Annotated in this window: 51 protein-coding genes (2 of these 51 running past the window's edge); 39 read left to right on the top strand and 12 right to left on the bottom strand. The window is 70.0% G+C overall.

Annotated elements, in window-relative coordinates; all coding sequences use genetic code 11:
• The 20 genes from argS to ACSU1G_RS23570 form a co-directional block, all read left to right on the top strand.
• Window positions 1-1323: the 3' portion of an arginine--tRNA ligase gene (gene argS, locus ACSU1G_RS23665; protein ID WP_439282474.1), read on the top strand. Its footprint begins 330 nt before the window's first position; only the last 1323 of its 1653 coding nucleotides appear in the window; its start codon lies off the left edge, out of view; the stop codon is at window positions 1321-1323.
• A gap of 2 nt (window positions 1324-1325) precedes the next feature.
• A complete protein-coding gene (gene lysA / locus ACSU1G_RS23660; RefSeq protein WP_439282473.1) occupies window positions 1326-2774 on the top strand; it encodes a diaminopimelate decarboxylase in 1449 nt (482 codons plus the stop codon).
• Window positions 2775-2870: 96 nt separating this feature from the next.
• The gene (locus tag ACSU1G_RS23655) at window positions 2871-4271 is read left to right on the top strand and encodes a homoserine dehydrogenase (RefSeq protein WP_439282472.1); all 1401 of its coding nucleotides are present in this window, start codon (window positions 2871-2873) and stop codon (window positions 4269-4271) included.
• Window positions 4272-4276: 5 nt separating this feature from the next.
• Window positions 4277-5389, top strand: a complete 1113-nt coding sequence (thrC, locus tag ACSU1G_RS23650) for a threonine synthase (protein ID WP_439282471.1) — start codon at window positions 4277-4279, stop codon at window positions 5387-5389.
• On the top strand, window positions 5389-6354 hold the full coding sequence (gene thrB, locus ACSU1G_RS23645) for a homoserine kinase (protein WP_439282470.1): 966 nt from the start codon (window positions 5389-5391) through the stop codon (window positions 6352-6354). Before thrC ends, thrB begins: the two co-directional genes overlap by 1 nt.
• A 237-nt stretch (window positions 6355-6591) precedes the next feature.
• Window positions 6592-8769 (top strand): transcription termination factor Rho, encoded by a 2178-nt coding sequence (gene rho, locus ACSU1G_RS23640; RefSeq protein ID WP_439282469.1) that lies wholly within the window; start codon window positions 6592-6594, stop codon window positions 8767-8769.
• A gap of 106 nt (window positions 8770-8875) precedes the next feature.
• A complete protein-coding gene (gene prfA, locus ACSU1G_RS23635; RefSeq protein WP_439282468.1) occupies window positions 8876-9955 on the top strand; it encodes a peptide chain release factor 1 in 1080 nt (359 codons plus the stop codon).
• The gene (locus ACSU1G_RS23630) at window positions 9948-11000 is read left to right on the top strand and encodes a N5-glutamine methyltransferase family protein (protein ID WP_439282467.1); all 1053 of its coding nucleotides are present in this window, start codon (window positions 9948-9950) and stop codon (window positions 10998-11000) included. The genes prfA and ACSU1G_RS23630 overlap by 8 nt, the downstream gene beginning before the upstream one ends.
• Entirely contained in the window at window positions 10997-11653 is a 657-nt protein-coding gene (locus ACSU1G_RS23625; RefSeq protein WP_439282466.1) for an L-threonylcarbamoyladenylate synthase, read from the top strand. The genes ACSU1G_RS23630 and ACSU1G_RS23625 overlap by 4 nt, the downstream gene beginning before the upstream one ends.
• 10 nt (window positions 11654-11663) lie before the next feature.
• The gene (locus ACSU1G_RS23620; protein ID WP_439282465.1) at window positions 11664-12827 is read left to right on the top strand and encodes an MraY family glycosyltransferase; all 1164 of its coding nucleotides are present in this window, start codon (window positions 11664-11666) and stop codon (window positions 12825-12827) included.
• Complete coding sequence (locus ACSU1G_RS23615; protein WP_439282464.1) at window positions 12824-13246, top strand: hypothetical protein; 423 nt, start codon at window positions 12824-12826, stop codon at window positions 13244-13246. The genes ACSU1G_RS23620 and ACSU1G_RS23615 overlap by 4 nt, the downstream gene beginning before the upstream one ends.
• A gap of 247 nt (window positions 13247-13493) precedes the next feature.
• Entirely contained in the window at window positions 13494-14306 is an 813-nt protein-coding gene (atpB, locus tag ACSU1G_RS23610) for a F0F1 ATP synthase subunit A (protein WP_439282463.1), read from the top strand.
• A gap of 148 nt (window positions 14307-14454) precedes the next feature.
• Entirely contained in the window at window positions 14455-14670 is a 216-nt protein-coding gene (locus ACSU1G_RS23605) for an ATP synthase F0 subunit C (protein ID WP_137773951.1), read from the top strand.
• A gap of 84 nt (window positions 14671-14754) precedes the next feature.
• Window positions 14755-15315: a F0F1 ATP synthase subunit B gene (locus ACSU1G_RS23600; protein ID WP_439282462.1), complete on the top strand. Its 561-nt coding sequence runs from the start codon at window positions 14755-14757 to the stop codon at window positions 15313-15315.
• Window positions 15315-16124, top strand: coding sequence for a F0F1 ATP synthase subunit delta (locus ACSU1G_RS23595; protein WP_439282461.1), 810 nt, complete (start codon window positions 15315-15317; stop codon window positions 16122-16124). Before ACSU1G_RS23600 ends, ACSU1G_RS23595 begins: the two co-directional genes overlap by 1 nt.
• 80 nt (window positions 16125-16204) lie before the next feature.
• The gene (gene atpA / locus ACSU1G_RS23590; RefSeq protein ID WP_439282460.1) at window positions 16205-17842 is read left to right on the top strand and encodes a F0F1 ATP synthase subunit alpha; all 1638 of its coding nucleotides are present in this window, start codon (window positions 16205-16207) and stop codon (window positions 17840-17842) included.
• A gap of 92 nt (window positions 17843-17934) precedes the next feature.
• Window positions 17935-18828 (top strand): F0F1 ATP synthase subunit gamma, encoded by an 894-nt coding sequence (locus ACSU1G_RS23585; RefSeq protein ID WP_439282459.1) that lies wholly within the window; start codon window positions 17935-17937, stop codon window positions 18826-18828.
• A 65-nt stretch (window positions 18829-18893) separates the two neighbouring features.
• Complete coding sequence (atpD, locus tag ACSU1G_RS23580) at window positions 18894-20351, top strand: F0F1 ATP synthase subunit beta (RefSeq protein ID WP_439282458.1); 1458 nt, start codon at window positions 18894-18896, stop codon at window positions 20349-20351.
• 3 nt (window positions 20352-20354) lie between these two features.
• Window positions 20355-20648, top strand: coding sequence for a F0F1 ATP synthase subunit epsilon (locus ACSU1G_RS23575; RefSeq protein WP_439282457.1), 294 nt, complete (start codon window positions 20355-20357; stop codon window positions 20646-20648).
• 1 nt (window position 20649) lies between these two features.
• Window positions 20650-21096: a DUF2550 family protein gene (locus ACSU1G_RS23570; protein WP_439282456.1), complete on the top strand. Its 447-nt coding sequence runs from the start codon at window positions 20650-20652 to the stop codon at window positions 21094-21096.
• A gap of 102 nt (window positions 21097-21198) precedes the next feature.
• Here the strand turns inward: ACSU1G_RS23570 and ACSU1G_RS23565 are convergent, their stop codons facing one another.
• Complete coding sequence (locus tag ACSU1G_RS23565) at window positions 21199-22317, bottom strand: N-acetylglucosamine-6-phosphate deacetylase (RefSeq protein ID WP_439282455.1); 1119 nt, start codon at window positions 22315-22317, stop codon at window positions 21199-21201.
• Entirely contained in the window at window positions 22292-22987 is a 696-nt protein-coding gene (gene nucS, locus ACSU1G_RS23560; protein ID WP_439282454.1) for an endonuclease NucS, read from the bottom strand. Before nucS ends, ACSU1G_RS23565 begins: the two co-directional genes overlap by 26 nt.
• Before the next feature lie 37 nt (window positions 22988-23024).
• Here nucS and ACSU1G_RS23555 point away from each other — a divergent pair, with 37 nt between their 5' ends.
• Entirely contained in the window at window positions 23025-23399 is a 375-nt protein-coding gene (locus tag ACSU1G_RS23555) for a hypothetical protein (RefSeq protein ID WP_439282453.1), read from the top strand.
• Between the two features lie 33 nt (window positions 23400-23432).
• Here the strand turns inward: ACSU1G_RS23555 and ACSU1G_RS23550 are convergent, their stop codons facing one another.
• Window positions 23433-24767, bottom strand: coding sequence for an AI-2E family transporter (locus tag ACSU1G_RS23550; RefSeq protein ID WP_439282452.1), 1335 nt, complete (start codon window positions 24765-24767; stop codon window positions 23433-23435).
• An 83-nt stretch (window positions 24768-24850) separates the two neighbouring features.
• Between ACSU1G_RS23550 and ACSU1G_RS23545 the strand changes: the two genes are divergently transcribed.
• From ACSU1G_RS23545 to ACSU1G_RS23520, 6 genes are all read left to right on the top strand, one after another.
• Window positions 24851-26731: a hypothetical protein gene (locus tag ACSU1G_RS23545; RefSeq protein WP_439282451.1), complete on the top strand. Its 1881-nt coding sequence runs from the start codon at window positions 24851-24853 to the stop codon at window positions 26729-26731.
• Window positions 26732-26778: 47 nt separating this feature from the next.
• On the top strand, window positions 26779-27756 hold the full coding sequence (locus ACSU1G_RS23540; RefSeq protein ID WP_439282450.1) for a co-chaperone YbbN: 978 nt from the start codon (window positions 26779-26781) through the stop codon (window positions 27754-27756).
• Between the two features lie 84 nt (window positions 27757-27840).
• Window positions 27841-28671 carry an ABC transporter ATP-binding protein gene (locus ACSU1G_RS23535; RefSeq protein ID WP_439282449.1) on the top strand — a complete coding sequence of 277 codons (831 nt, stop codon included), beginning with the start codon at window positions 27841-27843 and terminating at the stop codon, window positions 28669-28671.
• Window positions 28656-30233: a transporter gene (locus tag ACSU1G_RS23530; protein WP_439282448.1), complete on the top strand. Its 1578-nt coding sequence runs from the start codon at window positions 28656-28658 to the stop codon at window positions 30231-30233. The genes ACSU1G_RS23535 and ACSU1G_RS23530 overlap by 16 nt, the downstream gene beginning before the upstream one ends.
• Window positions 30234-30281: 48 nt before the next feature.
• Window positions 30282-30668 carry a DUF3039 domain-containing protein gene (locus ACSU1G_RS23525; RefSeq protein WP_439282447.1) on the top strand — a complete coding sequence of 129 codons (387 nt, stop codon included), beginning with the start codon at window positions 30282-30284 and terminating at the stop codon, window positions 30666-30668.
• Between the two features lie 221 nt (window positions 30669-30889).
• Complete coding sequence (locus tag ACSU1G_RS23520; RefSeq protein ID WP_439282446.1) at window positions 30890-32695, top strand: DEAD/DEAH box helicase; 1806 nt, start codon at window positions 30890-30892, stop codon at window positions 32693-32695.
• 64 nt (window positions 32696-32759) lie between these two features.
• On the opposite strand, the gene ACSU1G_RS23515 is transcribed toward ACSU1G_RS23520, so the two are convergent.
• Entirely contained in the window at window positions 32760-33431 is a 672-nt protein-coding gene (locus tag ACSU1G_RS23515; RefSeq protein ID WP_439282445.1) for an isochorismatase family protein, read from the bottom strand.
• Window positions 33432-33507: 76 nt separating this feature from the next.
• Window positions 33508-34848 (bottom strand): nicotinate phosphoribosyltransferase, encoded by a 1341-nt coding sequence (locus ACSU1G_RS23510; RefSeq protein ID WP_439282444.1) that lies wholly within the window; start codon window positions 34846-34848, stop codon window positions 33508-33510.
• Between the two features lie 136 nt (window positions 34849-34984).
• Between ACSU1G_RS23510 and clpS the strand changes: the two genes are divergently transcribed.
• The 7 genes from clpS (at window position 34985) to ACSU1G_RS23475 (ending at window position 40581) form a co-directional block, all read left to right on the top strand.
• Complete coding sequence (gene clpS / locus ACSU1G_RS23505) at window positions 34985-35362, top strand: ATP-dependent Clp protease adapter ClpS (protein ID WP_439282443.1); 378 nt, start codon at window positions 34985-34987, stop codon at window positions 35360-35362.
• On the top strand, window positions 35362-36069 hold the full coding sequence (locus tag ACSU1G_RS23500; protein ID WP_439282442.1) for a DUF2017 family protein: 708 nt from the start codon (window positions 35362-35364) through the stop codon (window positions 36067-36069). The genes clpS and ACSU1G_RS23500 overlap by 1 nt, the downstream gene beginning before the upstream one ends.
• Window positions 36066-37115 (top strand): glutamate racemase, encoded by a 1050-nt coding sequence (gene murI / locus ACSU1G_RS23495; RefSeq protein WP_439282441.1) that lies wholly within the window; start codon window positions 36066-36068, stop codon window positions 37113-37115. Before ACSU1G_RS23500 ends, murI begins: the two co-directional genes overlap by 4 nt.
• A 6-nt stretch (window positions 37116-37121) precedes the next feature.
• Window positions 37122-37937, top strand: a complete 816-nt coding sequence (locus ACSU1G_RS23490) for an MBL fold metallo-hydrolase (protein WP_439282440.1) — start codon at window positions 37122-37124, stop codon at window positions 37935-37937.
• A gap of 84 nt (window positions 37938-38021) precedes the next feature.
• Window positions 38022-38807: a ribonuclease PH gene (gene rph / locus ACSU1G_RS23485; RefSeq protein WP_439282439.1), complete on the top strand. Its 786-nt coding sequence runs from the start codon at window positions 38022-38024 to the stop codon at window positions 38805-38807.
• Window positions 38804-39502 (top strand): non-canonical purine NTP pyrophosphatase, encoded by a 699-nt coding sequence (locus ACSU1G_RS23480; RefSeq protein ID WP_439282438.1) that lies wholly within the window; start codon window positions 38804-38806, stop codon window positions 39500-39502. Before rph ends, ACSU1G_RS23480 begins: the two co-directional genes overlap by 4 nt.
• Entirely contained in the window at window positions 39502-40581 is a 1080-nt protein-coding gene (locus ACSU1G_RS23475) for an exonuclease domain-containing protein (RefSeq protein ID WP_439282437.1), read from the top strand. Before ACSU1G_RS23480 ends, ACSU1G_RS23475 begins: the two co-directional genes overlap by 1 nt.
• Before the next feature lie 129 nt (window positions 40582-40710).
• On the opposite strand, the gene ACSU1G_RS23470 is transcribed toward ACSU1G_RS23475, so the two are convergent.
• Together ACSU1G_RS23470 and ACSU1G_RS23465 are read right to left on the bottom strand one after the other, a co-directional pair.
• Window positions 40711-42294 (bottom strand): HNH endonuclease signature motif containing protein, encoded by a 1584-nt coding sequence (locus tag ACSU1G_RS23470; protein ID WP_439282436.1) that lies wholly within the window; start codon window positions 42292-42294, stop codon window positions 40711-40713.
• A 335-nt stretch (window positions 42295-42629) separates the two neighbouring features.
• Window positions 42630-43565, bottom strand: a complete 936-nt coding sequence (locus ACSU1G_RS23465) for a LysR family transcriptional regulator (RefSeq protein ID WP_439282435.1) — start codon at window positions 43563-43565, stop codon at window positions 42630-42632.
• A 197-nt stretch (window positions 43566-43762) separates the two neighbouring features.
• Here ACSU1G_RS23465 and ACSU1G_RS23460 point away from each other — a divergent pair, with 197 nt between their 5' ends.
• Window positions 43763-45079, top strand: a complete 1317-nt coding sequence (locus ACSU1G_RS23460; RefSeq protein WP_439282434.1) for a Glu/Leu/Phe/Val dehydrogenase dimerization domain-containing protein — start codon at window positions 43763-43765, stop codon at window positions 45077-45079.
• Here the strand turns inward: ACSU1G_RS23460 and ACSU1G_RS23455 are convergent.
• Both ACSU1G_RS23455 and ACSU1G_RS23450 read right to left on the bottom strand, forming a co-directional pair.
• The gene (locus tag ACSU1G_RS23455) at window positions 45076-45933 is read right to left on the bottom strand and encodes a maleate cis-trans isomerase family protein (RefSeq protein WP_439282433.1); all 858 of its coding nucleotides are present in this window, start codon (window positions 45931-45933) and stop codon (window positions 45076-45078) included. The genes ACSU1G_RS23460 and ACSU1G_RS23455 overlap by 4 nt on opposite strands.
• Entirely contained in the window at window positions 45930-46724 is a 795-nt protein-coding gene (locus tag ACSU1G_RS23450; RefSeq protein WP_439282432.1) for a maleate cis-trans isomerase family protein, read from the bottom strand. The genes ACSU1G_RS23455 and ACSU1G_RS23450 overlap by 4 nt, the downstream gene beginning before the upstream one ends.
• Before the next feature lie 231 nt (window positions 46725-46955).
• Here ACSU1G_RS23450 and ACSU1G_RS23445 point away from each other — a divergent pair, with 231 nt between their 5' ends.
• Entirely contained in the window at window positions 46956-48332 is a 1377-nt protein-coding gene (locus ACSU1G_RS23445; RefSeq protein ID WP_439282431.1) for an amidase, read from the top strand.
• A 13-nt stretch (window positions 48333-48345) separates the two neighbouring features.
• Here the strand turns inward: ACSU1G_RS23445 and ACSU1G_RS23440 are convergent, their stop codons facing one another.
• Together ACSU1G_RS23440 and ACSU1G_RS23435 are read right to left on the bottom strand one after the other, a co-directional pair.
• A complete protein-coding gene (locus ACSU1G_RS23440) occupies window positions 48346-48873 on the bottom strand; it encodes a DUF3830 family protein (RefSeq protein ID WP_439282430.1) in 528 nt (175 codons plus the stop codon).
• 77 nt (window positions 48874-48950) lie between these two features.
• Window positions 48951-50216, bottom strand: coding sequence for an aspartate aminotransferase family protein (locus ACSU1G_RS23435; RefSeq protein WP_439282429.1), 1266 nt, complete (start codon window positions 50214-50216; stop codon window positions 48951-48953).
• A gap of 137 nt (window positions 50217-50353) precedes the next feature.
• On the opposite strand from ACSU1G_RS23435, the gene ACSU1G_RS23430 reads away from it, so the two are divergent.
• Window positions 50354-51850 (top strand): NAD-dependent succinate-semialdehyde dehydrogenase, encoded by a 1497-nt coding sequence (locus ACSU1G_RS23430; RefSeq protein ID WP_439282428.1) that lies wholly within the window; start codon window positions 50354-50356, stop codon window positions 51848-51850.
• A 45-nt stretch (window positions 51851-51895) separates the two neighbouring features.
• On the opposite strand, the gene ACSU1G_RS23425 is transcribed toward ACSU1G_RS23430, so the two are convergent.
• The gene (locus ACSU1G_RS23425) at window positions 51896-53095 is read right to left on the bottom strand and encodes an ADP-ribosylglycohydrolase family protein (RefSeq protein ID WP_439282427.1); all 1200 of its coding nucleotides are present in this window, start codon (window positions 53093-53095) and stop codon (window positions 51896-51898) included.
• Window positions 53096-53185: 90 nt separating this feature from the next.
• Between ACSU1G_RS23425 and ACSU1G_RS23420 the strand changes: the two genes are divergently transcribed.
• Complete coding sequence (locus ACSU1G_RS23420) at window positions 53186-54460, top strand: exonuclease SbcCD subunit D (RefSeq protein WP_439282426.1); 1275 nt, start codon at window positions 53186-53188, stop codon at window positions 54458-54460.
• A protein-coding gene (locus tag ACSU1G_RS23415; RefSeq protein ID WP_439282425.1) for an AAA family ATPase crosses the window boundary here: on the top strand, window positions 54457-57671 show its 5' portion. It continues 55 nt past the right edge of the window; only the first 3215 of its 3270 coding nucleotides appear in the window; the start codon lies at window positions 54457-54459; its stop codon lies beyond the right edge, outside the window. Before ACSU1G_RS23420 ends, ACSU1G_RS23415 begins: the two co-directional genes overlap by 4 nt.

Below are 57671 nucleotides of genomic sequence, written 5' to 3'. Positions count from 1 at the left end.
TACGGCCGCAACACCGCGCTGACCGGTCACGTGGTGAACATGGAGTTCGTCTCTGCCAACCCCACCGGGCCGCTGCACATCGGCCACACCCGCTGGGCCGCGCTCGGTGACGCCATCTCCCGGTTGCTGCGCGCCTCGGGTGCCGAGGTCACGGCCGAGTACTACATCAACGACGCCGGCCACCAGATGAACGTGTTCGCCCAGTCCGTCCACCACCGGCTGCACGGCCTGCCCGTGCCGGAGGGCGGATATCCCGGCGAGTACGTCCAAGACCTGGCCCGGCAGGTCTCCACCGCCCACCCGGACCTCGCGTCCCTCACCGAGGAGGCGGCCCTCCCGGTCATCCGCGAGACCGCCTACGAGCTCCAGATGCAGGACATCCGGGACACCCTGGAGGCCTTCGGCGTGCACTTCGACGTCTGGTTCTCGGAGCAGCAGCTGCACTTATCCGGTGCGATCGGGGCTGCGGTCCAACGCCTGCGCGAGCAGGGCCACATCGAGGACCGGGACGGCGCCGTCTGGCTGCGCACCACGGACTTCGGTGATGACAAGGACCGGGTGCTGATCCGTGCGAACGGTGAGCCGACCTACTTCGCCGCTGACGCCGCGTACTACCTGTCCAAGAAGGACCGCGGCTTCACCGAGAAGATCTATCTGCTGGGCGCGGACCACCACGGCTACGTGGGCCGGCTGAAGGCCATCGCCGCCTGCGCCGGGGACGACCCGCAGCACAACATCGAGGTGCTCATCGGCCAGCTCATCTCCGTCAACGGGGCCAAGCTGTCCAAGCGGGCCGGCAACATCATCGAGCTCAAGGACCTGGTCGAGTGGCTCGGTGCGGATGCGCTGCGCTACTCGCTGGCCCGGTACCCGGCGGACTCCCCGATCACCATCGACCCGGAGATCCTGACCTCCAGGACCAATGACAACCCGGTCTTCTACGTGCAGTATGCCCACGCCCGGTCCAAGGGGGCGTCGCGCACGGCCGAGGCGGCCGGCGTCGACCGTTCCGCCTTTGACGCCTCCCTGCTCACGCACCCGACGGAATCGGATCTGCTGGCCCGTCTGGGGGAGTTCCCCTCGATCGTGGCGACGGCGGCACAGCTCCGCGAGCCCCACCGGGTGGCCCGCCACCTCGAGGTCCTCGCCGGCGCGTACCACTCCTGGTACGCCGCCTGCCGGATCGTCCCCGCGTCCACGGACGAAGGCCCCGGGACGATCACGGACACCAACCGCACCCGCCTGTGGCTGAACGAGGCCACCGCCCAGGTGCTCGCCAACGGGCTCGACCTGCTGGGCGTCAGCGCCCCGGAACGGATGTGACCGTGTTCTCCGCTGCCTCATCGGCCGGCGCCTCACCGCTGGCCCCCGCGTGGCTCGAGTACCCCGCGGACCCGAATGCGCTGGTCACCAAGCTGTGGGCCTCCGGCGTGCAGAGGAACGACGACGGCCAGATCGCCGTCCAAGGTCTCGGCGCCTCCCAGCTCGCCCAGGAGTACGGCACGCCGCTGCTGGTGCTGGACGAGGACGACTTCCGGTCGCGGGCCCGGGCCTTCCGGGACGCGTTCAACGACGCCTTCGCCGACCTCTGCGGGGGAGTGGACGTGTACTACGCGGGCAAGTCCTTCCTGTGCACCTCGGCCGCCCGCTGGATCACCGAGGAGGGCCTGCGCCTGGACACCGCCTCCGGCGGGGAGATGGCCACCGCGCTGCGGGCCGGCGTCGATCCCGCCCATATCGGGCTGCACGGCAACAACAAGTCCGACACCGAGATGCGCCGTGCGCTGGCCGCCGGGGTGGGCCGCATCGTGGTCGACTCCCTGGACGAGCTGGACCGGCTCGCCGAGCTGGCCACCGAGGCCGGCGCGGTGGCACCGGTCATGCTGCGCCTGACCCCGGGGGTGCACGCCCACACCCATGAGTTCATCGCCACCGCCCACGAGGACCAGAAGTTCGGGCTCTCGATGGCGGGCGGGCTGGCCGGCCAGGCGGGCCAGGCCGTGGCGCGGGCCCTGGCCGCCGAGTCGATCGACCTGCTGGGGCTGCACTGCCACATCGGCTCCCAGATCTTCGAGGCGGACGGTTTCGGGGTGGCGGCACAGAAGCTGCTGGGCTTCCTCGCCCAGATCGAGACCGAGCACGGCGTCGCCCTGCCGGAACTGGATCTGGGCGGCGGTCACGGGATCGCCTACACGGCCGCGGACACCCCCCGGACCCCGGCGGACATCGCCACCACGCTGGCCGGCGTGGTGCGGGCCGCCTGCCAGGAGCTGGGGATGGATTGCCCACGGATCTCGATCGAGCCGGGCCGGGCCATCTCCGGACCGGCGGGGTTCACCCTGTACGAGGCCGGCGTGCGCAAGACCGTCACGGTCGACGCGCCCCAGGACGGTGGTGACGGTGCCACCCACCCGCGTCGCTATGTCTCCGTGGACGGCGGTATGAGTGACAACCCCCGTCCGGTGCTCTACGAGGCGGACTACTCGGTGGCCCTGGCCTCCCGGACCTCGACGGCACCGGCGGTGCTCTCCCGGGTGGTCGGCAAACACTGCGAATCCGGGGACATCGTGGTCAAGGACGCCTACCTGCCCGAGGATGTGGGCCGCGGGGACCTGTTGGCCGTGCCCGCCACCGGCGCGTACTGCCACTCCCTGTCCAGCAACTACAACATGCTCACCCGGCCGGCCGTCGTCGCCGTGCGGGACGGCTCGGCCCGCGTCATCATCCGGCGGGAGACCGAGGACGACCTCTTCGCCCGCGAGACCGGGCTGTAGCGACCCGGCTGTAGTGAACGAACTGACGAGAACGCGCTGCAGAATCCGGCCGGTAGAGTCCGGCCTGACCCTCAGCACCAGAACCATCGGAGGACCATGACCGCCACCACCCCGGCCGCCCGCGAGGCCACGCCGCAGGCCTCCCCCCAGGCCTTGAAGATCGCCCTGCTCGGTGCCGGCACCGTCGGCTCCCAGGTAGCCCGCATCCTCACGGAGGACGCCGAGATGCTGGCGGCCCGGGTGGGAGCCCACCTCGAGCTGGCCGGCATCTTCGTCCGGAACCCGGACGCCGCCCGCGACTACCAGCTGCCCCGCGGGCTCTACACCACGGACGCCGAGGCACTCGTGGACTCCGCGGACATCGTGGTGGAGCTGATGGGCGGCATCGAGCCGGCCAAGACGCTGATCGAGCGGGCCATCGCCCACGGTTCGGCCGTGGTCACCGGCAACAAGGCCCTGCTGGCCCAGAGCGGCTCGGAACTGTTCCAGGCGGCCGCGGAGGCAGGCACCCAGCTCTCCTTCGAGGCCTCCGTGGCCGGCGCCATCCCGATCCTGCGACCGCTACGGGATTCCCTGGCCGGGGACACCGTCACCCGGGTGATGGGCATCGTCAACGGCACCACGAACTACATCCTGGACCAGATGGACTCCACGGGGGCCACCTTCGACGACGCCCTGGCCGATGCACAGGCCCTCGGCTACGCCGAGTCCGACCCGACGGCGGACATCGAAGGCCACGACGCCGCCGCCAAGGCCGCCATCCTCGCCAACCTGGCCTTCCACGCCCCGTTCCGGATCGACGAGGTCCACTGCGAGGGCATCACCCGGATCACGGCGGCGGACAACGAGGCCGCCACCGAGGCCGGCTATGTCATCAAGCTGTTGGCGATCGCCGAGCGGATCAGCGCCACCGGTGCGGACGGCGCCAGGACGGACGGGGCCGTGCTGCGCGTGCACCCGACGCTGCTGCCGCGTGAGCATCCCCTGGCGGCCGTACGCGGGGCCTTCAACGCGGTCTTCGTGGAGGCGGAGAATGCGGGCGAGCTGATGTTCTACGGCCCCGGTGCCGGCGGCGCCCCGACGGCCAGCGCGGTCATGGGGGACCTGGTCTCCATCGCCCGCCGCCTGATCCGTGGCGGTGCGGGACGGACCCATACGCCGAAGTCCGTGGTGCCGGCCCTGGCCGTGGGGGAGGCCCGCACGAGCTACATGGTGGTGCTGCGGGTGGCGGACCGCCCCGGTGTGCTGGCCGCGATCGCCTCCTCGGTGGCGGACCACGGCGTCTCCATCGTGTCCATGCGTCAGGTGCCGTTGGCCGAAGACGATCTCGTGGCGGAGGAATCCGAGGAGGAGTACACCGACGAGGCGCCCGAATCGGTCCTGCGGATCATCACGCACGAGGCGAAGGAACAGGATCTGGCGGCCACCGTGGTCGCCCTCGAGCAATTGGACGCGGTGACCGAAGTGGTTTCGGTCCTGCGAGTCGAAGGGAACTGAACACAGTGGCACATCAATGGCGCGGGGTCATCCGCGAATATGCCGACCGTCTGCCCGTGAGCGAGGGCACCCGGGTGGTCACCCTGGGTGAGGGCGGGACGCCGCTGATCGAGGCACCCGCGCTGTCCGAGCTCGTCCAGGGCGAGGTCTGGGTCAAGTTCGAGGGGATGAACCCCACCGGTTCCTTCAAGGACCGGGGCATGACCATGGCCATCACCGCCGCCGTGGAGCAGGGCGCGAAGGCCGTGGTCTGCGCCTCCACCGGCAACACCTCGGCCTCCGCCGCGGCCTATGCCACCCAGGCGGGACTGACCTGCGCGGTCCTGGTGCCGGACGGCAAGATCGCCCTGGGCAAGCTGTCCCAGGCCATCGCCCATGGCGCCACCCTGCTCCAGGTGGACGGCAATTTCGACAACTGCCTCGACGTGGCCCGCAAGCTCAGCGAGAACTACCCGGTGTTCCTCGTGAACTCGGTCAACCCCAACCGCATCGAGGGGCAGAAGACCGGCGCCTTCGAGGTGGTGGACGCCCTGGGCGACGCCCCGGACTACCACCTGCTGCCCGTGGGCAACGCCGGCAACATCACGGCCTACTGGAAGGGCTACCAGGAGTACTCCCAGCCCTACACGAACCCGCACCCCGGCGCCACGGCCGGTGAGCTGGCACCCGTCGCCACGAAGACCCCCGTCATGTGGGGCTTCCAGGCCGCCGGTTCCGCACCGATCGTGTTGGGCCATCCCGTCACCGAGCCGGACACCATCGCCACCGCCATCCGGATCGGCAACCCCGCCTCCTGGGAGCAGGCCGAGGCCGCCCGTGACGAGTCCGGCGGGTTGATCGACTCCGTGACGGACGAGGAGATCCTGGCAGCGCACCGCTGGTTGTCCGCCAAGGAGGGCGTGTTCGTGGAGCCGGCCTCCGCGGCCGGGGTCGCGGGCCTGATCAAACAGCACGGCCTCGGCAACGTGCCGGCCGGCAAACGGTGGGTCATCACCGTGACGGGTCACGGGCTGAAGGACCCGCAGTGGGCCCTGCGCAACGCCGACGGCTCGGACGTGGAGCCCCAGAAGGTGCCGTTCGACGTCGTGGCCGTGGCCGACGCCCTCGGACTCGCCTGATGGGTGAGGGGTTGAACCGTGTCCGGGCCGGTCTGACGGTGTCCGTCTCGGTCCCGGCCACCTCGGCCAACCTGGGTCCGGGCTTCGATTCCATGGGCCTCGCGCTGGACCTGCGGGACGAGGTGACGGTGACCACGCAGGCCTCGGGCTTCTCGGCCGAGGTCACCGGCGAGGGGACCGGACGGGTGCCGACCGACGGCTCGCACCTGATCATCGCCACCCTGCGGGCACACCTGCGTCAGCGCGGCTGGGACGTGCCCGGACTCACGCTCGCCGCGACCAACCGCATCCCGCACGGCCGCGGCCTCGGTTCCTCGGCGGCGGCCCATGCCAGCGCCGTCCTGCTGGCGGATGCCCTGCTGCCGGACGGTGAGCGCGGCACCGACGCCGAGCTGCTCGATGCCGCTTCACGGCTCGAGGGCCACCCGGACAACGTGGCCCCGGCCCTCGCCGGTGGTCTGACGGTCTCCTGGGAGGACGAGGGCCGGTACCGTTCGGCGTTCATCCGGCCGCACTCCGCGGTACGACCGGTGGTGGCCATCCCGGAGCATCCGCTCAGCACCGAGACGGCCCGCGGCCTGCTGCCGGCCCTGGTGCCGCACCGGGTGGCCGCCGCGAACTCCGGCCGCGCCGGACTGCTGGTGCACGCGGTGACGCAGGACCCGTCCCTCCTGCTGCCGGGCACCAGGGACTGGCTGCACCAGGACTACCGCGAACCGGCGATGCCGGAGTCTGTGGCCCTGGTGCATGCCCTCCGGGACCAGGGACTGGCCGCCGTGGTCTCCGGGGCCGGTCCGACCGTCATGGTCCTGGCTGTGGGGCCCGAACAGGAGCAGGCGGCGCAGGCTGCTATGCGGGACCGGCTCGCGGGCTCCGCACAGTCGTGGCGTGTCAGCATTCTGCCCGTGGACGCCGTGGGTGCTAAGGTGGAGGTACACCGTTCAGGCCAGCCCACTTCGGGCTGATGTCGACCGGGATCCACCAGTATGTGAGGATCCCGTGGTCGGTGGGAATCCAGGCTCCACGAGGACCAGACGGTCCGTAGGGCTCCGGCCTGTCTTGGCTCCTCGGATTCCACTTCCCCGGATCGTCTCTGATCCGGAATCGAACCCGGCTTTCAGTCCTCTGTCCAGAGGACGGCCGGATCACCCGTAGCGAGGTCCCTCCCGTTGGATCTCGCGTGACGAGGAGAAGGAACCTTCGTGACCGAAACCACTGAACTGCCCACGGCATCCGAGGGCAATTCCAGCCAGGCCGCGGCCGCTCCGGCGGCTGCACCATCCGCCGGCGGCGGACTGGCCGGCTTGAAGCTCGCCCAGCTGCAGGCCCTGGCCTCCCAGCTCGGCATCACCGGCGGATCCCGGATGCGGAAGTCCGATCTGGTGGCCGCTATCTCCAGCCACCAGCGCGGTGGCTCCGTCGCCGACCGCAAGGTGACCGAGGACAAGACCGACAAGACCGCAGCCCAGACGTCCAGCCCCGCCCAGGAGCCGGCCGCGACCGCTGCACCGAAGCGTGGTGCACGCGGGGCCAAGGCAGCCGCGGCCCCGGCAGAGCAGCCGCAGGCCGAGCAGAAGCAGGACCAGCAGTCGCAGGACCAGCAGCCGCAGGCCGAGCAGTCGTCGTCCGCCGCCGGTGAGGCCTCTGAGCGTCCGGCCCGCCGCACCCGCAGCCGTCGCGCCGAGTCACCGGCCGGCGGTTCGACGAACGCGGAGACCGAGCAGTCCGGTGCCGGTGCTGCGCCTCCAGAGGCCACCGATCACGCCTCGGCCCAGAACGCGGTGCAGAACCAGAACCAGGACCAGAGCCAGGACAAGAAGCAGGACTCGGCTCAGGGCCAGAATGCCGCGCAGGGTGAGGGCCAGCAGGACCGCTCCTCCGGATCCTCCGGCCGCAATGACCGGAACGGCAACCGCAACAACACCCGCGGTGAGCGGAACAACGACCGCAGCAACAGCCGCGGTGAGCGGAACAACGACCGCGGCAACGACCGCAATCAGGACCGGTCGAACGATCACCAGCAGGACAACGACCAGCAGTCCGGCGGCCGGACGAACGAGCGGAACGGCAACCGCGACCATGACCGGAACGCCAACCGGGATGAGGACAGCCGCCGCAACCGTCGCAACCGCAACCGCAATGACCGCAACCGCAACCGTCGCGGGCGCAGCGGCCCCGAGGTCGACGACACGGAGATGACCGAGGACGACGTGCTGCTGCCCGTGGCCGGCATCCTCGACGTGTTGGACAACTACGCCTTCGTCCGGACCTCCGGCTACCTGCCCGGCCCGAACGATGTCTACGTGTCCCTGTCCATGGTCAAGAAGTACGGCCTGCGCAAGGGCGATGCCGTCGTCGGCGCCATCCGCGCCCCGCGTGACGGGGAGAGCCAGAGCAGCAGCAGCGCCGCCAACGCGGCGAACCGGCAGAAGTTCAATGCCCTGGTGCGTCTGACGTCCATCAACGGCCTGCCGGCGGAGGAAAGCCCGAAGCGCACCAAGTTCAGCGACCTCGTGCCGCTGTACCCGCAGGAGCGGTTGCGCCTGGAGACCGATTCCAAGCTGGTCGGCCCGCGCGTGATCGATCTGGTGGCGCCGATCGGCAAGGGCCAGCGTGGCCTGATCGTCTCCCCGCCGAAGGCCGGCAAGACGATGATCCTGCAGTCCATCGCCAATGCGGTCACCACCAACAACCCCGAGGTGCACCTCATGATGGTGCTGGTGGACGAGCGTCCGGAAGAGGTCACGGACATGCAGCGCTCGGTCAAGGGTGAGGTCATCGCCTCCACCTTCGACCGTCCCGCCGATGACCACACCACGGTGGCCGAGCTCGCCATCGAGCGCGCCAAGCGCCTCGTGGAGATGGGCCGTGACGTGGTGGTCCTGCTGGATTCGATGACCCGCCTGGGCCGTGCCTACAACCTGGCGGCCCCCGCCTCCGGCCGGATCCTGTCCGGTGGTGTGGACTCCTCGGCGCTGTACCCGCCGAAGCGGTTCTTCGGCGCGGCACGCAACATCGAGAACGGCGGTTCGCTGACGATCCTCGCCACCGCACTGGTGGAGACCGGGTCCAAGATGGACGAGGTCATCTTCGAGGAGTTCAAGGGCACCGGCAACATGGAGCTGCGCCTGTCCCGTCAGCTGGCGGACAAGCGGATCTTCCCCGCCGTGGACGTCAACGCCTCCGGCACCCGCCGCGAGGAGAACCTGCTGACCTCCGAAGAGATCAAGATCATGTGGAAGCTGCGCCGGGTGCTGTCCGGCCTGGACACGCAGCAGGCACTGGAGATCCTGACGAACAAGATCAGGGACACCCAGTCCAACGCCGAGTTCCTCATGCTGGTCTCCAAGACCACGTTGGGTCTCAAGGGCGAGAAGTAGCGTTTCGTACCGGCCCCCGTCCCTCCCTCCACCGGCCCCGCCGGATGGTCCGGCAGGGGCGGGGGCCTCAGTCATCGCGAGAGCCGCCGAGAGAGGGAACACCACCATGTTCGAGTCCGTACAGGAACTGTTGGACGAACACCGCGAGCTGACCGAGCGGCTGGCCGACCCCGCGGTGCATCAGGACCCGGTGCTGGCTCGAAAGCTCGGCCGGCGCTTCGCCGAGCTGGGTTCCATCGTGGCGTCTCACCAGGCCTGGAGCCAGGCGGTGGCGGATGCCGCCGCCGCGCGCGAACTGGCTGAGGACGACGAGGACTTCGCGGCCGAGCTGCCCAGCCTGCAGGCCGCGGCCGACCAGGCAGAGGAGAAGCTGCGGCGGCTGCTGATTCCGCGTGATCCGGCGGACGCCCGGGACGCCATCCTCGAGATCAAGGGTGGTGAGGGCGGCGAGGAGGCGGCCCTGTTCGCCGGCGACCTGCTGCGGATGTACGTGCGCTTCGCCGAGTCCAAGGGGTGGAAGACCGAGATCCTCTCCACCACCGAATCGGACCTCGGCGGCTACAAGGACGTCCAGGTGGCCATCAAGGGCAAGTCCACTGACCCGGCGGAGGGGGTGTACGCCCACCTGAAGTTCGAGGGCGGCGTGCACCGCGTGCAGCGTGTCCCCGTCACGGAGTCCCAGGGCCGCATCCACACCTCGGCCGCGGGCGTGCTGGTCTTCCCCGAGGTGGATGCGCCCGAGGAGGTGCAGATCGCCGCCAACGACCTCAAGATCGACGTGTACCGTTCCTCCGGGCCGGGTGGACAGTCCGTGAACACCACTGACTCCGCGGTGCGCATCACCCACCTGCCCACCGGAATCGTGGTGTCCATGCAGAACGAGAAGTCGCAGATCCAGAACCGTGAGGCCGGGATGCGCGTGCTGCGCTCGAGGATTCTGGCCCACCAGCAGGAGCAGCTCGATGCCGAGAACGCCGCGGTGCGGCATTCCCAGGTCCGGACCATGGACCGGTCCGAGCGCATCCGCACCTACAACTACCCGGAGAACCGGATCGCCGACCACCGGACGGGGTACAAGTCCTACAACCTCGACGCCGTGCTCGACGGCGAGCTCGGCCCCGTGCTGCAGTCCTGCATCGAGATGGATGAGGCGCACCGGCTGGAGGCACTCGGCCAGCATGACTGAGCGTATGACCGACCACACGACTGACACCATGACTGACACCATGACGTACCCCGCGACCGCCCCCACGGCCGCCGGCACCGAGGGCCTCACCCTTGAATCGCTGCTGCGCTCCGCCACGGAGCTGCTCCGGGCGGCGGACGTGGACTCGCCCCGCGCCGATGCGGAGTTGCTGGCCGCCCATGTCCTGGGAACCAGCCGCGGAGAGGTGGCCGCGTGGGCCATCGCCGGGCGCCGGCTGGATCCCCTGCAGTCGGTGGACCTGCGCCGGCTGGCCATCTCCCGCTCCACCCGGACGCCGCTGCAGTACCTCACGGGCATCACGACCTTCCGCACGGTGGACCTGGAGGTCGGTCACGGGGTGTTCCTGCCCCGGCCGGAGACCGAACTGGTGGCCGGCGCCGCCATCGAGGCCGCCCTCGACGTGACCTCCCGGCTCACCCGCGACGTGGACCAGCCGGGCCAGCCGGACCAGCCGGACCGGCCGGGCCGGCCTGCTGCTCGCCCCCTGGTCATCGACCTGTGCACGGGGTCCGGGGCCATCGCCGCCTCGGTGGCCCAGGAGGTGCCGGACGCCACGGTGCACGCCGTCGAGGCCGATCCCGAGGCCGCCTGGTGGGCTGCCGCGAACCTGGATCCCCGGGGCGTCCGACTCCACGTGGGCGACGCGGCGACGGCCCTGCCGGAGCTGGACGGCCGCGCAGACGTGGTGGTCTCCAACCCGCCGTACGTCCCGGACGGGCGGATCCCGGCCCAGGCGGAGGCCCGCCGTGATCCGGAACTCGCCCTCTACGGCGGGGGTGCGGACGGCATGAGGATGCCGACAGTGGTGGCCGTGACCGCCGCCCGCCTGCTGCGCCCGGGCGGCACCTTCGTGATGGAACACGACGAGACACAGGGTGGACTCGTGGCCGGGCTGCTGCAGCACGGTGCAGGGGCCGGGGGACTGGGGGCCGGGCTCTTCGCCCAGATCCAGACCCGGAACGACCTCGCCGGCCGGCCGCGCTACACGGTGGCCGTGCGCACGGATGGGACAATGACCCGGTGAGCCTGCTGATCGACTGCACCACAGAATCCGGATTGGACCGCGGCCTGGAGGCCGCCGGCTCGGCCCTGGCCCAGCGGGAGTGCGTGGTGCTGCCCACGGACACCGTCTACGGCATCGGCGCCGATGCCTTCTCACCGCAGGCCGTGGCCGTGTTGCTGGCCGCCAAGGGGCGCGGCCGTGCCATGCCGCCGCCCGTGCTGATCGGCGGCACCGCCGTCATGGACGGACTGGCCACGGACATCCCGGCGGGCGCCCGTGACCTGGCCGAGGAGTTCTGGCCGGGGGCGCTGACCCTGATCCTGACCGCCCAACCCTCGTTGGCGTGGGACCTGGGGGAGACCCGCGGCACCGTCGCGCTGCGCGTACCGGACGACCAGGTGGCCCGGGAACTGCTGCAGGAGGTCGGCCCGCTGGCGGTCTCCAGTGCCAACCGCACGGGACAACCGGCGGCGACGACGGCCGCGGCCGCCCGCGAGATGCTCGGCGAGACGGTGGCCGTCTACCTCGACGACGGGGAGCGCACCACCTGGGCTCCGTCCACGATCATCGACTGCACGGTGACCCCCTTCCGGGTGGTCCGCCGCGGTGCCCTCGGTTTCGATGAGCTGGCCGCCGTGGTGCCGGACCTGGTGGATGCCCCGACCACGGGGTGAGGGTCCGTCCATGAAGGTCTACCTGATGTTGCTGGCGCTCTCCGCCGTGGTGAGTTTCGCGCTCACGCCGGCCGTGCGCCGGCTCGCCCTGGCCGGTCGCGTGTTCACCCCGCGGCGCCAACGGGACGTCCACCGCGAACCGGTGCCCAAGCTCGGCGGGGTCGCCATGCTCGCGGCCGTGCTGGTGGCGCTGGCGATCGGGGCCATGGTGCCCTTCCTGGACGGCATCTACTCGGATCCCGGTCCGCTGCACGGCCTGTTGCTGGCCCTGGGGGTGGTGGTGCTCATGGGGGTCGCGGATGACCTCTGGGACCTGCACTGGACGCTCAAGCTGGCGGGCCAGGTCTCGGCGGCCGCCTTGGTGGCCTTCCACGGGATCCGGGTCGAGGCCATGCCCGTGGGGTGGATCGCCGTCGGCAACGAGCCCGTCCAGATCGGCCTGACAATCTTCATCCTCGTGCTGACCATGAACGCCATCAACTTCGTGGACGGCCTGGACGGATTGGCGGCGGGGATGGCCGCGATCGGCGGCTCGGCCTTCTTCATCTACACCTACCTGCTGACACGGACCATCAACGAGTTCGACTACTCCAACCTGGCCACGCTCCTCATGGCCGTCCTGGTGGGCTCCTGCCTGGGATTCCTACCCCACAACTTCAACCCGGCCAGGATCTTCATGGGCGAGGTCGGCGCCATGCTCATCGGCCTGCTGCTGGCCACGGCCGCCGTGGCGGTCACCGCCACGGTCGGGGACATGCAGGAGGGCTTCCGGTTCCGCAACGTGCCGGCCTACATGCCGATCCTGCTGCCGATCGCCGTCATGGCCCTGCCCCTGCTGGACCTGGGTCTGGCCGTGGTGCGCCGGACGGTGCGGGGGGCCAGCCCCTTCTCCGCCGACCGCGGGCACCTGCACCACAAGCTGGTCGACGGCGGCTGGACCCACCGCCAGGCCGTGCTGCTGCTGTACCTGTGGACCTTCCTGATCGCGTACGGGGTGGTGGCCCTGAACTTCGTGGAATGGTGGATCGTGCTGGCAGTGGTCGGCGTGCTGCTGCTGGGCGCCGGCTACCTCACCCTGCACCCCTGGGTACGCCGGTCACTCCGGGCCCGGAGGACACCAGCCGGAACAGCCGCAGTCGACGGACCAGAAGACCCGAGGGAGCTGGAGACATGATCCGCAGGACCAACACCCGGGGCTGGTGGGGCATCCTCACCGCCTGCCTGATCGGAGCCTCGGCCTCGCTGCTGCTCGCCGCCGGGCTGGCCTGGCTGATCATCGGCCCGGAGGCCGGCGGCGGGACGGCCGCCGCGTCGCTGGCACTGGCCGGGGCCGTCGTCGTCATCCTGTCCGGTGCCACCCTGCTGCTGACCGCCTGGTCCTGGGACCGGTGGCGGGAGCAGGCGATCTTCATCTCCCTGTTCGGCTTCGTGATGAAGATCGTGCTGATGGCCCTGCTGCTCACGGTGGTGCCGCCGCCTGAAGGGCTGGACCGGACGGCCGCGGGGATCGGTGCCATCGTGGCGATCGTCTCCTGGCAGGTCATCGAGGTCATGGTCTTCGCGCGGACTCGGCAGCAGATCTATGACGACTGACCGGCGCCTGATCGGCGACTGTGGGTCGAATCGTGACCATTCTTCGACGCATCGTAGAAATAAAACGCCAAAGCGGCCTGAAACGGCCTTAAAACGGGCCTGGTGGTCATCAGCACCGTTGCCGGTTTGATAGGCTCATCAACGATCAATAACGACGGTCTGGACTGCGCTGTGCCGCCTGCTTGACCGCTCCGGTGGGAAACCGCCGACCGCGTTCCGACGTCCGACACCTGCAGAGAGGATCAGCGTGCTACCGATCGTGCTCGCCAGCTCCACCGATGAGGGTGGATTCGCTCCTCCCACGATCGACCAGACCCACCTGCCGGACATCCTGCCCTGGATGGCCGAGTATGGCACCGGTTTCGGCAAGCAGATGCTGATGATCATCCTCTCGGTGATCCTCATCTCCGCCTTCTTCATGCTGGCCATGCGTAAGCCCGGTCTGGTCCCGGGCAAGGTCCAGTGGCTCGCCGAGTCCGGCTACGCCTTCGTCCGTAACGGCATGGGCCGCGACATCATCGGCGAGAAGGAGTTCAAGCCCTTCGTGCCGCTGCTGTTCGGCACGTTCTTCTTCGTGGTGATCAACAACTTCTTCGGCGCCATCCCCTTCCTGCAGCTTCCGAGCTTCTCGCACGCCGGATCCGCGTACGCCCTGGCGATCATCGTCTACATCATCTGGATCGGCCTGGGGATCAAGCGCAACGGACTGCGTTACTTCAAGCTGGCCGTGGTGCCCAGCGGTGTCCCCGGCTGGATCCTGCCGCTGCTCGTGCCGCTGGAGATCATCTCGAACTTCATCGTCCGCCCGCTGACGCACTCACTGCGTCTGATGGCGACCATGCTCTCCGGCCACATGATCGTGATACTGGCGGGCTCCGGCGCCCAGTTCCTGATCATGGAGACCGGCAACGTGGCGCTGCAGGCCACCGGTGTCCTGGTGATCCTGGGCTCCGTGGCCATGTACTTCCTGGAGCTGTTGATCATGTTCCTGCAGGCCTTCGTCTTCACCCTGCTGACCGCGATCTACATCCAAGGGGCGCTTGCCGCCAACGACCACTGACCTTCCGGTGTGACGGCCGCCCGAGGTGGCCGTAGCACCGGTTCGGCGGATCCGTCCGCCACCACAATGCTTCCCGGTACCGGCATCCGTCGGATCCACGCCGGGAACACCCTCACAACCTGCCGACAGGCATCTTGAAAGGAACACCATGGAACTGCACGGTTCTCTCAACATGATCGGCTACGGCCTGGCCGCCATCGGCTCCGCCATTGGCGTGGGCCTCATCTTCGCCGCCTACATCAACGGTGTGGCACGCCAGCCGGAGGCCCAGCGCATCCTGCAGCCGATCGCACTGCTCGGCTTCGCCCTCGCCGAAGCCCTCGCCATCCTCGGCCTGGTCTTCGCCTTCGTCGTCGGAGTCTGATCCTTCCTGACATGAGACCGGCCGGAGCGCACCCGTGCGGATCGGCCACCCATGACAGGAACTTCACCAAAGGATGGTTGAAACATGATCAGGACTGAAGCGATCCTCGCTGCCGGCGAGGGCGCGAACCCCCTGCTTCCCAACTGGTGGGAGATACTCGTCACCGCAGTCGGCTTCGCCGTGCTGATGTTCCTGGTGGTGAAGTACATCGCTCCGGCTCTGGAGAACGCCTACCAGAACCGCGTCGACGCCATCGAAGGCGGACTCGAGAAGGCTGAGAAGGCGCAGGCTGAGGCCAACGCCCTGAAGGCCAACTACGAGCAGCAGCAGCAGGACGGGTACGCCGAGGCCAACCGCATCCGCGAGGAGGCGCGCACCGAAGGTGCCCAGATCCTGGCCGAGGCCCGGGAGAAGGCCAGCGCAGAATCGGCCCGACTGGTGGAACAGGCCCACACCCAGATCGCCGCCGAGCGCATCCAGGCCGAGGCCTCGCTGCGCCATGACGTCGGTTCCCTGGCCACCACCCTGGCCAGCCGGATCGTCGGCGAATCCCTGGAGGACGACTCCCGCTCGCAGCGCGTGGTGGACCGGTTCCTCGAGGACCTGGACCGCAACGCGGCCTCCACGGCAGGTGTGGCTGAATAATGGCAGGTGCATCGAGCGATTCGCTGGCCGCAGCCCGCACGGAGCTGGATCCCGTCCTCGTCTCCGGCGGTGCCTCCCTGGCCGCCGAGCTGTTCACCGCCCTCGACGCGGTGGACTCCAGCGCCCCGTTGCGCCGCGCCCTGACCGATCCCTCGTGGTCGGTCGAGCGTCGCACCGGTGTGGTCGGCTCCCTGTTCGGGTCGAAGGTGTCCGAGGGGGCCTTGTCCGTCCTCAACACCCTGGCCGGGCACAAGTGGTCCCAGCCACGGGACTTCGGTGACGCGTTGGAACAGCTGGCCGTCACCGCCGTGGCCGCCTCGGCAGAGCAGGACGGGCTGGACGGACTGGAACGTCTGTCCTCGGAGCTGTTGACCTTCAACCGTGCGGTGGAGCAGTCCCATGGTCTCCAGCGTGCACTGACTGATCCGCAGGCTCCCGCCTCGGCCAAGGGCGACCTGGCGGAGCGGTTGCTGCACAGCGGCTCGGTGGGGGCGAAGCTCCTGGTGCGCCAGGCGGCGCAGTCGCCTCGGGGCCACAAGCCAGTGAAGCTGATCCGCGACTTCGTGGAGACCGTGACGCGGCGTCAGAAGCTGTGGATTGCCGACGTCACCGTGGCCCGGCCGCTGGCACCGGCCCAGCAGGACCGGCTCGCCGCCGGATTGAAGCGCCTCTTTGGCCGCGACCTGAAGTTGGACGTGGCCGTCGATCCCGAGCTGGTAGGCGGCATCCGGGTCCAGGTCGGAGACGACGTCGTCGACTCCTCCCTGCAGTCCCGACTGCATGACCTCCAGCGGAAGATGGCCGGCTGAGTCCGGCCAGACGAACCACCAGACACCTTCGCATCATCGTCTCCTCGATGATCACCAACGTTAGAGAGCAGGGAACGCAGATGGCCGACTTGACCATCAACGCTGACGATGTTCGCAATGCCCTGAATGAATTCGCGGCATCCTACGAACCGTCCAGCACCGAACGTGTGGAGGTCGGGCACGTCGTCTCCGCCGCAGACGGCATCGCCCGTGTGGAGGGTCTTCCCTCCGTCATGGCCAACGAGCTGCTGCGCTTCGAGGACGGCACCCTGGGCCTGGCCCAGAACCTCGACACCCGAGAGATCGGTGTCGTGGTGCTCGGCGACTTCCAGGGCGTCGAAGAGGGCCAGGAGGTCCAGCGCACCGGCGAGGTCCTCTCCGTGCCGGTGGGCGATGCCTTCCTCGGCCGCGTGGTGGACCCGCTGGGTGCACCGATGGACGACCTGGGCCCGGTGGAGGCTGAGGCCCGCCGTGCCATGGAGCTACAGGCCCCGGGCGTGACCGAGCGCAAGTCCGTCGAGGAACCGCTGCAGACCGGCATGAAGTCGATCGACGCCATGATCCCGATCGGCCGCGGCCAGCGTCAGCTGATCATCGGTGACCGCCAGACCGGCAAGACGGCCATCGGGATCGACACGATCCTGAACCAGAAGGCCAACTGGGACTCAGGCGACCCGACCAAGCAGGTCCGCTGCATCTACGTCGCCGTGGGCCAGAAGGCGTCCACGATCGCCGCCGTGCGGCAGACGCTGGAGGAGCACGGTGCCCTGGAGTACACCACCATCGTGGCGTCCCCGGCCTCCGACCCGGCCGGCTTCAAGTACCTGGCCCCGTTCGCAGGCTCGGCCATCGGCCAGCACTGGATGTACGGCGGCAAGCACGTCCTGATCATCTTCGACGACCTCTCCAAGCAGGCCGAGGCCTACCGTGCCGTCTCGCTGCTGCTGCGCCGTCCGCCGGGCCGCGAGGCCTACCCGGGCGACGTCTTCTACCTGCACTCCCGGTTGCTCGAGCGTTGTGCCAAGCTCTCCGATGAGCTGGGTGGCGGTTCCATGACCGGCCTGCCGATCGTGGAGACCAAGGCCAACGACGTCTCGGCCTACATCCCGACCAACGTCATCTCGATCACCGACGGCCAGATCTTCCTGGACTCGGACCTGTTCAACGCCAACCAGCGCCCGGCCGTCGACGTGGGCATCTCGGTGTCCCGCGTGGGTGGTGCCGCGCAGGTCAAGGCCATGAAGAAGGTCTCCGGCACGCTGAAGCTGGACCTGGCCCAGTACCGGGACCAGCAGGCCTTCGCCATGTTCGCCTCGGACCTGGACCCGGCCACCCGCCGCCAGCTGGCCCGTGGTGAGCGCCTGACGGAGCTGCTCAAGCAGCCGCAGTACACCCCGTATCCGGTGGAGGAGCAGGTCGTCTCCATCTGGGCCGGCTCCAACGGCCACCTGGACGAGGTGCCGGTGGAGGACGTGCTGCGTTTCGAGCGTGATTTCATCGATCACCTGCGCCACAAGAACGCGGTCCTGGGCCCGATCCGTGAGACCGGCAAGCTGGAGGACTCCACCCTCGAGGCGCTGAAGACCGAGGTCGAGGCGTTCAAGAAGGGCTTCTTCGGTGAAGGCGACAACAAGCTCGTAGCCGCCGGCCACGAGGAGCACCAGCCGTTGTCGGCCGATGAGGTCACCCAGGAAAAGATCGTCAAGCAGAAGCGCTGACCCGCGATGCCGCTGCAGGTCCCCCCATCCCCACCCCGTGAGGGCGGGACGGGCGGGACCCGCAGGGGCGGACACGTAAGGAAAGGACCACCATGGGAGCCCAGATCCGGGTCTACCGCCAGAAGATCGCCTCGACCCAGTCGATGCAGAAGATCTTCAAGGCGATGGAGCTGATCGCCACGTCCCGCATCGGCAAGGCACGTGAACGCGTGTCCGCTTCACTGCCGTACGCCAACGCGATCACCCGCGCCGTGTCCGCCGTGTCATCGCAGCAGGACATCGAGCACGTGCTGACCTCCGAGGTCGAGGACCCGAAGCGCGCCGCCGTGCTGGTGCTGTCCTCCGACCGCGGCATGGCCGGCGCCTACTCGGCGAACATCCTGCGCCACGCGGAGGAACTGCTCGAGTCACTGCATTCGGCCGGCAAGGAGACCGACATCTACCTCGTGGGCCGCAAGGCGCAGGGGTACTTCGACTTCCGCAACCGTGAGTACAAGAAGTTCTGGTCGGGCAACACCGACGCCCCGCAGTTCCTGCGGGCCCGGGAGATCGGCGAGAACCTCGTGGATTCCTTCCTGACGGACACCGAGTCCGGCGGCGTGGATGAGATCCATGTGGTCTACACCGCGTTCCACTCGTTGGTGTCCCAGGTGCCGACCGTCGTCCGGCTGCTGCCGCTGGAGGTCGTGGAGGAGGAGGTCACCGACGAGTCCGAGCTGTACCCGCTCTACGAGTACGAGCCCGCCCCCGAGGACGTCCTGGACGCGTTGCTGCCGAAGTACATCGAATCCCGGATCTTCACGGCGATGCTCCAGGCCTCGGCGTCTGAGTTGGCGAACCGCCAGCGGGCCATGAAGTCCGCCGGTGACAACGCCAAGGACCTGGTCCGCGAGTACACCCTGAAGATGAACAACGCCCGCCAGGCCGAGATCACCCAGGAACTCACCGAACTGATCGCCGGTGCGGACGCCTTGAGCGCGTCCTGACACCGAACGCGACGCACCACCGCAACTGACATAGATCCTCAAGCCACACCAGAGAAGTGAGAGAGATGACTGCCACCACGAACGAACAGGGCACCGGTACCGCCACCGGCGGCGCCATCGGTCGCATCGCCCGCGTCATTGGGCCGGTGATCGACGCCGAGTTCCCCGCGGACTCGATGCCGGGCGTGTACAACGCCCTGACCGCCGAGCTCACCGTCAACGGCGAGACCCGCACCATCACCTTCGAGACCGCGCAGCACCTGGGTGACAACCTGATCCGCGCCATCTCCCTGCAGTCCACCGACGGCCTGGTCCGCGGTTCCGCCGTGGTCGACTCCGGCGCACCGATCTCGGTGCCGGTCGGCGAGGTCGTCAAGGGGCACATCTTCAACGTGCTCGGCGAGTCCCTGGACGTGCCGATCTCGGAGCTGCAGGTCACCGAGCGCTGGCCCATCCACCGTCCGGCCCCGAGCTTCGCCACCCTCGAGGGCTCCACGGAGATGCTCGAGACCGGCATCAAGGTCATCGACCTGCTGACGCCGTACATCAAGGGCGGCAAGATCGGCCTGTTCGGCGGCGCCGGCGTGGGCAAGACCGTGCTGATCCAGGAGATGATCACCCGTGTGGCCCGCAACTTCGGCGGTACCTCGGTGTTCGCCGGTGTCGGTGAGCGTACCCGTGAGGGCAACGACCTCTGGGTCGAGATGGAAGAGGCGAACGTCCTCAAGGACACCGCCCTGGTCTTCGGCCAGATGGATGAGCCGCCGGGCACGCGCCTGCGCGTCGCTCTCTCGGCCCTGACCATGGCCGAGTACTTCCGCGACGAGATGAACCAGGACGTGCTGCTGTTCATCGACAACATCTTCCGGTTCTCCCAGGCCGGTTCCGAGGTCTCCACGCTGCTGGGCCGCATGCCCTCGGCCGTGGGCTACCAGCCGAACCTCGCCGATGAGATGGGCGTGCTGCAGGAGCGGATCACCTCCACCCGCGGTCACTCCATCACTTCGATGCAGGCCGTCTACGTCCCCGCGGACGACTACACGGACCCGGCTCCGGCCAACGTGTTCGCCCACCTGGACGCCACCACGAACCTGACCCGTACCCTGGCCTCCCGTGGCCTGTACCCGGCCGTGGATCCGCTGGCCTCGACCTCGCGCATCCTCGACCCCCAGTACGTGGGCCAGGACCACTACACCACCGCGACCCGCGTCAAGCAGATCCTGCAGAAGAACAAGGAACTGCAGGACATCATCGCGATCCTCGGTGTGGACGAGCTCTCGGAAGAGGACAAGATCGTCGTCTCCCGCGCCCGCCGCATCGAGCAGTTCCTGTCCCAGAACACCTACACCGCCAAGCAGTTCACCGGCGTGGAGGGTTCGACCGTGCCGATCAAGGACACCATCGAGGGCTTCACGGCCATCGCCGACGGTGACCTCGACCACATCTCCGAGCAGGCCTTCTACAACGTCGGCGGCCTGGACGACGTCGAGCGCAACTGGGCCAAGATCCAGTCGGAGAACTGATCCATGGCTGAGCGCGAACTCGAAGTGGAGATCGTGGCCGAGGACCGCTTCGTGTGGTCCGGCCCGGCGCAGTCGGTCAGCGCCCGGACCATCGACGGCGAGATCGGGATCCTTCCCGGTCACTCACCGCTGCTGGCCGTGCTGGGCGACGGCGACGTTGTGGTCCAGCAGCTGAACGGCCAGACCGTCACGGCACACGCTGAAGGCGGGTTCTTCTCCGTGGACCATGACCGCGTGGTCATCGTGGCCGGGGCGGCCAGCCTCCAGGGCGAAGGCTCCGGGCGGGACGCGGCCTGAGGTGAGTGCCGGGTGGTCCGCCCTGATCGCCGCCCTCGTGGCGGCCGTGCTGGTCATCGCCTTCATGGTGTGGTGGCGTTGGCGCACGTTGGTGCGGACCCCCGGGACCTTCACGGCCCGGATCCGGCGCCCCGGGAAGGACTCCCGGGGCATCCGGGTGATCGGACGGTATGACGAATCCGGTCTCGACCTGCTGACGGTCGCGTCCGTGGACCCCCGGCCCCGGTGGTCGGCGGCCCGCCATCAGCTCCGGTTGCACCGGGAGGGTGCCGTGGGCCAGGACGGAGTGGTGGTGGTGCGCGTGGACGGCGGTCCCGCGCCGATCACCCTGGCCATCAACACGGACGCCTGTTCCGGACTCTCAGCCTGGATCGAATCCGGTCCCTCGATCGGGTTCGGCACGTGGCGGCAACCTCCGCCGCGCAGTCCCCGGCGCAAGCCCTTGTGACCCACGGGTCACGCCAGCCGCAACACCGCAGCCCCGGATCTTCCCGGGGCTGTGGTGTTTAAGTCAGGTCGGTGTTCAAGCCGGGTCGCGTCAAGGCAACAGTCAAGGCAACAGCGGGGGCACGACGACGGCCGGTCGCCCGGGTGCGATGGTGCCGGTCTCCGGGTCCGTCACCCATTCGACCCACCCCGTATCCCGGCGGTGGGCCGGAAGGGTCCTGGCCGGCGTCGTGCTGACCGCCGCGAGGGCCGCCCGCAGCGGGACGCCCCAGCGCAACAGGTTCCGCAGGGCGCCGTCCAACGGGACGGATCCGGAGGCCAGGGTGCTGTTACCCGCGAGCCGAGGCGCGTCCCCGGCCGCCGGGGGACCGGCCTGGATACCCATCCGGCCCAGGGTGTAGGTGCCTTCCGGTGCGCCCGTGGCCGCCGAGGCGTCCGAGACCACGCACACGGCGGCGGGCGCGAGGGCCAGCAGGTCGACCACGAGTCCCGGATCCACATGGTGGCCGTCCGCGATCAGCTCCACCCGCAGCCGTCCCTCGGCCGCGGCGCGCAGCAGCAGCGGGACGGGGCCGGGCTCGCGGTGGTGGAAACCGCGCATGGCGTTGAACAGGTGGGTCACGGCCGGGGTGCGCGCCGGATCCGCCGGGGTGAGAGCCCGCCCGGGGGCCGTCAACCGGTCCACGGCGGCTCCGAGCTGGGCCGCCGTGGCATCGGTGTGGCCGGGGCAGGGCAGCACGCCGTGCGCCGTCAACGCGGCCTCCACGGCCTCGGCGCCGTCCAGCTCGGGTGCGTAGGTCATCGCGACGATCGCCTGCCCGCCCGCGCAGCGCCCGGCCTCCAACACCTCGGACAGCCACCGGCGGGAGGCGGGGTCGGCCGGGTCCTGCAGGTCGGCGGGGGACTGGGCCCCGCAGCGGCTGTGCGCGAGGAACGGACCCTCGAGGTGGAGTCCGGCCAGGGTGCCGTCCTCCACGAGCGGTGCCAACCGCCGCACGGCGGCCAGCATCTCGTGGCCGGGCAGCGTCGGCAGGGAGGCCACCACCCGGGTGACCCCGTTCAGGGAGAGTTCGCGGACGGCGTCCCGCACCGAGTGGACCGGGGCGGTGGAGAAGTCCACGCCGGCGAAACCGTGGCAGTGCTGGTCCACGAGCCCCGGTGTGCGCAGCCGGTCCGGCAGCGGGGGCCGGCCGGGCTCAGAAGAGCCGGGAGTCCGCATCATCCACGCCGCGCATGGCGTCGTAGTCCAACACGAGGCAACGGATGCCCCGGTCCTCCGCCAGGGTACGGGCCTGGGGCTTGATCTGCTGGGCGGCGAACACGCCGCGCACGGGGGCGAGCAGGGGGTCGCGGTTCATCAGCTCGAGGTAGCGGGTGAGCTGTTCCACGCCGTCGATGTCCCCGCGACGCTTGAGTTCCACGGCGATGGTGACCCCGGCGGCATCCCGCGCGAGGAGGTCCACGGGACCGATCGCGGTCATGTGCTCGCGGCGGACCAGCGTGTGACCGGCGCCGAGTAGTTCGATCTGCTCGGCCAGCAGCCGTTGGAGGTCGGCCTCGACCCCGTCCTTGACCAGGCCCGGGTCCACGCCGAGCTCGTGGGCGGAATCGTGCAGGATCTCGAAGAGGTGCACGATCAGGCGGTCGTCGGTCTTCGCGGCCTGCACCGTCCAGATCTGGGTGACGCCCTCCGCGGCCAGCTCCTCGGAGGGCTCCGCCGTGCGCAGGGTGGCCGGCGGGCTCATCCAGTTCAGCGGCTTGTAGGACCCGCCGTCCGAATGGACCAGGACGGAGCCGTCCGCCTTGACCATCAGCAGGCGGGTCGCCTGGGGCAGGTGGGCGCGCAGACGCCCCTCGTAGTTGACCGAACACCGGGCTATCACCAAACGCACACAGGGAAGTCTAGTGGTGGTGTGGAACCATGGAGGGGTGCCACGCTCAAACCGTCCCCGCCGCCGCCCGGGTCAGTCCTCGTCGCAGCCGCAGGGTCGGCCCCGAGGCCGGTCAGGGGCCCGCGGTCCGGGGCCCGGCCACCAGGACCGGTTGGACGGCCTGCTGGGCCTGGATCCCGGTTACCGGCAGGAGGACGGGCACGACGGCGGCTGGCATGTCCGGCGGATTCCCGCCTGGCGCGCGGTGAAGGACTACACCTGCCCGGGCTGCGGCCGGACGATCCCGACCGGCCAGCAGCATCTGGTGGCCTGGCGCAGTGACTGGATCTTCGGCGACGAGGCGGCCGGGGCCGAGCGGCGGCACTGGCATCCCACCTGTTGGTCCACCCGCCGTCAGGACGGCCTGTACTAGGGCCCGCCCCCTCCACTCACATCGCCCCGGGACCTACATCCGGTCCTGGCGCGGGATCAGCACCTCCTTGAGGACCAGCATCACGGCGGCGGCCATCGGGATGGCCATGAGGGCCCCCAGCACACCCAGCAGTGCGGCACCGGCGATCACCGCGATCACGGCCACGGACCCCGGCACGGCCACGGCCTTGCTCATCACGCGCGGGGAGACGAAGTACGCCTCGACCTGGAGGTAGATGAAGTAGATGGCGGCGAAGATCAGCGCCGCCTGCCAGCCGCTGATCAGTGCCACGAGGGTGACGACGATGCCGCCGGTCAGGGCACCCACGAGCGGGACGAACGCCATCAGGCCCGCGAAGAAGGCCAGTAGTGCGCCGAACGGCACCCCGGCGATCGAGATGGCGACGAAGGCCACGAGTCCGTTGAGTCCGGCGACCACGGACTGGCCGATCACATAGTGGCCCACCGAGGAGGTGATCTCCTCACCCAGGAACTCGACCCGGGGGCGCCGGGAGGCCGGGGCCAGCCGGTAGGCCCAGTACTTCATGGAGGGCAGGGTGGCCAGGAAGTACAGGGTCAGCACCAGCACGATCAGCACGGAGAAACCGGTGTTCACGATGGCCGAGCCCACCCCGAAGAGTCCGCCGAACAGCGCCGTCACATTGGCGGAGTCGCCGACGAACTTCTCCAGCTCGTTCATCGCGATGTCGTGGATGCCGAACTGGCTGTCCAGATCGTGGAAGAACTCGGACTCCAGGAAGTCGGAGACCATCCGCGGCAGGTCGTTGATGAAGCTCGCCGTCTGATCCACCACGATCGGGATCAGCAGCGAGAAGAAGGCGGTCAGGAGGGCGGCCAACATCAGCACCGCGGCGGCCACGCCGACCCCCCGTGGGGCGCCCCAGGACTCGATGCGGCGCACCACCGGGTCCAGGCCGAGCGCGATGAACAGTGCGGCACCGATCCACACCAGCAACTGGGTGTTGGCGGAGATGATCCCGAAGAGCAGCAGGGCCAGGCCCACGCCGAAGGTCAGCAGGAAGCCCAGCTGGACCGGATGGGCCCACTGGACCGTCCTCAGCTGCTGCAGGCCCGCCTCGGCTGCGCCCGCGGGGGAACCGTCTGCAGCCGGGGCATCCGTCGGACCCGTGGACTCGGACACCGGCGGGCGGAGCTCGAAGCGGGGACGGGGCCGCGGCCCGGGCAGACGCCGTCCGGCGACCCAGCGGCGGACGCGAGCGGCCGTGGTGGGGTTCGGGGCCTGTTGGGCCTGCTGGGCCTGCTCGGTCTCCGGGGCCGGCGGAGGCCCGGGCCGGGGGGAGGCGCCGGCTGCGTCGGGGTCCGCGGAGGCGGAATCATGGTCCTGCACAAGCGATACGCTACGTCACCGGACCCCGGTGGGCGATGACCTGCATCGTTATCAATCGGTGACCTTCCCGCTATACTCTGACGGTGAATCAGACCGCTCACAGACAGGTTGACCGCGTGCGAGGAATATCCGGAGTTGTAGCCCTGGTGTTGGGCCTGGTGGCCCTGTTCGGCGCCATCGGGCTACAGACGATCTGGGCGCCCCCGACCACCCTGACGGCCAGCAGCAATAGTGTGGAAGTGGACGCCCCCGCTGACGCCCCGCTCACGGTCATCACCGGCGGGATCAACGAGGTGGCCGGTGCGGCGGACGAGGCGGTCGAGTACACCCTGACCGGCGAGGGCGACTACACCGTGATGCTGGGCCAGACCCGGGACATCGAGGCCTGGGTCGGGGAGTCCGCCCACAACACCGTGACCGGCATCGAGGCCGAGGTCGCGGGCGGACAGGACCCCCGGGTGGTGGTGGAGCACACCGACGGCGAGGCCACGGTGCCCGATCCGGCCGGTTCCGACCTGTGGGTGGACCTCCAGGAGGCCAGCGGCACCATCGAACAGCGCTGGTCCGTCCCCTCGGAGGGTGAATGGGCCCTGCTGGTGGCCGCCGACGGCACCGAGCCGGCGCCCACCGAGATGACCGTCACGTGGACCAATACGGTCGGTGACAGCGCGTGGATCATCCCGCTGTTCGTCATCGGCATCCTGCTGATCCTGGTCGGCCTCGCCCTGCTCATCTGGACCCTGATCCGCCGCCGGTCCTCCGGTTCCGATGACTCCGGAGGCTCCGGCGACCACCGGTCCGGAGCCGCCGCCGGCCTGCAGTCCGGAACCGGAACCGGCACCGGACCGGCACCGCAGGACGCCGGTGGTGCTGGCGGATCCGGTGCGGCGCGCACCCGGGTGACGGGCGCCGTCGTCGCCATCCTGACCCTGGCCGGTCTGGCGGGTGCCGGCCCCGCGACCGCCGATGCCACCACCGAACCCTCCGCCGAAGCTTCCACCGAAGCCTCGGCTGAGGCCACGGAGACGCCGTCCGCCGAGGCCCCGGCGGGAGGTGGCGAGGACCAGTACCCGATCGTCACCGACAGCCAGCTGGAGCGCATCCTGGGCAAGGTGGCCGGAATCGTCGAACAGGGCGACGAGGCGCAGGACGCCGGTGAGCTGGCCTACCGCGTGAGCGGCCCAGCTCTCGAGATGCGCGCGGACAACTACGAGAACCGGGAACTCGGGGAGGACGTCAAGGCCGCTGAACCCGTGGCCGCGTCACCCGTGGTGTCCGTGGTGGCGCAGTCCGATCCGTCCTTCCCGCGGTCCCTGCTCGTGATCACCGAGGGGGAGGGCAACAGCAATCCGCAGCTGCTCGTCCTGCGCCAGGAGTCCGCCCGCACGAACTACAACCTCATCGCGAACACCCCGATGACGCCCGGGGCACAGTTCCCCTCCAGCGACCTGTCCTTCACCGGGGCAGACGTGATCGCCTCCGCTGAGGCCGAAGGCCTGGCCATGAGCCCCGGTCAGGCCATCTCCGGCGTGGCGCAGTATCTGAGTGATCCGGAGGCGGACTTCGCGGACCAGGTGGTGAAGAACCCCGCCATCGACGAGATCCACAAGTACCAGGCCAGCTCGGTCGAGGACTCACCGGACGCCACGATCAAGATCACCCGGAAGGCGATCCCCGGTGCGGCCACCACCCTGCGCCTGCCCGATGGCTCGGCTCTGGTGGTCAGCGTCATCGACAACGTCGTGGACGTCACCCCGGACGAGCCCGGGGCCACGGTGAGTCTCGGCGGTGACCTCGCCGCGGCCAAGGCCGGAGAGGCCAGCAACGAGACGACCAGCGGGATCAGCATGACGTACCGTGAGGTATTGGCCGTCCGGGTGCCCGCCGAGGGTGCCACCGGGGACGATGCCAAGGTGTCGCTCGTGGGCATGACCGACGAGCTGCACGCCGTCTCGTTCGACTAGGCGCGAGTCAGCACGCGCCAGCCAGCATCAGGAAGAGGAATCCCCGTATGTCCCAGCAGCCCGCGATGCCGTCCCACCTGCGTGGGGCGCTCGACCTGTCCGCCCTCAAGCCGGCCCCGGCAGGGCAGCAGCCCCGTCAGGGGGCGCCCGGCCAGCAGGCCGGTGGCGGGGTGCCCGCGGGCAGCTGGGTCCTGGACCAGGCCACCCAGGGTGACCTGCAGCAACTGATCCAGTTGTCCTCCCGGGTGCCGGTGCTGGTCCACCTGGCGGCCCCGTCCAACCCGGCCAGCCAGCAGCTCGATGATCTGCTGGCCCCGGCCGTCGACGCGCACGGGGGCCGGCTCATCCTGGCCCGCGTGGATGCCGAGGCCGACCCCCAGGTCCTGGCGGCCTTCGGGCTGGCGGCCGGCCCGGCCGTCGTCGCCGTCCTGGCGGGTCAGCCGGTGCCGGTGCTGAACCAGCCCGTCCCCGCCGAACAGCTGGACCAACTCCTCGACGAACTCCTCGCGGCCGCGGCCCAGAACGGGGTCTCCGGCACGGTGCCCCCGCTCGGTCCTCCGCGCGAGGGTGCTGCAGGCGCCGACTCCGGCCCGGAGCCGGAGGCCCCGCCGCTGCCGCCGCTGCATCAGGAAGCCCAGGACGCGCTCGACGCCGGCCGGTACGAGGGCGCGCAGGACGCCTACCGCAGGGCGCTGGCCGAGAACCCGGCCGACGCGGAGGCCAAGCTCGGGTCCTCCCGCGCCGGGCTGCTGGCCCGCACCTCGCCCATGGATGCCGACAGCGTCCGGGAGCGTGGCGCGACCGAGCCGGACGACGTGCAGGCCCAGATCGACGTGGCGGACCTCGATGTCCTGGGCGGCCACGTGGAGGATGCCTTCCACCGCCTGGTGCGCTTCATCGCGGCCCACCCGGGCGCGGAGCGCAACACCGCCCGCGAACACCTCGTGGACCTGTATGCCATCGTCGGAGACCAGGACCCCCGGACGGCCGTGTCCCGCAAGGCGCTGGCCATGGCCCTGTTCTAGAAGGACCACTCCTGACTTAAGTCATGGCCTTCCCGGCCATGGCGCACTCGTGGCGGGGACTGCGGCCTTGCTACCGTCGAGGTCATGAGCATTCCCGCCAGCTCCCAGCCTGCCCAGATCCCGCCTCAGCCCGGCCCGAAACCCGCCGCGGCGCTCCCGGACCCGCACACGGCCATCGCCATCCGTGGACTGGCCAAGCGCTTCGGTGAGAAGATCGCCGTCAACGGCGTCTCCCTGGACGTGCCTGCCGGGTCGTTCTACGGGCTCGTGGGCCCCAACGGCGCCGGGAAGACCACCGCCATGTCCATGGCCACCGGCCTGTTGCGTCCGGACCACGGCCAGATCTGGATCCACGGGACGGACGTCTGGGCCGAGCCCCTCGTGGCCAAGCGGAGGATGGGCGTGCTCGCGGACGGGGTCCGGCTCTTCGACCGGCTCACCGGCGAACAGCTCGTCACCTATTCCGGGCTGCTGCGTGGGCTGGACCGGGACACTGTGGCGGAACGTACCGCCGACCTGCTGCGCGTCATGGACCTGACCTCCGACGCCGGCAAACTCGTGGTGGACTACTCGGCGGGCATGACCAAGAAGGTCGCCCTGGCCTCCGCGATGATCCATGCCCCGCAGGTCCTGGTGCTGGACGAGCCCTTCGAGGCCGTGGACCCGGTCTCGGCCGCCAACATCCGGGACATCCTGGCGCAGTTCGTCGCCTCCGGCGGCACGGTGATCGTCTCAAGCCACGTCATGGACCTCGTCCAGCGCATGTGCGACCACGTGGCGGTCATCGCCCAGGGCAACCTGCTGGCAGCCGGCACCGTGGATGAGGTACGGGACGGCCGCAGCCTGGAGGACCGCTTCGTGGACCTCGTGGGCGGCCGTTCGACCGGGGAGGGGCTGTCATGGTTGCACACCTGATGCGGATGAAGCTGGCCATCACCGTCAACGGCTGGAAGAAGAGTACGGGCCAGTTGGTCCTGGCCATCCTGTTCATGGCCTATCTGCTGCTCGTGGTGGTGATGCTCGCGGTCGGCTCCTGGTTCATGACCGAGCTCCAGACCGAGCTGCGGGGCACCATCCTCACCTTCGCCGGTGCCGTGGCCGTGCTGGGGTGGATGGTCATCCCCGTCTTCTTCACGGGCGTGGACCTGACCCTGGATCCCGCGAACTTCGCCACCTTCGGGATCCCCACCCGGAAGCTGGTCCCGGGACTGGCCATGGCCGGACTGGTCACCGTCCCCGGTGCAGCCACCCTGCTCGGTTTCGTGGTGTCCACGCTCGCCTGGCGGGACGCGCCGGGGGCCCTGCTGCTCGCCGTGGTGACCACGGTCCTCGGGGCCCTGTTCTGCCTGTGCATCTCCTATGCCGTGACCGGCCTGCTCGCCGGGATCACCGGTCAGCGGCGGATCCGCGAGATCATGTCCATCGTGGCGTTCATCCCCCTCATGCTGGCCGGGGTGATCATCTCCGGGATCGCCGACTCCGTGCAGGCCGCCGTGGAACAGCTGCCCGGACTGGCGCAGGTGCTCGCCTGGACCCCGCTCGGCTCCTTCACCGCCGCACCGTGGGCGTTGGCCGAGGGCCGTTTCCTCCAGGCCGCGTTGCAAGCACTGCTGTGCCTGGTCTGGGTGGCCGGGGCCGTGCTGCTCTGGCAACTGGCGGTGGACCGCAGCTATGCCAAGGGTCGAGGCGCCGGACCGGCCAGCACCAAGACCCAGACCGGACTGGGACTGCTGGGCGTCTTCCCGGGGACGCCGGCCGGGGCGATCGCGGCCCGCTCGATGCTCTACTGGCTCAAGGACCCCCGGTACTCCGCCTCGCTGGTGGTCCTGCCGCTGATGCTCGTGTTGTTCTGGTTCCTGGGGTTCCAGTCCGGTGACTACACCATGATCCTGCTGATGGGGCCCATCACCGGGTTCATGCTCGGCTACTCCATCTCCGCGGACATCAGCTACGACGGCTCCGCCTTCGCCCTGCACGTCACCTCCGGGGTGTCCGGCCGGGACGACCGGGTGGGCCGCGTGGCCTCGTTGCTGGCCTGGGGGATCCCCGTGACCCTGCTGTTCACGGTGGCCACCGTCTGGATGGCGGGCCAGTGGAACCTGTTCCCCGGCCTGATCGGGTTGGGCCTCGGTGCGCTGTTGACCGGGGCAGGGGTGTCCGCCCTGGTCTCGGCCCGCTTCATCTACCCGGTGCCGCCACCCGGCGCCAGCCCCTTCGCCACACCGGAGGGCGGTGGCGTCAGGATGATGCTGATCTCCGTGGGCGCCATGATCGTGGTGGGCGCGCTGATCCTGCCGGAGCTGATCCTGTACATCGTGGCGTTGGTCACCGGTGCCATGCTGTTCCAGTGGCTCACCCTCGTGGTGGGGCTGGGCCTCGGGGCCGTCCTGCTGTGGGTGGGCATCCGGATGGGCAGCCGGTGGTTCAACCGCTCCCAGGCGGAGACCTACCAGTCGGTGCTGGCCGTCACCGGATGAGTACGGCGCTGGGGGCAGGACTGGGGGCAGGGCGGTAGACTGGTCGGCATGAGTTTGCCTGCCGATCCTGACCCGACCCAGCCCGGCGCCCCGGGGGGCCCCGGCGGCCCCAGCAGCGGCGGAGCCGCGGTCCTCGACCGCCAGGAGCAGTTGCAGGACGCCGAGCCGGGAGACCACGAGCGCTTCTCGCACTATGTCCGCAAGGAGAAGATCATGGAGTCTGCCGTCACCGGCGACCCCGTGGTGGCCCTGTGCGGCAAGGTCTGGACCCCGGGCCGGGACCCGGAGAAGTTCCCGATCTGCCCGGAGTGCAAGGAGATCTACGACGGCCTGAAGTCCCCGAAGGACGGGGGCGCCGGCAGCGGGGGTTCCGGTAGCGGGGGTTCCGGCCAGGGCGGCGGCGGGCGCGGCTGGTTCGGCGGGCGCGGGAAGTAACCGTACCCGGCGCGCGGGCGTCATCCGGCCCGCACGCCCCGGCCCGCACGTCCCACCGCACGCCTCCGGGCACCCACCCCCGCCCGGGAGCGCGAACCCGCCGGCCGGCGTCGTACCGGTTCTTCTCCCGGTTCCCGTATCCGTCGCTGGTCCCGTGTCTGCCCCTGTTATTCTCTCCACCCCTGTTTCCCCCCACGCCTGCAAGGAGGCCGTCAAGCTCCGTGTCTGAAGCCCTGTTCCACATCGGTGACGATCTGCCCCCGGCCCTGCCGGAGCGGGCAGCCTGGGGCACCGCACCCAAGCTGCGCCAATGGCAGCAGGAGGCCCTCGAGCTGTACCTGCAGAAACAGCCACTGGACTTCATGGCGGTCGCCACCCCCGGGGCCGGCAAGACCACCTTCGCCCTGCGCGTGGCCAAGACACTGCTGGAGGCGGGCACGGTCAGCCGCATCACGGTGGTGGCACCGACGGAACACCTCAAACGGCAGTGGGCGGACTCCGCGGCCCGGATCGGGGTGGCGATCGACCCGAACTTCAAGAACGCGGACGGCCGGCACGGCGACGAGTACATCGGCGTGGCGCTGACCTACGCCCAGGTGGCCATGAAGCCGATCCTGCACCGCAACCGCACCGAGAACGCACGCACCCTGGTGATCCTGGACGAGATCCACCACGGCGGCGACGCGCTGAGCTGGGGCGACGGCATCCGGGAGGCCTTCGAACCGGCCGCCCGGCGGCTGTCCCTGACCGGCACCCCGTTCCGCTCCGACACGGCCGCCATCCCGTTCGTGGAGTACGTGGAGTTCGAGGACGGCATCCGCCGCTCGAAGGCCGACTACACCTACGGCTATGGGCCGGCCCTGCGCGACCACGTCGTCCGGCCGGTGATCTTCATGGCCTACTCCGGCCAGATGCGCTGGAAAACCACCACGGGTGATGTCATGGAGGCCCAGCTCGGTGAGGCCGCCACCAAGGACATCACCGCGCAGGCCTGGCGGACGGCGCTGAACCCGGAGGGCGACTGGATCCCCTCGGTGCTGGCCGCCGCGGACCGTCGCCTCACGGAGGTGCGGCGCAACGTGCCCGACGCCGGCGGCCTGGTCATCGCGACCGACCACGAGAGCGCGCGGGCCTTCGCCGCACAGCTGGAGCGGATCTCCGGCGAGGAGGTCACCGTGGTGCTCTCCGACGACAAGGGTGCCTCGGACAGGATCGAGGCGTTCGCCGAGGGGACCCAACGCTGGATGGTCGCGGTCCGCATGGTGTCCGAGGGTGTCGACGTGCCGCGGCTGTGCGTGGGCGTCTACGCGACCTCCACGTCCACTCCGCTGTTCTTCGCCCAGGCCGTGGGCCGCTTCGTGCGTTCCCGCCGGCGCGGGGAGACCGCCAGCGTCTTCCTGCCCTCCGTGCCGCAGCTGATGCTGCTGGCCAATGAGATGGAGGCCGAGCGCGACCACGCCCTGGACCGACCGGAATCCGCGGGAGGAGAGGACCTTGAGGACCTCTCCCTGTCCCCCGAGGAGGAGGAGCTGGCGGCGGCCAACCGCCAGGAGCGGGCCTCGGACTCCCTGACGAGATCCGAGTTCAAGGCACTGGAGTCGCAGGCGTCCTTCGACAAGGTGTTGTTCGACGGGGCCGAGTTCGGCACCGGCGGCGCGATCGGCTCCGAGGACGAGCTGGACTTCCTCGGCATCCCGGGGCTGTTGGACGCGGAACAGGTGGGGGAGCTGTTGCGTCAGCGCCAGGCCGAGCAGCTCAAGCGTCGGCCGAAGACCGTGCGTAACGAGCAGCCGGACCACGCAGCTGGGCCCGGCACCGGTGTGGTGGACCACCGGCGGCTCAAGCAGATGCGCTCCGAGCTGTCCAAGAACGTCTCAGCGTGGTCGTCCCGTTCGGGCACGCCGCACGGGATGATCCACAACCGTCTGCGGGAGATCAGTGGCGGGCCGGCCGTGGCGCAGGCGACGGCGGAGCAGCTGGAGACCCGGCTGAAGACCCTGCAGGGCTGGTTCGTCGGGCGGAAGTAGCGTCCCGCCGGTCGACCGGGTCTGGCCACTCGGCCAGGTTGCTCCGCCAGTTTGCTCGGCCTGGTTACTCGGCGGTACCGCCCCAGACCTGCAGGATGGCGCCGTTCTCCTCCATCAGCTCCAGGGCCTCCTCCGCGCGCTCGGCGTCGACCCCGGCCACCAGGTCGCTGAACACGCGGGTGTCGTAACCGGAGTCGATGGCGTCCAGCACGGTGGCCCGGACACAGTGGTCCGTGGCGATGCCGACCACGGTCACGGAGTTGATGCCCTCGGCGCGCAGCCAGTCGTCCAGACCGGGGGCGCCGTCCTCCACGGCGGTGGAGGCGGCGGCGGTGGCTCCGAAGGGACCGGCAGGGCCTTCGGGGGCGCCGGATCGGACCATGTCAGGAGCCCCGAGCTGGCCGTCGAACCCGGAGTAGGCCGCATCGAAGCGGCCCTTCAGGAACTGTGCGTCCAGGAATTCGGTATCGAGATCGGGATGAAGCTCGGCCCCGGAGGTGCCCGCCACACAGTGCACGGGCCAGGATTCGGTGTAGTCCGGAGCGGTGCCCTCCGCGGCGAAATGCGGTCCGGGATCCACATGCCAGTCGCGGGTGGCGATCACCGCGGCGTAGTCCTGGGCGTGCTCCTCGAGGTACGCCGTGATGCGGCCCGCCACCTGGGCGCCGCCGTCGACGCCCAGACTGCCGCCTTCGCAGAAGTCGTTCTGTACATCCACGATGACCAATGCACGCATGGTGTTGATCTTTCCTGTCTCAAAAGGGGTCTTGGTACTGACTGCCGGGCCCACGGTCCGGCAGACTCTCACGCTCTCACGTCTCGGTGAAGACGGTGGGAATCACCGCTTCGCCGGGCTGCAGTCTACGCACTGAGCCGGGCAATTCCGCATGCGAGGCACGGTGCCGGTCGGCGGCCCGCACCACCGCCTCGGGGCCGGTCCAACCAGGCAGCAGTTCACCGTCCTGCATGAAGGTGTGTTGGAGGGGGCGGTCGTTGGCATCGGCATCGGCCGGACGGTTGACGCCGATCAGCTCCGCCGTGGCCCGACCGGCGTCGTTGAGTTGGCGGGAGGCGGACTTGCGGCCGCCGACCGAGGCCTTGCCGGAGGAGGACTTCGCCACGTCGATCCACTCACCGTGCCCGTCCTGCCGGCTGACGAGTTTATAGACCATGGACGCCGTGGGAGCACCCGATCCGGTGACCAGCCGGGTGCCGACGCCGTAGGAGTCCACCGGGGCGGACTGCAGGTGGGCGATCGCATACTCATCGAGGTCCGAGGTGACCATGATCCCGGTCTGATGGTTGCCCAGCTCGTCCAGCAGTGAGCGCACCCAATGTGCCTGCTCCACGAGGTCGCCGGAGTCCAGCCGCACATTGCGCAAGGCGGTCCCGGCCACCTCGACGGCGGTGCGCACCCCGGTCTCGACGTCGAAGGTGTCCACCAGCAGCGTGGTGTCCCGGCCCAGGGAGGCCACCTGGGCCTCAAAGGCGTCCCGCTCCGAATCATGCAACAGGGTGAAGGAGTGGGCGGCCGTGCCGACGGTCGGCACACCGTAGCGCAGACCCGCCGCGAGGTTCGAGGTCGCGCTGAACCCCCCGATCACGGCCGCGCGGCCGGCGGCGACGGCGGACTCCTCATTGATCCGCCGGGATCCCATCTCGATGCAGGGGCGACCATCAGCGGCAGAGGTCATGCGCGAGGCGGCGGAGGCGACGGCGGAGTCGTAGTTCAGCACGGAGAGCAAGTACGTCTCGAGGATGCAGGCCTCGGCGAAGGTGGACTCGACCTGCAGCAGCGGAGAGTAGGGGAAGAAGGCCTCGCCCTCGGCATAGCCGAAGATGTTGCCGGAGAACCGGAAATCGGAGAGCCACTGCAGGGTGGCCTCGCCCACCACGCGCTGATCGGCCAGGAAGTCGAGTTCCTCCGTGCGGAAACGGAACGCGGACAGCCCCTCGAGCAACCGGCCGGTGCCGGCCACCACGCCGTAGCGTCGTCCCTCCGCCAACCTGCGGGTGAAGACCTCGAAGACGCTACGCCGATGGGCCGCGCCGGACTGCAGCGAGGCCTCCAGCATGGTCAGCTCATAATGGTCCGTGAACAGGGATGTGGGCAGCAGCCACCGGGGCGTGCCGGTGGAGATCTGGTCGGTCACGAGGCTCACCCTACAACTTGTCACCGGACCGAGGCTCACCGGCCCCGTCACCGGTCCCGTCACGGCCCCCTACCGGTCCCGCCACGGGATCGGCCGCCGGTCAGTCCGGAGGTGCTGCCGCCGTAGACTGGTCGCCATGTTCTCGACCATCACATCCCGTCATGTCCCGGGGCAGGCGCCCGGCGCCCCCGGTGGGGGGACCGGTCCTGGCACCGATGTCCTGGAGCGGGAGGAGACCGCCTTCGGAACCGACACCCGCAGGGCTGCCGACCGGCCCTGGCAGGTCATCGTGTGGAACGATCCCGTCAACCTCATGAGCTATGTCTCCTACGTCTTCCGGTCCTACTTCGGCTTCTCCCGCGCCAAGGCCGATGCGCTGATGCTCCAGGTCCATCAGGACGGCAAGGCGATCGTGGCCTCCGGCGGCCGTGAGGAGTCCGAACGCCATGTCCAGGCGATGCACGGCTACGGACTGTGGGCCACCCTGCAGCACACCTCGGGCGACGGCGCCTGATGGCCCGCGCGTTCAAGAGCACGCCCAAGGGGTTCGTGGCCGATCTGGAGAAGGCCGAGCGTCGCCTGCTCCGGACCCTGTTCGGCGACGTCATCCAACTGCTGGACGCCGAGGAGCCGCGCCCTGGGTCAGCAGCACCTGAGACCCCCGCCACGGGTACCCCTGTCGCTGGAAACCCTGTCGCTGAAAACCCTGCGGAATCGGCCGGGGACCCGTTCTGGGACATCGTCGCCGGGCTGGGAGGCGAGGGGGCCGGCGTCGGGCCCTCCGACCCGCACACCGCCGCGCTGCACCGCGAAGCGCCGCGGGACGAGGCGCTGGCGCGACTGCTGCCACCCGGCGTTCACGGCGACACGGCGGACGAGCAGGCCGCGGCCGGAGAGTTCCGGGCCCTGACGGAGGACAGCGTGCGGCGCTCCAAGACGGCCGACCTGCAACGGGCGGTGGCCGCACTGCAGGTGAACCCGCTGGTGTTGGACGAGGAGAACGCGGTGGCCTTCAGCCGCGCCTTGAACGACGTGCGGCTGGTGCTCTCCGCGCGGTTGGGCATCGACTCCGAGGAGGACGCCGAACGGGTGCATACGGTGGACGACTGGGCCGCCGCCACGGACGTCGAGTCCTACATGGCACTGCTGTACAACTTCACGACCTGGCTGTTGGAGACCCTCATGCTGGCGTTGTCCACACAGTTGCCGGATCAGCCATGAACCCCACGCATCCGCCGATGCTACCGCAGCCGGCCGCGCCCATCGGCGTCTTCGACTCCGGCGTGGGCGGTCTGACGGTGGCCCGCGCCATCATCGACCAGCTGCCCGGAGAACAGATCGCCTACGTGGGGGACACTGCCAACGGACCGTACGGGCCGCTGCGCATCGCCCAGGTGCGGGCGTTCGCCCTCGGCATCATGGACGAGCTGGTCGACGCCGGCGTGAAGGTCCTGGTGATCGCGTGCAATTCCGCGTCGGCCGCGGTGCTGAGGGATGCGCGCGAGCGGTACACGGCGAGGTACGGGATCCCGGTGGTCGAGGTCATCCAGCCGGCGGTGCGCCGGGCCGTCGCCGCCACGCGCCACGGGAGGATCGGGGTCATCGGGACCGCCGCGACCGTGGGCTCACGGGCCTACGAGGACACCTTCGCCGCCGCACCGCACCTCGAGATCACCTCGGTGGCCTGTCCGCGGTTCGTCGAGTTCGTGGAGGCCGGCATCACCACGGGGCCGGAGCTGTTGGCCACTGCCGAGGAGTATCTGGCCCCGCTGAAGGCCGCTGGCGTCGACACCTTGGTGCTGGGATGCACCCACTACCCGCTGCTGACGGGGGTGATCTCCCTGGTCATGGGGGAGGACGTGACGTTGGTGTCCTCGGCCGAGGAGACGGCCAAGGACGTCTACCGGGCCCTGGTGCGCCATGGCCTCGAGCGTCCGGGGAGCGTCGGCGGCCCCGGGGGCGCTGCGGGCACGGGTCGGTGTGAGGCGCCGGCTCACACGTTCATGGCCACCGGAGAGCCCCGGCAATTCGAGACCCTGGCACGGCGGTTCCTCGGCCCCGAGGTGGGCGGTGTCCAGCACGTGGGACACATCGCCGAGCGCTATCCGACGGGCGTGCTAGCCCGGATCACCCCGGAGATGATCGAGGCCGCGCGGGGTGGGGCCTCTGGGGGAATCGTGCCGGGTCCGGCCAGTACAGTGGACCCAACGCCGGATTCCCCGATCCCTCGGGGGCTTATCACGGATCCCGACGGACGAAAGGCCTGACGCAGCGTGAAGCTCACGATCATCGGTGCCTCCGGGTCGTTCCCCGGTCCGGGATCTCCGGCCTCCTGCTACCTCATCACGGCGGAGGGGCCCACCCCGGACGGGACCGGCACCAAGATGTGGCGGGTCATCATGGACCTCGGCAACGGCTCCCTCGGGACGCTGCAGCGGTACATGGCCCTGGATGACATCGACGCCATCCTGCTCTCCCACCTGCACCCCGACCACTGCATGGACCTGTGTGGACTGCACGTGGCCATCCGCTGGAACCCCTACGGCTGGAAGGGCATCCACGTCCCCGTGCACGGTCCGGCAGACACCGCGGACCGTATGGCCACCGCCTATGGCCTGGACCCCGACCCGGGGATGCACCCGGACTTCGACTTCCAGCACTGGCAGGCCCGGGTGCCCGTGACGGTGGGCCCGTTCACCATCACACCGTTCCCCGTGCGCCACCCGATCGACGAGGCCTATGCGCTGCGCGTGCAGACCACGCAGCCCGGCCCGGACGGCGAGCCCGTGCACCGGGTCCTGACCTATTCGGGGGACACGGACACGTGTGACGGGCTGGTGGAAGCCGCCCGGGACGCCGATCTGTTCCTCTGTGAGGCTGCCTTCCAGGAGGGCCGGGACGATGGGATCGACGGTGTCCACCTCACCGGCCGACGTGCGGGACAGATGGCCGCCGACGCCGGCGCCCGGCGCCTGCTGTTGACCCACCTTCCCGTGTGGACCGACCCTCTGGCCGCCTCGGTGGAGGCGCGGGAGACCTATGCCGGACACCTGGCCGTGGCGGTGTCCGGAGTGACCTACCGGGTGTAGGGCGTGGGTTGTCCCTGCGTAGGGCGCGGGGATGACGCCGCAGCCGTTCGTATCCCGTCCGGCCCCCTCGCTAGGATGACAGGCATGACCTCAACGAACTCCGGAGCTTCCGGCCTGCCCGAAAACAGCCGTACCCACACCGTCCGCGAGGACGGTCGCGCCATCCACGAGCTGCGCCCCATCAGCATCACCCGCGGTTGGTCCCGGCAGGCCGAGGGCTCCGCACTGATCGAGTTCGGCAACACCCGCGTGCTGTGCACCGCCTCCTTCACCGTGGGCGTGCCCCGGTGGCTGAAGGGTGAGGGGACCGGCTGGGTGACCGCCGAATACGCCATGCTGCCACGCGCCACGAACACCCGCTCGGCCCGTGAGTCCGTCAAGGGCAAGATCGGTGGCCGCACCCACGAGATCTCCCGTCTCATCGGCCGCTCCCTGCGCGCCGTGATCGACCTCAAGGCGCTGGGGGAGAACACCATCGTGCTGGACTGTGACGTGCTGGAGGCCGACGGCGGCACCCGCACCGCCTCGATCACCGGCGCCTATGTGGCCCTCGCCGAGGCGATTGCCTGGGCGAAGGGCCAGGGCATCATGCCGGCCGCCTCCCAGCCCCTGAAGGACTCGGTGGCCGCCGTGTCCGTGGGGATCATCGACGGCATCCCCATGCTGGACCTGCCCTACGTGGAGGACGTCCGTGCGGAGACGGACATGAACGTGGTCGTCACGGGGTCGGGTGACTTCGTGGAGGTGCAAGGCACCGCCGAGGGGGCCCCCTTCAACCGGGACGAGCTCGATTCCCTGTTGGATCTGGCCATCGGCGGAACCGCCGAGCTGGCCCGTATCCAGACAGAGACCCTGGCGGGCGGGCGATGAGCACCGCCAGCACCTCGGGTGGAGGACCACGGCTGGTGCTCGCCACGCGGAACCAGGGCAAGCTCCGTGAACTCCGTGATCTGCTGCGCGGTCAGATCCCCGGCCTGGACGTCGACACCCAGGTGGTGGATGCTGCCGCCGTCGGCGCCCCGGACGTGGTGGAGGACGGGGTGACCTTCGCGGAGAACGCCTTGAAGAAGGCCCACGTCGTGGCCCGCCATACGGGCCTGGTGGCGGTGGCCGATGACTCCGGGCTGTCCGTGGAGATCCTGGGGGGCGCACCGGGCATCTTCTCGGCTCGGTGGGCCGGCCGGCACGGCGACGACGCCGCCAACCTGCAGCTGCTGCTGGACCAGGTGGCCGATGTGGGTCCGCAGCACCGCAACGCGGCGTTCATCTGCGCCGCCGCCGTGGTGACTCCGGCCGGTGCGGAGCACGTTGAACTCGGGTTCCTGACCGGGACGCTGTTGACGGCGCCCCGAGGGGCCGGCGGCTTCGGCTACGATCCGATTCTGCAGCCCCACGGGATGGACGTGTCCGTGGCGGAACTTGATCCGGCCTCGAAGAACTCCATGAGCCACCGGGGTGCGGCCTTCCGTCAGATCCTGCCGGAACTGGTGCGCTTCCTGGACGCACCCGGCGGGCCCGCCGGACCCGGCGGATCCGCCGGATCTCTCGGTACCGGGGGACGCTGATGGCGCTGGACTTCACGGCGCTGGACTTCGAGACGGCCAACGGCTTCCGCGGGTCCCCCTGCTCGGTGGGGCTCGTGCGGGTGCGCAACGGTCAACCCGTGGAGCGTGTGCACTGGCTGATGCGGCCGCCGGCCGGCTTCGACCGGTTCGATCCGAGGAATGTGGGAATCCACGGGATCACGGCCGAGCAGGTGGCCGGGGCGCCACGGTTCGCCGACATCTTCGCGGATCTGGCAGATTTCATCGGCACGGATCCCCTCGTGGCACACAACGCCGGCTTCGACGTGGGCGTGATCGAATCCGCCTTGGAGGTCTCCGGTCGAGACATCCCCTGCCTGGACTACGCCTGCTCGCTGGTGATGGCCCGGCGCACCTATGACCTGCCCTCCTACGCCCTGCCGATGGCCGCGGCCGAAGCAGGCCACCCTTTGCTGAACCACCATGACGCCCTGGCCGATGCCGAGGCCTGTGCCTGGATCATGATCGATGTGGCCGAACGCCGGGCGGCCGGAGCCGGTGGAGTGTTGGCGCCCGGAATGCTGGAGACCGGACTCTCTGATCTCCTGGCCCTGGACGGGATACGCCTGCGCCAGCTGGAGTCCCGCCGTGCGGGCACCGGGACCGAATCCCGGGCCACCCGTCAGGCGCGCGGGCTTGGACCGGTGTTCGACGCCACGGTGGAGCTGCCGCACGCGGCCCGCCTGCCGGATCTGATGCACTGGCCGGATGAGGGAACCAACCCGGAGCCTGCGGCCGATGCCGATCCGGCACACCCCCTCCACGGGCAGACCGTGGTGTTCACCGGGAACCTGGGGATGCCCCGGCAGGAGGCCAAGAACCGTGCTGCCGCCTGGGGCGCCCGGCCGGCCAGCCGTGTCAATGCCCAGACCAGCATGCTGGTCGTGGGCGACGGCTTCCGCGTCGAGGACCTGAACTCCGCCGTGCGGGCCGGCGCCACTGGTCACCGCAAGACCCGTGACGCCCTGGCACGCCGCCGGCAGGGTCAGCACGTGGAGTTGGTCTCCGAGCCGGAATTCCTGCAGATGTTGGATGTGAACTGGCCCGCTGCCTCCGGGTAGCCGCTGACGATTGCGTCTGCGTCTGCGTCTGCGTCTGCGTCTGCGGCTTCGTCTGCCGCGCTGCCCGTTGCCGACTGACTGCCGCACTGCTCAGTGTGTTGTGGTTCCCGTGCTCCAGGGGCCGCCGCGTCACGACCGCCAATAGTGGTTCCGTAGAGGCTTTCTGAACGGGTCGATGAAGGGCGCCGGGACGAACCACGGGATCCCGTCCTCCAGGATGATGTCCCAGGAACCACCGTGTACGGCCAGGTGGTGCCGGTTGCACAACAGGACACCGTTGTCCACGCTGGTTGGCCCGCCCCGTATCCACCACTGGACGTGATGGACCTCGGTCCAGGGAGCCGGCATGGTGCACCCGGGAGCCGCGCACCCACCGTCTCGTGCGGTGACCGCCTTTCGGAGGCGGGCCGGGAACAACCGTTGGGAACGCCCCACGTCCAGTACCTGCCCAGCGCCGCCGAGGACCACGGGGAGCAGATCGGCATCGCAGGCCAAGGCCCTGATGGTGACCGGACTGATCGGCCCGGTGAAGACGGCCTCGGATCTGAAGTTCCCGAGATCGAAGGGAATCCTCTCTGCAGTTCCGGTGGGGGCTTGCGGTCCTGACGGTTCAGGCGGTTCTGATGGATCCGGCACATCGGGCGCATTCGGCGTATCAGGCCCATCAGGTCGATCTGGTGGGTCTGGTGGGCCGGGTGGGTCGGGCGGGGCCGATCTCGCGTTCTCGCAGGCTGGGCCCGCCATCCACTGGTCCGTCAGGGTCTGGTAGTCGATCGAGACCATGACGAGGGGTCGGCCACCGCCGGAATCGGGCAGTCCGTTGCCGTTGGTCAGCGAGAGCGCGCCCATCAGGGCGGAGGTGAGCCCGTCCAACTGCCGTTGGTGGCGGGTGCGGGGATCCGTGGCGAGTTCGGCGGCGGAGCCCCAGAGGTGGGTGGGATCGCGGTGATCGTCGAGTTCCGTGGGCTCCGCAGAATCACCAGACTCAGCAGGCTCAGCCGACTCGGCCGGCACCTCGGGGCCGTTTGGCTGATCTGGTCCCACCGCCTGGCCGTCCCTCGCTACCGTCGAGTCCTCCGAGTCCTCCGAGTCCTCCGAGCCCGTCGTGCTCTTCGCGCTCTTCGACCGGGGATTGGTGGCGGCACCGGCGATGGTGCTGAGAACCTCGTGCTGCAGGTCATCCGCCATGATCCTCCACTGGTGGAACCGGCGCCGCTTCCCCTGATAGGAGAGTCCCTGCTGGAGGTTCGGCAGGGCCTCCGAGGGCTCGCTCCCGTCCGGATTCAGGGAATGTTGGGCCCACTGCCGCCACCGCGCACAGGCATGACGCATCGACTCGGCGTCTAGGACGCACGCCTGACCGGTCAACATCTCCTCGCCCTGCCGCAGCCACTTCTCGGTCAACCCGGCCTCGGCGCCGCTTGCCTCCGCATCCTTCCTGGTGTCCTGCAGTGCTCGGGTGATGAGGTCCAGGGATGCCGGATCGATGGTGCCGCGGAGAAAGGACTCGGCCAGGACGGGGTAGTCGGCGCTGCGCTGATGACCGGATAACTCCGGGGGCGGCGGCTGGGTCTGCTGGGCCCGCTGGATCCGCCGGCGCGCCTCCGGACGCGCGATGCGCAGGGTTCGGACCATCCAGTCCGGGGCATCTCGGAACGGCCGGGCGCCACCCGGGATGCCGAGCAGGGGCTCGCGGAGACCCCCGTCCTCCATCGCCCGGTGCGATGGGCGCCAGTGTGTCCAGCCCCGCCCAATCGAGTTGCGGTGGGGGCGGGACGACCCGCTCGAAGGACGTCAGTGTCGTGGCGCCGGACAACCGACGGGCGAGGACGTCCACGGCCTGCCGTGCGATGGCCACGACCTCGTAGATCGGCAGCTCGTCGAGGTTCGGCGGACCGTCCGGGTGGTCCTCCTCGTGCGCCGGCTCAACTGCCATCCTCGGGTCCTCCGTCCCGTTCCTCCACCTGCTCGATCTAGTACTGGTATTCGAACACGTGTGCCGGACACGATAAGGATCGGACCCGAGGACTGTGGACGGAACCGGGAAGTCAGTCGGCTGTGGAGGAGGTGGCGGGCCCGGCCGCCAGGCCCTTCTCGGCCGCGGTCCGCCGGAACGCGTCGATCACCAATCGGATGGACTGGCGGGGCGTGGGGGAGGTGCGGTAGGCGATCGACACCGTGCGCATCACGGGTTCCTCGAGGGCGATGATGTCCACCCCCGCGGGAAGCACCTCCAGCGCCAGATCGGACACCAGGCTGACGCCGAGTCCGCCGGCCGCCATGGCCAGCGCCGTGGGCTGTTCAGCCACGGTGTGGACGATCCTCGGGTCGAACCCCTGCTGGTGACAGGCGGTCCGGACCGCCCGGCCGAAATGGTCGCTGGCCGGGGCGAGAATCCAGGGGTACTCCGCCAGCTGTGCCAGCCGCACGGTCTCGGTGGGGACCATTCCCGCCGGCACGGCCGCGTGCAGGCGTTCCACGGCGACCAACGTCTGGGACAGGGCCGGCTCGATGTGCGTCGCGGTGACGGAGTAGTCGATCACGAAGGACAGGTCGAGGGTGCCGTCCTTGACCGCGCTGGCCGAGTTCTCGGGATCCAACTCCACCGTGCGGACCACGATCCCGGGGTGGTCGATCGCGAGTGTTGTCAGGGCCCGTGGCACCAGGCTGGAGGCCACCGAGGCCCACACCCCCGCCGTCAGGCGGGCGGTCACCCCATTCTGTGCCTGTTCCAGAGCCAGGGTGGCCCGATCCACCGAGCCGAGGATCTCCTCGGCGTGTTCGGCGAGGAGCAGACCGAGTTCGGTGAGCAGCAGCCGCCGTCCGTGGCGTTCCACGAGCCGGACGCCGACGTCCCGTTCCAATTGCGCCAGCTGCTGGGAGACCCCGGACGGGCTGTAGTGCAGTGCGACCGCGACAGCGGTCACGGTGCCGCGCAGGTGCAGCTCCCGCAGCATCCTCAGCCGGCGCAACGAGAACTCCATGCGCGTCAGCATAGGGGTGTGCACCCCTGACGGGGGAGATCTTGCAGCTTCCCTTCACATCACCCTGCAGGAACAGTCGATGGACGCCGGGGCCCACTACGTCCACGCTGGGAGTACACCGGACGCAACGATGCGGACCGATCTCAAGGACGAACCGCTGAGGCGGACGAACCACATAGACGCTGGAGGTGGCGGGCATGACACTGACCCACAATCCCGGAGACGGTCAGGTGCCGCTCGGCACCGGCCTCGCCCCAGATAGCGGCACCGGTACCGTTCCCGATACCAGCACTGTTCCCGGCGCCGGCACTGTTCCCCGCACCGACCCCTACACGCGCAGCGACCCCTTCGACCGCCCACCCGAGCACGAGGTGGCCTGGACGGATCCTGTCACCGGTGCTCAGGGATGGTTGGTCGTACACACCCTCGTCGGCGGGCTGGCCACCGGAGGCACCCGCATGCGCGCGGGATGCACGCGGGACGAGGTCGCAGACCTGGCCCGTTGCATGGCCACGAAGACCGCTGCCTTCGGCCTCCCCGTGGGGGGTGCCAAGGCCGGCCTGGACGTGGACCCCCGGTCTCCGGGGGCCCTCGACGTCCTGGAGCGGTTCTTCTCGGACCTGCGCCCGTGGCTTGAGCACTCCTGGGTCACCGCCGAGGACCTCGGAGTGGCCCAGTCGGACCTGGACGCGGTCTTCGCCCGTCTGGGCCTGGACCAGTCCTTCCATGCGGCGATGCTGCGCTCGCCGGATCCGGCCGCCACCCTGGAGCGCGTCCGCGCCGGACTGGTGGCGCAGGACGGGGACGGACTGCCGCTGGGCGACGTGATCGGCGGTTACGGCGTGGCCCAGGCCTGCCTGGCGGTGGCGACAACCCTCGGATCGGACCCCGCGGACACCACGGTGGCCATCCAGGGAATCGGCACCATGGGCGGCGGGGCCGCGTGGTACCTGCATGAGGCCGGCGTCCGGGTCACGGCGATCGCCGACGCCGCCGGCACCCTGTTCCGGCCCCGCGGACTGGACATCCCCGCGCTGCTGGCCGCCCGCGACCACTTCGGTGAGATCGACCGGGCTGCCGTCCCGGCCGACGTCGAGATCCTGCCCCGGGACGCCGTCCTCGCGGTCCCCGTGGACATCCTGGTCCCCGCTGCCGTCTCCTACGCGCTGCGCGAGGAATCGGTGGCGGACATCGCGGCCCGCGTGGTGGTCGAGGCCGCGAATTCACCCACGACGCCGGCCGCGGAGGAACGGCTGGCGGTGCGCGGCATTCCGGTGGTCCCGGATTTCGTCGCCAATGCGGGGGCCGCAGCCTGGGCCTGGTGGCTGCTGCAGGGGCAGGTGGGGACGGACCCACAGGACTCCTTCGACCGCCTCCGCACGGAGATGCAGGGCAAGGTGGCGTTCATGATGGACGCCTGGCAGACCGATCGGCTCATCCCGCGGCGCAGTGCCTGGGGCTTTGCGGCCGCCAACCTGGAGGCGCTCGCAGGCCGCGAGATCACGATCCCCTAAACCGACCGGGTGCCGTCGAAGAGCGTCCCCCATCCGGGGATGGCCGTGGCGGGCCCGGCGAACCCGGCAAGCTGCAGCCCGTACCAGAGGGTCACCTGGTTGGCCGTGAGGACGGGCTTGCCCAGCCGGGCCTCCAGCGCACCCACCACGTCCATGGTGTGCATGGCCGTGTCCGGGATGAGCAGGGCACCGGCTTCCGCTTCATCGTTCCGGATGGCGAGATCCATGACCTGCTCGGCCGTGAGCCTGCCGACGCCTGCCGCGGTCTCGATCCCTGCGCTTCCCAGGGCCTCCACCCGGATGCCCGAGGCCAGCAGGTAGTCGGAGAAGAGCTGTGCCACCTCCGCCGGGTAGCTGGCCGCCACCGCCACCCGGTCGATGCCGAGCGCAGCCAGGGCGGCGACGAACGCCTGCGAGGTGCTGGCCGCAGGCACTCCGGCCACGCCCTCCAACTGTTCCGCCTGCCGCCGGACCCCCTCGTGGCCGAAGACGAAACTCCCGGAGGTGCAGGCCCACATCACGGCATCCAGCCCGCCGGGACCCTCCCGTGCCAGCAGGCGTCGGGCCCCGTCCGCCAGCCGGTCCGGACTGCCCAGATCCATCAGCTCGGGAACCGCATGCAGATCCGTTCCGTAGATGTGCTCGACCGGCAGGTGCACCCCGAGCCGCTCGGCCGCCGCGGGGTACTCGTCCTCGGCGGCATGGTCCGGATAGATGACCCCGACGGTGGTCGGCCGGGTGGTCGGACGGGTGGTCGGCCGAGTGGTCGGTCGAGTGATCGCCCGGCGGGACTGCGCGGCGGGCGGTGGGGCCGGCCGGCGGCTGGTGGGCGTGCTGCTGGATGGGGTGTTCATGGCGGTCCTTCCCGGAAGACTCCGGCCAGCCCGCGCCCGGGACCGACCATGGGCAGTCCCATCCGGCCCAGGCAGGCCCAGATGGTGAGTTGATTGGCCGTCAGGACGGGTTTGCCCAGCCGGCGTTCCAGCGGCTCGATGATGTCGTAGGTCGGCAGGTTGGTGCAGGAGACGAACACCGCCTCGGCCTCGGGGGTGTCCGCGGCCAGGATGAGCTCCGCCACCGTGCGGTAGTTGACCCGCCAGATCCCCCCGCCCAGGCCCAGGTAGTTGCTCCGGGGCACCTCGACCCCGAGCTCCCCGAGGAACCCCACCAACCGGTCCGTCAGGTCGGCGTCGTAGGGGGTGATCACGGAGATCCGCTGCAGGCCGAGCGCCCGCACGGCCTCCGCCAGCGCTCCGGAGGTGGTGACCGCATCCGGTGCCCCGGCCTCCAGGATCGATTGCCGGAGCCCGGCCTCGTGGGCCAGACCGTGGATGAAGCTGCCGGAGGTGCACAGGTAGGCCACCACCTCCGGATCGACTCCGAGCACGTCACGCGTGGCCGCCTGGACATGCCGCCTCCCCGAGACCAGCTCGGCCATCTCCAGGCTGACCGGCACCGGCTCGAAGGGGGTCCGCGCCAGATGCAGGCTCACGTCCAGGGGCGTCCACCGCCACAGCTCCCGTTCCAAGGCCAGGTCGAAGGGCGCGATGATGCCGATGCCGCGTTGCACCACGGGTCCGTCGAACGCGTGGTCGCTCAGGGCCATCCGGTTCAGGTCAGCGCCGGTCGGATCCACCGCAAGCACCCCGCCTTCTCGCCTGGTGCCGGTCCACCGGATACTCCGGCGCGGGGATGCGCGCGGCCATCGTGGAGGGTCTGCTGAATGATAGGGGCTGTGCCGGTCTGCCGACCATGGTCTGCCCACGCCGCACCGCGCCCCTTCCATCCCCGCAGATCAACCGCCCATAATGCGGGGACGCGATCGGTGGCGAACCGGGCGCGCAACCGTGAAATGCCGTCGATTCGGGAGGTTCAGATGGACCCCACGCAGATGTCCGCCGTTGAGCTCGTGGCCGCCTACGCAAGCCGGGAGTTGTCCCCCGTCGAGGCCACCACGGCCATCCTGGACCGCATCGGCGAGATCGACTCTGGGGAGTCGGGGCTGGGTGCCTACTGCCTCGTGGATGCGGACGCGGCCCTGACCCAGGCGAGGCGGTCGGAGTCCCGGTGGCGGGATGACCATCCCCAGGGTCTGCTGGACGGGGTCCCGGTCTCCATCAAGGACATCTTCCTGACGGACGGCTGGCCCACCCTGCGCGGTTCCCAGGCCATCGACCCCGATCAGCCATGGGTCGTCGATTCCCCCGTGGCCGCCCGGTTGCGCGCGGACGGCATGGTCTTCCTGGGCAAGACCACCACCCCGGAGCTGGCGTGGAAGGCCGTCACGGACAGCCCGCTGCACGGCATCACCCGCAACCCCGTGGACCCGCGGTTGACCGCGGGTGGCTCTTCGGGAGGTTCGGCCGCTGCGGTGGCCGCCGGTATGGGGCCGGTCTCCGTGGGGACCGACGGCGGCGGGAGCGTCCGCATCCCGGCCTCCTTCTGCGGGATCGTGGGTTTCAAGCCGACCCACGGAAGGATCCCGTTGTTCCCCGCCAGCCCCTTCGGGCCCCTGGCCCACGCCGGTCCCATGACCCGCACGGTGGAGGACGCCGCCCTGATGATGGACATCCTGGCCTTGCCGGACCACCGCGACCCGACGACCCTGGCCCCACCCCAGCGCACCTTCCGGGGCGAGTTGAACCGGGAGGTGACCGGACTACACGTGGCCTACTCGCGGGACCTCGGCTACGCGCACGTGGACGGCGAGGTGGCCGCCGTCGTGGAGGCGGCGGTCCGGCGCATCGATGCGGCAGGCCTGCACGTCACCGAGGCCGATCCCGGATTGACCGATCCGCTCGAGGCCTTCGAGCTGCTCTGGGCAGCCGGTGCCGCCACCCTGCTGGATTCCATGCCGGGGGCCCGGGCGACGGTTGATCCGGGTCTCGGCCGGGTGTGGGACCTCGGGGAGGGGTACAGCGCCGTGGAGTTCCTGCAGGCCCGCAACGTGGCCGCCCAGGTCGGGATCACCATGGGGGCCTTCCACGAGGAGCACAACCTGTTGCTCACCCCCACCGTCGGGATCCCCGCCTTCGAGGCCGGCCACGACGTTCCACCGGGCAGCGGGCTGCAGCGGTGGCCACAGTGGGCCTCGTTCAGCTTCCCGTTCAACCTCTCGCAACAGCCCGCCCTCAGCCTTCCCGTGGGCACCACGGCGGACGGACGCCCCGTCGGCCTGCAGATCGTGGGTCCGCGGCATTCCGACGACCTCGTACTGGCTGCCGGCCGGTTCATCGAGCGGCTGTTCACCTGACCTGCGCGCCCGCTCAGTCGCGCTCCCAGACCAGCCGTTCCCCGGCGAAGCCGTGGCGCCACAGGTCGTTGCAGGCCGCCGCCATCTCGACCAGCCCCTCCACGACGGTGCCGAACACGTTGCCCGGGACCCAGCCGACGTCGCCGTTGAGCAACAGGTTGTTGCGGTCGTAGAACAGGGCCAGGTCGGTGGCACCCTGAGCGTGGTGCGCCGCGGTCCCCGCCTCATAGCCGTAGGCCGGGTTGCCGATCTCCCACGGTTCGAAATCGAAGAGGCACACGTCCCCGGGGATCGGCGTGACGGTCGGGTTCTCCCGCCGTGGCGCCTCCGGGATCCGGGGGACCAGGGTGTAGACCTCGTTGCGCGCGAACTTCGCGTGATAGGCGTCCCCGGCCAGAGGCAGGGCCTGCCACACGGCCGCACAGGTGGCCGGGGCGAGGTCGTCGAGCAACCGGACCCGGCAGGAGGTCCCGCGGGTGGTCAGGCTCAGCCTCAGATGCCTCGCCCCCCGGTCCGGTCCCGGGTCTGACGCGTCACTCAACGCTCGTCCATCCCGCATCGGCCGGTCCTGTCTCTCATCGGTCCTGTCTCTTATCGGCCCGTCTCTCATCGGTCCGGCTAGATCTCTGCGAGCACGGAGGACCAGATGGCCAGTCCCTCGTCGATCTCCTCGGCGGTGACCACCAGCGGGGGGATCATCCGCACCACGTTCATGTACGCCCCGCAGGTCAGCATCAGCAGGCCCTTGTCCGCGGCCACGGTCAGGGCGGCCTTCGCACGGTCCGGATCCGGGGCGCCGTCTGCCGTGGTGAACTCGCTGCCGATCATCAGCCCCAGCCCACGGACGTCACCGATGCCGTGTCCGGCACCGCTCCCGGACCCACCGTCCGCAGCGGCCCGGGCACCCGCCAGCAGTTGGGCACCACGCTGTGCCGCATTCTGGACGAGGGATTCCTCCTCGATCACCTGCAGGGTGGCGACGGCGGCCGCACAGGAGACGGCGTTGGCACCGTAGGTGCCCCCTTGAGACCCCGGCCAAGCCCTCGACATCAGTTCTTCGGAGGCGGCGATCCCGGACAGGGGGAACCCGGAGGCGATCCCCTTGGCGATGGTGATGACGTCCGGTTGGACCTCGAAGTGCTGGTGCCCGAAGTAGCGGCCCGTGCGGCCGAATCCCGTCTGGATCTCATCCATCACGAGCAGGATGCCGTGCCGGTCGGCGCGTTCGCGCAGGCCGGCGAAGAACTCCGTGTTGCCGGGGATGTAGCCGCCCTCTCCGAGGACCGGCTCCACGATGAAGGCGGCCGTCTCCTGGGGTGAGGTCACGGTGGCGAAGAGGTAGTCCAGCTCCTTTAGGGCGAAGGCGGTGGCCTCCTCCTCGCTCCAGCCGTAGCGGTAGGCCGTGGGGAAGGGGGCCACATGCACCCCGGACATCAGCGGGCTGAACCCGGCGGAGAACCGGGTTCCGGAGGTGGTCATCGTGGCGGCCGCCACCGTCCGACCATGGAAGCCGCCGTGGAACACCACCACGTTCGGCCGGCCCGTGGCCTGGCGCACCAGGCGGAGGGCGGCCTCTACGGCCTCACTGCCGGAGTTGGCGAAGAACAGGGAGTCGAGGGATGGAGGCAGGACGCCCTCCAGCCGTTCGATGAGTTCCTTCAGCGGGCGGTGCATGACGGTCGTGTACTGGCCGTGGATCAGGGAGCCGACCTGCTCCTGGGCCGCCGCGACCACGCGCGGGTGGCAGTGGCCGGTGCTGACCACCCCGATGCCGGCGGTGAAATCCAGGTAGCGACGCCCCTCGGCGTCGAAGAGGCAACTGCCCCGTCCGTGGTCCACCGTCACATCGGTGGCCTGTTTGAGCTGGGGTGACAACGCGGTCATCGTGGGGGCCTCCCATGCTGAGGTGCTGTTCGGGTGTCCGGGTTCTGGTCTGGTGCTCTGGTGCTGGCCGCCATTGGCTGTTGACAGTACTTCTACGATGGGCTGACCGGCAAGGATCCACTAGGCGGGAGTTCATCATGAGCCAGTCCACGCACCAGCCCTCGAGCCAGCCCTCGCACCGACCGGATAGGGAATCAGCGGCCATCGCCTCCGTGCCCACCGGACTCTTCGCCGGCGGGAGGTGGGTCTCCACCGAACGGCAGCTGGCCGTCTATGATCCGTCCACGGGTCAGGTCCTCACCGAGGTGGCCGATGCCAGCCCCGAGGAGGCCGCCGCCACCCTGGACGCCGCCGCGGCCGCGCAGCCGTCCTGGGCCGCGACCCCACCCCGGGAACGCAGTGAGATCCTCACCAGGGCCTACCGGATCATGGTCGAGGAGTCCGAGCGGCTGGCCCTGATCATGACGCTGGAGATGGGCAAACCGCTGGCCGAGGCTCGTGGTGAGGTGGCCTACGCGGCCGAGTTCTTCCGTTGGTTCGCCGAGGAGGCCGTGAGGATCGACGGCGGTTACATGACGGCGCCCGCGGGCGACTCACGGTTCCTCGTGGCCAAAGAACCCGTGGGGCCGTGCCTGCTCATCACGCCGTGGAACTTCCCACTGGCCATGGGCACCCGGAAGATCGGCCCGGCGCTCGCCGCCGGGTGCACCTCTGTCATCAAGCCGGCCTCCCACACCCCGCTGTCCATCCTCGCGCTCGCGGAGGTACTCGAGCGGGCAGGGGTGCCGGACGGAGTGGTGAACGTGGTCACCACGAGCCGCAGCAATGACGTGATGACCCCGCTCATCCTCGATTCGCGCTCCCGCAAGCTCTCCTTCACCGGGTCCACCGAGGTCGGCAAGTCGCTGCTGGAGTTGGCGGCGAAGACCGTCATGCGGACCTCCATGGAGCTGGGGGGCAACGCCCCGTTCCTGGTCTTCGAGGATGCCGACCTGGACGCCGCCGTGGAAGGGGCCCTGGCCGCCAAGATGCGCAACATCGGCCAGGCCTGCACCGCCGCCAACCGCATCCTCGTCCAACGCCCCGTGGCGGAGGAGTTCGCCGAACGCCTCACCCGGCGCATGGCCGGGTTGCCGCTGGGACGCGGGGTGGAGGACGGCGTGGTGGTGGGGCCACTCATCAACGCCGGGGCGGTGGACAAGGTCATCGAACTCGTGGGAGACGCGGTCGGGCGTGGGGCCGAGGTGCGACTCGGCGGCGAGCGGATCGAGGGCCCCGGGCACTTCTACCCGGCCACGGTGCTGATGGGCGTCCCAGCGGATGCCGAACTCTGCAGCACCGAGATCTTCGGTCCGGTGGCCGCGATCTCCACGTTCGAGACCGAGGAGGAGGCCGTGGCGATCGCCAATGACACCCCCTACGGGCTGGTCTCCTACCTGTTCACCACGGACCTGGCCCGGGGATTCAGGGTCAGCCACGCACTGGAGGCCGGCATGGTCGGACTCAACCGCGGGGTGGTGTCCAACCCCGCCGCCCCCTTCGGCGGTGTGAAGGAGTCCGGGGTGGGACGTGAGGGTGGCTTCAGCGGGATCGACGAATTCCTGGAGACCAAGTACATCAGCATGGGACTGTGACCGCTGACGGGCTGAGGCCGGTGATGGCCGTCAGCTTCACGGCCATCAGCTCGTGGCGGCGGTCCACCGCTGAGCCGCCTCCGCGATGACCTCCCGCTCGCCGATCCACGCCGGCACGGCGCCGTCCGGGAAGACCTCCATCCCGTAGCGGGCGCCCAGCAGTTGACCCGTCAGGGAGGCGGTGGAATCAGAATCGCCGCCGTGGTTGACGGCCAGGTGCAGCGCAGCACGGAAGTGGGTGGTGGGCTGCGTGGCCTCGCCGCCGGTCACCAGGACGGCGTAGACCGCCACCGCCAGCGCCTCCTCGGCGACCCACCCCTCACCCAGTTCCGCGGGCAGGGTCCCCGGCAGCGGTGCCGGGCCCTCCGCGGACCCGTCCGCCGGCCCGGCCAGCTCGATCGCCGCGCGGACCGCGGCGGCCGTGCCGCCGTCGTCGGGCACGGTCACCAGCCAGTCCAGCGCCTCCGTGACGGCCTCTGCGAAACCCCGGCCCGCCATGAGCCGCGAGACCATCAGGGCGAAGGCGGCCGCGGCCGTCCAGGCCGCCGGATGCCCGTGCGTGAGCACGGCGCCCTGGCGGGCGAGCGAGACCACCAGGTGATCCTCGAGACCCGGCACCATGCCGTAGGGGGCCGAACGCATCACCGTGCCACAGCCCTTGGAGTCCGGGTTCTGCGGCTGGCGCGGCAGACCCATGTCCTTCGCGGACAGCCCGGACAGGCAGGCGTTGCCGGGGGCACGCCGCACCTGCAGCTCCGGGTGGGCGTCCAGCCAGCGGGTGGGAGGCGGCGGGGCGCCCTCGGGGATCTGACCGGTCTGGGTGCGGTACCAGCGCAGGCAGGACAGCCACACGCTGGCGGCGGGATCGGCCATGGTTCCCTCATTGGCCCATTCGATCCAGTCCAGCAGCCCGTCCAGGACGAACAGGGTCAGCTGCGTGTCGTCGCTGACCGGGATGGTCCCCCCGTCGCGGATCGCGGGCACCTGGAGGGGGTGGGCCACACCGGCATCCCCGTAGTCGGCACGGATCTGATCCAGGGAGGAGAACTCCACGGTGTAGCCGAGGGCGTCCCCGGCGGCGCCGCCGGCCAGCAGCCCCAGAACCCTGGAGGCATAACCGGGCCCCCCGGAAGGGGCGGAATCGGTGGCGGGACCGGCAGCGGCGGAGGGCCCGGAAAGGGGTGAACCGGCGCCAGCTGGACCGGAGGGTGTGGCAGCGGCGGACGGCGCGGGGGAGTCGCTCATGTACTCCATAGTAGGGATGGTTCAGATGCCCTCGTGGCGAACTGTGGACAACGGCTTAATGTGTCCCGGCCGCCGGATAGCGTGGGTGGCATGTTGATCCTGCACACCTCTGACTGGCACCTGGGCCGGTCGTTCCACGGCACCGGCATGCTCCAGGCCCAGCGCGAGGTCCTGGACCAGATGGTGGCCACCGTCCGTGAGCGCGGCGTGGACCTCGTCCTGGTGGCCGGCGACGTCTACGACCGGGCGCTGCCTGCCGCGGACGCCGTCGAGCTGCTGGACGCCGCCCTGGCGGACTTCGTGGCCGCCGGAGCCCGCGTGGTGCTGACCAGCGGGAACCACGATTCGGCCATCCGTCTGGGTTTCGGCGGCCACCTGATGGAGAAAGCGGGGGTGCACGTGCGCACGCGGATGGACAGCATCAGCACGCCGGTGGTGTTTCCGGACCCGGATGGCGGCTCGGTCGCGGTCTACGGGATCCCCTACCTCGAACCGCGGCATGCAGGTCAGGTCTGGGAGGTGGCGCCCCAGCACCCGGCCGTCACCGCCGAGGCCGTGCGACGCATCCGTCAGGACGCCGCGGAACGCTTCGGCGGGTCAGACGGAGGGCCAGACGGCTCGGTCGACGGCGCAGGCGGGTCCCCTGGACCAGGCCGCCGGGACACGGCGATCGTGGTCATGGCCCATCTCTTCGCCGCCGGGGGAGCCGGCTCGGACAGCGAGCGGGACATCGGCGCCGAACGGCCGGCGGAGTCCGGCGCCGGAGATCTGGTGGTCGGCACCTTGGGCCAGGTGCCCGTCACCGTGTTCGAGGGGCTGGACTACACCGCCCTGGGCCACCTCCATGGGCGGCAACGGATGGCCGAGTCCGTGCGGTACTCGGGATCTCCACTGGCCTATTCGTTCTCCGAGGCGAACCACACCAAGGGTGGCTGGCTCGTCAGCACGGCCCACGGGACGGTCACTGAGGTGGAATCGGTGGACTTCTCGGCCGGACGGCGGCTGGCCGTGCTGCGAGGCCGGATCGATGACCTGCTCGAGCATGAGGGCCATGCCTGGGCCGAGGACCGTTGGTGCCAGATCACCGTGACGGATCCGGTGCGTCCACCCCAGGCCTACCGCCGGCTGAAGGAGCGGTTCGAGGGGCTGCTGAACTTCGTCCTGGACCCGGAGGGCGTCCCCGCCACCGCGCCCTCCACCTACGCGGCCCGGCTGGCGGCAGCCACCACCGACCTGGAGGTCTGCACGGGTTTCGTGGAGCACGTCCGGCAGCGTCCGGCCAGCGAGTCCGAGACCGAGCTGCTGGGGTCCGCGCTGCAGGAGAGTCGGCGCCGGGTCGAACAGGGCGAGGGGAGCGCGGCGTGAGGATCCACCGGATCGAGCTGAACGGTTTCGGCCCCTTCGCCGGCCGGGAGACCGTTGATTTCACCACGCTCAATGAGGCCGGGCTCTTCCTGCTCGACGGGCCCACGGGCGCGGGCAAGTCGACCGTGCTCGCGGGGATCTGCTTCGCCCTCTACGGCACCGTCCCCGGGGGGCGTAGCCCGGAGTCACTGGCCAGCACGCAGTCACCCGTGGGGACACGGCCCGAGGTCCTGCTGGACTTCACCATCCGGTCCCGCCGCTTCGAGGTGCTCAGATGGCCCCGCTTCCGACGCGTCGCCAAGCGTCAGCGCAAGGAGCACGACGGTGTGTCCCTCACCGAGGAGAAGGCGGGCGCCGTCCTGCGTGAACAACGGGACGGCCAGTGGGTGGAGCTGTCCGTCCGGGCGGACGAGATCGGACAGCTGCTGCGTGCGGAGCTTTCCCTGGACGCCCAGCAGTTCATGCGGGTGGTGTTGCTGCCGCAGGGGGAGTTCGCCCACTTCCTGCGCGCGGACTCCAAGGAGAAGGAGACGCTGCTCCGCACGCTCTTCGGCACCGGCCGCTTCGACGGGGTCGAGGCGTCCCTTGCGGACCGGCTCAAGGCCGTGGGGCAGTCCGTCCAACGTGACCGTGACCAGGTGGAGGCCGCCCGTCAGGACCTGCGCTTCGCCGTGCAGGAGACCCTGGGGGAACAGTGGTGGCGTCCGGCCGTGGGTGCGGCGGAGGACTGCGAGACAGGCCGAGAGACAGATAGCACGACAGACAGCAGGACAGACAGTAGGACTGGCAGTACGGTAGCCGGTGACGGGAACGGCACGTGCGGGGAAGAACCCCCGCCGGAGGCCTGGCCGGATGCCGAACTGGTCCAACGGACCCTCGCGGCGGTGGTGGCGGCCGTGGACGCGGGAGCCGTGGAACGCCAGCAGGCGGCGGCCGCCCTGCAGGGTGCCCAGGAGGCCGTGGAGCAGCTGACCCGCCGCCAGCAGGACCTGCGGGCGGCCGAGGGATGGCAGTCCCGTTCCACGCTCCACGAGCAGCGGCGGGAGCAGGCGGCGGCGGACCGCGTGGCGGTGGAGCGTCATCGGGAGGCGGTGCCGCTGCAGCGGCGGGCGGTGGAGTCGGCGGCCGCGCAGGAGGCCTTCACGGAGTCCCGGCAGTCCGTGGAGCAGGCGGTCGAGTACGCCCTCAGCCATCCCCTGTGTGCGCAGTGGGACCGTCTGGGTGCCACCGGGGACACCCCTGAGCAGGCCACGGCGACCGCGGCAGTGCCCACCCCAGAGCCCGCGGAGGCATCCGCCGCGGGAGTCCTCGGGGCATCCGCCACGGGTGTGTTCGCAGCCCGGTTCGATGGACTGCGGCAACGAGCCGAGAGGGACCTGGACCGGCTGGCCGACCGCGAGGAGGATGCCGCGGCCCTGGTCGTGGCGGAGACGGACCTCGCGCGGCTGCAGGCGGACATCTCGCGGTGGACGCTCCAGGTCCGGACCGAGGAGGACGAGCGGTTACGGCTGGCCGGGGTCCACCGTGGCCTGCAACAGCGGGTGGAGGACCTGACGGCGCCGGCCGCCGGCCTGGAGGCGGCACAGCAGGGCCGAGACCGGGCGACGGCGCGGTGGGAGGCCGCTGTGGCCCATGACCGGGACGGTCGCCTGCTCGCGGAGGCGGAGGACCTGTTGCGAGCGGCCACGGACGGGGCCCAGGCCGCCGTGGATGCGTGGCAGCGGGTGGTGGAACAGCGCTTGGCGGGGGCAGCGTCTCTGCTGGCGGGTGAGCTGGAGAGCGGCTCGCCCTGCCAGGTCTGTGGTTCCGTGGAGCACCCGGCCCCAGCGGCCCCGGGCGGTGCCGAGATCTCCGCCGAGGCCCAGGAATCGGCCCGTCAGGAGATGGAGGTCCATTCGGGGCGGCGGCGTCAGGCGGAGGAGGCGGTGTCTACTGCACGGAGCACCGCCGAGGCCAGCCGGGTGGGGTCCGGCGGGCTCACGCCGGAGGCCGCGGAGCAGGCGAGCAACCAGGCCCGGGACGAGGTGGCCACCGCCCGGAAGGCCACCGAGGACCTGGCACTGACCCGGAGCGCCGTGACGCAGAACGAACAGGACCAACAGGACCGTGCGGCGGCGGCCCAGACAGCCCGCGGAGAGCTGGCCGGTGCACAGGCCCGGCTCACCACCACGGAGCAGACCGTCCAGCGGCTCCGCCAGGCCGTGGTCCGGGCGCTGGGAGAGCACGACGACCTGGCCTCAGTACGCCGGGAACTGGAGGAGGCCAAGGCTCGTGTGGAAGCGGTGCAGGCTGCCGTGCACCAGGAGGTCACCCGACGCACCGTGGCCGCCCAGGCCCGCGAACAACTGGCCGATGACCTCGCGGCCAGCTCGTTCACCTCGGTGGACCAGCTGCGTGCCGCGCTCCTTCCCGGCGACCAGGAGGACCAGCGGGGCACCGCACTGCGGGACTGGGACCGGGAGGAGGCAGCCCTCACAGAATTGGCCGCCAGCGAGGCCGTGGTCCGTGGCCGTGCGCTGATCGAGCGTGGGACCACCCCGCCGTCGGAGGCTGAGCTCGCAGCCCGGGCGGAAGCGGTCCAGGACGCTGCGCGGCGGCGGGACACCGCGGCAGAGGTCTCCGGAGCCCTGGAATCGCTGCACCGGCTCGTGACACGGCAGACCGGGGTGCTCACCGAGGTGGCCGAACGATCCGCCTCCCAGCTCGCCGTCTACGAGGAGACGGAGAGCCTGCTCCGACTGGTCCGTGGGGCGGGGGAGAACTCCTACAAGATGACGTTGGGCAGTTACGTCCTGGCCGGGCGGTTGGAGGAGGTCGTGGCCGCCGCCACCGAGCGTCTCCTGGGCATGACCCAGGGGCGCTACGAGTTGCGCCATGACGACTCAGCGCGGGGCCGGGGCGTCCGCGGCCTGGACATCACGGTCCTCGACCGGTTCACCGAGGATGAGCGGGCGGCTGCCACCCTGTCCGGCGGGGAGACCTTCATGGCCTCACTCGCACTGGCACTGGGACTGGCAGACACCGTCCAGGCCGAGGCCGGCGGCATCGACATGGACACCCTCTTCGTGGACGAGGGCTTCGGCTCCCTGGACTCGGAGACCCTGGCGGACGTCATGGACGTGCTGGACGGACTGCAGGCCGGCGGGCGAACCATCGGGATCGTCAGCCACGTGGAGAGGATGAAGCAGGACATCGGCTACCGGCTCGAGGT

It is taken from the genome of Microbacterium sp. A93, from assembly GCF_051842835.1.
Note: the sequence above shows the minus strand (reverse complement) of the source record. Positions and strands in the feature narration are given on the sequence as shown.

Excerpts from the sequence above, each read along its gene's own strand:
- atpA (WP_439282460.1), top strand. The coding sequence starts at position 16,205 with ATGGCCGACTTGACCATCAACGCTGACGATGTTCGCAATGCCCTGAAT.
- ACSU1G_RS23425 (WP_439282427.1), bottom strand. The coding sequence starts at position 53,095 with ATGAGCGACTCCCCCGCGCCGTCCGCCGCTGCCACACCCTCCGGTCCA.
- ACSU1G_RS23565 (WP_439282455.1), bottom strand. The coding sequence starts at position 22,317 with ATGATGCGGACTCCCGGCTCTTCTGAGCCCGGCCGGCCCCCGCTGCCG.
- ACSU1G_RS23525 (WP_439282447.1), top strand. The coding sequence starts at position 30,282 with ATGAGTTTGCCTGCCGATCCTGACCCGACCCAGCCCGGCGCCCCGGGG.
- thrB (WP_439282470.1), top strand. The coding sequence starts at position 5,389 with ATGGGTGAGGGGTTGAACCGTGTCCGGGCCGGTCTGACGGTGTCCGTC.
- ACSU1G_RS23515 (WP_439282445.1), bottom strand. The coding sequence starts at position 33,431 with ATGCGTGCATTGGTCATCGTGGATGTACAGAACGACTTCTGCGAAGGC.
- ACSU1G_RS23630 (WP_439282467.1), top strand. The coding sequence starts at position 9,948 with ATGACTGAGCGTATGACCGACCACACGACTGACACCATGACTGACACC.
- ACSU1G_RS23465 (WP_439282435.1), bottom strand. The coding sequence starts at position 43,565 with ATGGAGTTCTCGTTGCGCCGGCTGAGGATGCTGCGGGAGCTGCACCTG.
- clpS (WP_439282443.1), top strand. The coding sequence starts at position 34,985 with ATGTTCTCGACCATCACATCCCGTCATGTCCCGGGGCAGGCGCCCGGC.
- ACSU1G_RS23585 (WP_439282459.1), top strand. The coding sequence starts at position 17,935 with ATGGGAGCCCAGATCCGGGTCTACCGCCAGAAGATCGCCTCGACCCAG.
- ACSU1G_RS23540 (WP_439282450.1), top strand. The coding sequence starts at position 26,779 with ATGTCCCAGCAGCCCGCGATGCCGTCCCACCTGCGTGGGGCGCTCGAC.
- ACSU1G_RS23480 (WP_439282438.1), top strand. The coding sequence starts at position 38,804 with ATGAGCACCGCCAGCACCTCGGGTGGAGGACCACGGCTGGTGCTCGCC.
- ACSU1G_RS23475 (WP_439282437.1), top strand. The coding sequence starts at position 39,502 with ATGGCGCTGGACTTCACGGCGCTGGACTTCGAGACGGCCAACGGCTTC.
- ACSU1G_RS23605 (WP_137773951.1), top strand. The coding sequence starts at position 14,455 with ATGGAACTGCACGGTTCTCTCAACATGATCGGCTACGGCCTGGCCGCC.
- ACSU1G_RS23535 (WP_439282449.1), top strand. The coding sequence starts at position 27,841 with ATGAGCATTCCCGCCAGCTCCCAGCCTGCCCAGATCCCGCCTCAGCCC.
- ACSU1G_RS23500 (WP_439282442.1), top strand. The coding sequence starts at position 35,362 with ATGGCCCGCGCGTTCAAGAGCACGCCCAAGGGGTTCGTGGCCGATCTG.
- rph (WP_439282439.1), top strand. The coding sequence starts at position 38,022 with ATGACCTCAACGAACTCCGGAGCTTCCGGCCTGCCCGAAAACAGCCGT.
- ACSU1G_RS23460 (WP_439282434.1), top strand. The coding sequence starts at position 43,763 with ATGACACTGACCCACAATCCCGGAGACGGTCAGGTGCCGCTCGGCACC.
- ACSU1G_RS23430 (WP_439282428.1), top strand. The coding sequence starts at position 50,354 with ATGAGCCAGTCCACGCACCAGCCCTCGAGCCAGCCCTCGCACCGACCG.
- murI (WP_439282441.1), top strand. The coding sequence starts at position 36,066 with ATGAACCCCACGCATCCGCCGATGCTACCGCAGCCGGCCGCGCCCATC.
- ACSU1G_RS23620 (WP_439282465.1), top strand. The coding sequence starts at position 11,664 with ATGAAGGTCTACCTGATGTTGCTGGCGCTCTCCGCCGTGGTGAGTTTC.
- ACSU1G_RS23615 (WP_439282464.1), top strand. The coding sequence starts at position 12,824 with ATGATCCGCAGGACCAACACCCGGGGCTGGTGGGGCATCCTCACCGCC.
- ACSU1G_RS23420 (WP_439282426.1), top strand. The coding sequence starts at position 53,186 with ATGTTGATCCTGCACACCTCTGACTGGCACCTGGGCCGGTCGTTCCAC.
- prfA (WP_439282468.1), top strand. The coding sequence starts at position 8,876 with ATGTTCGAGTCCGTACAGGAACTGTTGGACGAACACCGCGAGCTGACC.
- ACSU1G_RS23575 (WP_439282457.1), top strand. The coding sequence starts at position 20,355 with ATGGCTGAGCGCGAACTCGAAGTGGAGATCGTGGCCGAGGACCGCTTC.
- ACSU1G_RS23470 (WP_439282436.1), bottom strand. The coding sequence starts at position 42,294 with ATGGAGGACGGGGGTCTCCGCGAGCCCCTGCTCGGCATCCCGGGTGGC.
- ACSU1G_RS23655 (WP_439282472.1), top strand. The coding sequence starts at position 2,871 with ATGACCGCCACCACCCCGGCCGCCCGCGAGGCCACGCCGCAGGCCTCC.
- ACSU1G_RS23455 (WP_439282433.1), bottom strand. The coding sequence starts at position 45,933 with ATGAACACCCCATCCAGCAGCACGCCCACCAGCCGCCGGCCGGCCCCA.
- ACSU1G_RS23435 (WP_439282429.1), bottom strand. The coding sequence starts at position 50,216 with ATGACCGCGTTGTCACCCCAGCTCAAACAGGCCACCGATGTGACGGTG.
- ACSU1G_RS23595 (WP_439282461.1), top strand. The coding sequence starts at position 15,315 with ATGGCAGGTGCATCGAGCGATTCGCTGGCCGCAGCCCGCACGGAGCTG.
- ACSU1G_RS23445 (WP_439282431.1), top strand. The coding sequence starts at position 46,956 with ATGGACCCCACGCAGATGTCCGCCGTTGAGCTCGTGGCCGCCTACGCA.
- ACSU1G_RS23600 (WP_439282462.1), top strand. The coding sequence starts at position 14,755 with ATGATCAGGACTGAAGCGATCCTCGCTGCCGGCGAGGGCGCGAACCCC.
- atpD (WP_439282458.1), top strand. The coding sequence starts at position 18,894 with ATGACTGCCACCACGAACGAACAGGGCACCGGTACCGCCACCGGCGGC.
- ACSU1G_RS23530 (WP_439282448.1), top strand. The coding sequence starts at position 28,656 with ATGGTTGCACACCTGATGCGGATGAAGCTGGCCATCACCGTCAACGGC.